The sequence below is a fragment of the Bacillus sp. lyk4-R2A-2 genome (assembly GCF_030209735.1).
Lineage (GTDB): Bacteria > Bacillota > Bacilli > Bacillales > Bacillaceae > Bacillus > Bacillus pumilus.
In genome coordinates this window covers 805,726-863,396 of record NZ_JARVRK010000006.1, presented here as the reverse complement: position 1 = coordinate 863,396, position 57,671 = coordinate 805,726, and the positions used below count along the sequence as shown (strand labels likewise).

Below are 57,671 nucleotides of genomic sequence, written 5' to 3'. Positions count from 1 at the left end.
TGTAAAAAGTCAAAGGTAGATACAATGCGGGATAGGCCTACTTCATTATCTTTTTCTTGAATGGCAGTTTTAAATTGATGAGGATTCTCAAAAATTTTGAGTTCGAAAGATTCCTGTTTTTTAGGCAGAGTTAATAATCGTTTTGAGACAAACTGGTCAATCCATTTCAACGTATCAGTATCAGCATGCATACGCATCTGTTCTGTAAGTTTCACAGTCTTGGCATGGTATCTGTTTGTTATTTCCTCGAGTAATTTTTCATTCCAGTAGCTTTTAATTTTGAGTACCTGCTTTGGATCAAAAATGACAATGGTGATTTTACTTCGTTTGATAATCTCCTCTAGTTGGTTTTGGTAATGGAAGTTATTGTATTTATCATCTTTTGTTAATAAAAGGTGGGCTTCATCAATTAACACGATATCAGCCATATCACCTGACTTTGTCATCTGATTGATAAACGAGGTTGGTCTCATGATTTGTTTCTTCTTCAGATTTGGCAGACTCTTGGCGATGTTTTGATATGTTTTAAGCATCTCTGCATGATTTACAAGTAAATAATTGTTCTTTTTGTTTAAGACAGATTCCATATCATTTGATAAATCTTGAATTGTATTAAAGAGGGAACTCAGTAAAACACTTTTCCCAGTTCCTGCATCACCCTCTATCGAAATAACATGATGCCCTGACTGTTTGATATGCTCTTTACAAAAAGACAAAATTTCATTCTTAATTTCTACTTGTTGGGATGACAATTCCTTATAAGGAGAAAGCTTATAAATGTCTCTATTTCTTAATGTTTCAATTGAGTTAGTGACGATTTTTTCTTGTTGAAGCTGCTTCCACACCTCTTCAAAGACATCTTCATTGTAAAAGTCTTTCTGATAATAATGGTGCATCTCCCTCGATCGTGTTTGGCTAACATTTTTTAATTGAAAACGATTTTCTGCAATAAAGTAGTTTATGAGATTTGTCTCAATATTATAAGAGGCAGATTGATGAAAGCGTTCATGTCCGATCAGAATGGTTTTGGTTAGTTTATTCTTGTTCTGGTCTTTCAAATGATCTTTCAAACGTCTGCTAGCTTGAACTGACTGACCAATATAAGCAGATGGTTTCTTCTTTTCATCATAAAGAATATAGACAATAGGTTGATTATGAAATACGGTTGTTCGTAAAGAAAGAATTTGATCTGTCATAAAATCGCGTTTTTCAATAATAAGTTCACTCATTTAGCAAGCCCCTGTAGTCTTTTTGCCTATTATCGTATCATAAATTTAGCAAAATATCTCAGTGGTTATAGGTGAATATTGAATCTTGAGATAAATTAGACATGTTGAGTTATTTTTCGATTTAAAATATGAAGATACGAGGTGACCAAACTGATCACATTCCAATACAAAGTATTTCTAACAGTCGTCGAGTGCGGCAGTTTTACAAAAGCCGGGGAGAAGCTTGGACTAACGCAGTCTGGAGTCAGTCATAATATTGCAAAGCTTGAGTCAGAGTTAGGGGTTGTGCTGCTTCGGCGAAATCGAAACGGGTTGTCGTTAACGGATGCAGGTGAGCGGGTGATGCCGCATATTCGGCAAATCATTCATCATGCGTCATTGCTTGAGCAGGAGGCGGCGTTGATTCAAGGGATAGAAGTGGGGAGTATCAAGATCGGAACGTTCTCTAGTTTTTCTTCAAAAATGCTTCCGCAGCTGATTCACCGTTTTACCAAAGGGTATCCCAATATCCAGGTAGAGTTATATGAAGGTGGTTATGAGGAGATTGAGGAATGGATTGCGTCTGGCACGGTTGATGTCGGTTTTTTAACGCAGCCATCAAGAGAATTTGAAACTGTTCCACTTTTCCAAGATGAATTGGTGGTGCTCATGCAAGAGGATCATCGCTTCCATACGAAGAAAGTGATAGAAGTTGACTCGTTACATGATGAATCATTCATTATGCCAAAAGCGGGCTGTGATCTGCTCATTAAGAAATTATTAAAAGAAAGAGGCGTGAAGCCTCAAGTTTTGTTTGAAATTGGAGACAACAATACGCTCATTTCTATGGTTCAAGAAGGGCTCGGAGTGACCATCATTCCGACATTAATTTTGCCGCCGCAGATGTCTCATACGAAAGTCATTCCACTTGAGACAAGCGTCTATCGTGAGATCAACTTGGCGTTCAAATCATTCAAAGCAGCATCCCCATCGGCTAAAAGATGGATCGAAGCGGTCAAAGATCATTTTAAGTAAAATCAGCTTGAACGAGATGCCTCCCATTCAAGCTGATGGTTTATAAAGTCAACGCGCCGCGAATAGTGATAACCGCCGCGCCTGCCACTTTGATCACAGGCTTTGATTCATTCGGAATGACCGTGATACGAAGTATGCCAGGTCTGCCGATGGCATCCCCTTGGGCAATGTTCAGATGAGTGATTTCTTGCTGAGAAATGATACCCTCTAAATAAAAATAGCCAGCCAATGCTCCGTTTGCTGCCCCCGTCACCGGATCTTCGGGTATACCGATCCCAGGTGCAAAATCCCTCGTGTAAAGATCAACCTCTTTTGTGGTGTGAAATGAATAAAGGTGAGTCGTCGTGATATTTTGTTCTTTATTCATTTTCCCTAAAGCGGCTAAGTTCGGTGCCGCTTGGTCAATGTCCTGTTGGTGCTTCATCGGAACGAGAAGATGCCAGTTTCCGGTGTTTGCTAATTTGATAGGATAAGATGGATCAATGCGGTCACTGCTGACACCAAGCATGTCACTCAGCTCTTCTAAATCGATGACAAAATCTCGCGTCTTCGGTGTCACCTGCGTCATTTCTACATCAACGACCTTGTCATTTTCTTCGTGCCATACAACAGGAACATTGCCAATCTTCGTTTCTAACACGACCCCTGTTTTATCTTTTGCCAGCCCAAGCTCCGTCGCCAAAAGCCAAGTCAATCCAACAGTCGCATGCCCGCAGAAATTAACCTCTTCCGTCGGTGTGAAGTATTTGACCCGATAATCAGCTTCTTTATCATGTGCAGGCAGCAAGAAGACAGATTCCGGTAAATTCAACTCCTTGGCGATATTCTGCATCTCATCCTCCGTTAAAAGATCACCATCCAACACGACCCCAGCAGCATTTCCTCCAAATTTCTCAGTTGTAAATGCATCGACATGGTACACCCTAATGTCTCTCATATAATGAAGCCTCCTGTACATTCTTGTTACGTTTATCATAAGTTTGTTCAATGCATTCGTAAAATGAATCTTTTTGATACTTTAAATCGGAAGTTTTCATGTAAGAGTTTGAAATTCACAGTATCTATTAAAATAGTAATTAGATAAGTCTTTAGTCACGATATTAACTCTTGTTCCTACTTTGGATAAAATGTATAATATTTGTATATTAAAACATTAATAGGAAAAGAGGATAACTTTATGAAAATAGTCCTGAAAATAGTAGCTTCTATTCTCTGTATGATGATGTTAACTTTCAATATACAGGAAAATGTAAGTGCCGCAGAGGGTGGAACGAAAACAACGATTGATCGTTATCAATATGGTGATAATTATCTAACAGGTAAAACAGCGCCAAACGCAATCGTTGCATTCGTAGATTGGGGTGTTCCGAGTAACTGGAAATCTAAATATATGCACTACGCAAAAGCAGATAGTAACGGAAACTTTAAGTTGTTTTCTTGGAACATTAGTTCAGGCCAAACGGTGGAGTTAGATACGTATGACCAAAATGGGACAAAGCTTTCTTCAAACAAAGTGTATGTTTTCAAGGAATCTTTTACCTCATTAGATCCGATATATGATACTTCTCAGGAGCTAACTGGGAAAACGGTGAAGAACACAAAAGTAGAGGTCATGAAAGATGGCAAAGTGATTGCTTCAGGCATATTCAATGATGCCATTCATTTAAAGCTACCTGTCCTAAATGCAGGCACATTCCTAACAGTGAAAATGACGACTGGAAGCAATATCGACGTTTACAAAAAAATTGTTAATCCTAAGAAAATCTCACTTATTCCTACGACAAAATGGTCTAAATCAGTGAAAGGCCAAACGGGAATTCCTTATGCAAAGATCGTCTTTAAAAATCAAAAATCAAGTGACATCATTCAATCTATGACTGCAGATGGTGATGGCAACTTTGAATTGAGTGTGGACAAAAACACAATAAAAGCATTAGATCAAAGTGAATTTCAAGTGATGGAACCCTCTTATGATAATGCTTTGCATGAGGCCACTTTCCGACTTAGATCAACGGCCCCAACTATTGATCCATTTACTCAGCTTTCAACTTCAGTGGGTGGAACCGCAACTCCTAAAAGTATGATCAATATTTTAGATGGAGAAGGCAGAGTCATTGGGGAAGGTCAGGCAGACTCTAATGGCGTCTATGATGTTCCTGTTTCAAAATTAATCGGTGGTGACTTAATTACAGTCAAGTCGTTCATTGCAGATAACCCAAATGAAACGGATCAATCTCAGGAAGATGTACAGAAAGTTTTTGTGGAAGAAATCGATGATTCAAGTGATACCATTAATGGCATTAGTACGTTTGGTGATCAAGCTGTTGTAGAGGTGCAAACTGATTCAACGAATAACACAATAAGAGCGATGTCGAAACTCAGCTCAAGCATAACGAAAAAGAAATATGGACCGTTTGCCATTACGCCAGGAAAAAACTTCAAATTAAAAACAGGGAAATTAACGGAAGGATCTAAAGTGACCATCACGTTGCAAAGTGGAAAGAGAAAGGTTGCCCTGCCAGCTGTTACTGTTAAAAAAGTCGTCACATCTCCACTTCTATCATCTCAAGTGAAAGTGACAAACAACAAAGGAAAAAACGATACGGTGACGATAAAAGGAATCAAAAAACAATCCGTCATTAAAATCTTTAAACAAGCTTCTGGTGTAAAAGCAATTGCTCAACAAACTGCATCTAGCTCGAACATGACGATTTCCTTGAAACAATTAGGACAAACAAATGGAACACTTTATATCAGTATGAAAGAGCCTGGTTTAAAAGAGAGCAAACGAGTATCCATTCGTTATCAGGGTGAAAAATCGGATGCTTTAAAAGCCAATCAAGTCAAAATCAATAATCTTAAAAATAAAAAAGACGTCATTACAGTGAGTAAGATCAAGAAAAAAGATGTCATTAAAGTTTACTCAACAAATGGAAAACTACTTGCCACATCAAAACCAGCGAACAGTTCATCTATCAAATTGTACGTTAAACAAGTAGGGACCAAGAGCGGCAAAGTGTTTGTGACGCGTAGTGAAGATAAGATGCTGGAAAGCGGAAAGCAAGCCATTTCTTTTAAAGGCGAACCATCTACTTCGCTAAAAAGCAATCAAATCACAATCGTGAACAACAAGAAGAAAAAAGACGTTGTCACGATCAGTCAATTAGCGAAACAAGATGTTGTCAAAATCTATCATTCATCAGGGAAGCTGATTGGAAAATCAACGGCTTCTAAAGGCAAGGTTGTGAAAGTCACTTTTAAACAACTAGGTGCCAAGGGTGGAAAGCTTTACTTCACCGTCACTGGGAAAGGCATGTCGGAAAGTAATAAGACAATAAAGAAGTTTCAGGCTGAAAAGTAGAGTGTTCAATCGCCATTCATTTAGGGTGGCGATTTTTTAAATAGCTAAATGATACAAATTTCATTGATAGGAGCGTGATTTTTTGAAAAAAATAAAGATTATCATTTCAATGGCTGTCATCTTTTTGTGCAGTATGTGGTCTACTACTGTTCAGGCTCAATCAGGATACTTCAACACGTATACAACGTATTCTGCAATGTCTGGTTCTGGATTTTACACTTCTATGCAAGGGATGGCTGTAGATCGTAATAATAATACGATTTATTCTGCAAAAATAAATACGTCAAACCATCTGACGCAATTGTACGCGATAAAAATGAACACCTCGTCTAGCAAAAGAACTGTTAAGCTCCTTAAAAACTCTGACACCAATAGTACTAGCAATGATTTAGGACATGCGAATGACCTAGCTGTGAAAGCTCAAAAAGGTGATGAACAAGTTAGCTTGTATGTAGCGCCGATGACCGATGGTGTAAAGTATGTAAAAAAGATAGTGAAGTTAAGTGTGAACACGAAGAAAAATACGTACAAAGTGGCTAAATCCTATGTTCTGCAGTACCAAGGGACGAATTTATCAATTAGCGGCATCACATATTCTGTTGGAACCGATAAGTTTATTGTAAGGTCTGGCAATCGCTTTTTTATTGGGAATTTCAATGACAAGAAAGGGCAGTTTGAATATGAGGCAACATTTGCATTAAATTATACAAAAGCTGTTGTAAACCAATCAGTGGTCGATGTGTCCAAATACATTCTTCAAGGAATCTCATTCTACCAAGGAACATTATATGTACCTTTATCTAAACCGGCTACTAACGGAGGAGCTTCTAATGTGAGTGTTATTCTCACATATCCGCTAAATATTAATCAAATGATCAAAGAGCAAAAGGAGACACCTACAAAGGATTTTTCAAAAGAATTGTTTACGAGAAAAGACCTTTCATTCCGAATTACGAGCAGTGCATTTACTCTTTTTGAAATAGAAGCTGTTGATTTTGATGACGGAACGTTATATTTTAATACGAATCGTGAGAAAAAAGGAACGCAAGAAGATATGATAGCAACGTTTAATGACTATAACTATTACAAATAATATGTCCACTTTAAAAGACCCCTCAGCTATGAGGGGTCTTTTCCATCACCCATAATAATTATTCGCCTGAATAAAAAATTGGGATTGCATGTAGTTATATGTGATTTTCGAGAAATCGAAAGGCTGGCCGTTTGTGAGATGAAAGACGGTTTCGACGCGGAGAGCGGGATCGTCTTGTTTGAGGCCGAGGTGTTTTGCTTCGGTTTCATTCAGTTTGCCCACTTGTAAGTACATATCGGAAAAGCCGACTTTGAGCCCAAGGCCTTCACTGATGAATTTAAAAACAGAATCGGCGGCAATTTCTGTGTTGAGATAGGGAATGATGGTTTTTCTGTAATAGGATTCTTCTAGACATAAGGTTTGTCCATTGATGTAACGGATGCGTTTGAGGTAAAAAACATCCTCATCTTGTTCAATATTCAAATTAAGCGCTGCTTCTTCAGGCGGTTTGATGGTGTCTAGCATTAAAACCTCTGAAGTCAGTTGAAATTCCTCTAAATCTTTTTTAAACCCTTGATTGGATAAAAGGCTGATGTAGCCCTTGCGTCTGTGTCTTCGAACAAAGATGCCGCTGCCCCTCACTTGATAGATAATTCCTTTTCTTTCGAGTAGGTCTAATGATTTGATAATGGTGCTTTTGCTCACAGCAAATTGGCTCATGAGGGTTTCAAGTACAGGAAGCTTGTCCCCTTGCTGCAGCTCATGGGTGACAATATATTTTTCAATATCGCTCGCAATTTGTTGATACTTTAACATAGCCATTCCTCTTTGTTTTCACGATTTATTGTCTTTGATTATAGCACATACCGATTTTTCTTTGATATGTTAATTGAAATGATATATGTATTGATAAATTGTACCGGTATAATTATAATGTGCATATACTAGTAGTGATAAAGGGGGGGTTTATATGTCAAAAGTGAGGGATTATCAAAAGCTTGCAGAAGACATCTTAGAGGCAGTTGGCGGAGAAGAAAATGTGGTGAGTGCCGCAAGATGCGCCACGCGGCTGCGTTTGGTACTAAAACGTTCAAATCCTAAGGCCAAGGAAGCTGTCAACGCGATGCCCGGCGTTATTACCGTGGTGGAAAACGGCGGTCAATTTCAGGTCGTCATCGGCCAGCATGTTGGTGAGGTATACGAGCATTTTTCAAGCCTCGTTCAGCTTGAAACGTCGAGTGATGACCAGCCTAATGAAAACAAAGGAACGATACTGAACCGTGTCATCGCGACCATGTCAGCTGTGTTTGCGCCTTTTGTGTATATTTTGGCCGCAGCTGGTATTTTGCAAGGTGCCCTTATCCTCATTAATCTGTTATTTCCAAGCTTTTCGAAAACGGGAACGTATGAAGTCTTTAGCTTTATTTCCTGGGCGCCGTTTACGTTTTTGCCAATCTTTATTGCCATCACAGCAGCCAAGCATTTTAAAACGAATATGTATATCGCCGTAGCGTGTACAGCAGCGCTTGTTAGTCCGGCTTGGACAGAAATTGCTGGACGTGTAGCTTCAGGTGAAGGCGTTACCTTTTTAGGGATTGCGTTATCTGAAACTGTTTATACGTCATCCGTTTTGCCTCCGCTGTTCTTAGTGTGGATTCTTTCATATGTAGAGAGATTTTTAAACAAACGGATTCACGAGGTTGTCAAACCGTTATTTGTGCCATTTCTCTGTATGGTCGTCATGGTTCCGTTAACCATTCTAATAATTGGTCCACTGTCAACAGCAGGTGCAAATGGGATTGCTAACGGATACAATATCTTGGCAGAAAATGTACCAGCTTTAGCAGGCGCCATTATCGGTGGATTCTGGCAAGTGCTTGTCATTTTCGGCGTTCACTGGGGCATCACGCCAATGGTGCTCGCCAACTTTGAACAGTACGGAAGGGATTCCTTCCAGGCATATCAAACCATCGCTGTTATCGCTCAGGTCGGCGCAGTGTTAGGGGTTATTTTAAAAGCAAGAAACCGCGAAACTCGGAAAGTCGGAGTGTCAGCTGGAATCACGGGACTCTTCGGAATCACCGAGCCAGCGATTTACGGTGTTACCTTACGTTTTAAAAAGCCGTTTATTTTCGGATGTATTTCTGGAGCAGCCGGTGCCATCGTTGCCAGCTTCTTCACACCTTATTACTTTGCGTATGCAGGTTTGCCTGGTCCACTGACAATTGTGAACGGAATTAGTGCAGATTATCCAACATCGATCATCGGTATCTTAATTGGTGTTGCAATTGCGCTGATTTTACCAGTTGTGCTCATTCAAATGTTTGGTTATGGGGAAGATACAGTAGAACAGACGGCTGGTGCAACACCTGTCAAAGATCAAGATGAAGATGAAGAAAATAAGAATGCTTCGTTGAACAATGAAGAAACAATCACTGCACCACTTGCTGGAAAAGTACTCGCATTATCTGAAGTACCGGATGCCGTATTTAGCTCTGGGGCGATGGGCAAAGGGTTTGCGATTGAACCGACAGATAATAAGCTGTATGCACCGTTTGACGGCAGCGTCGTCATGCTTGCACCAACAAAGCATGCCATTGGACTTCGTTCAGAATTTGGTGTGGAGTTACTTGTTCACGTAGGAATTGATACTGTTTCTCTAGATGGCTCAGCGTTTACACTCAAGATCAAAGAAGGTGACAAGGTGAAGAAGGGTGACTTGTTGATGACATTTGATCAAGAAGCCATTGAAAGCAAAGGATTAAAAACAGTCACACCGGTCATCATCACCAATACACAAGCGTACGAAGATGTGATCGTAGAAGAACTATCGACATGTCAGCCAACGGACGTCATGATCACAATTGTGAAATAGGAGGAATATATAATGACATTACCAAAAGATTTTCTATGGGGCGGAGCATTAGCTGCACATCAATTCGAAGGTGGATGGAATGAAGCAGGAAAAGGCCCAAGTGTTGTGGATGTAATGACAGCTGGTGCCCACGGAGTACCGAGACAAATTACGGAGTCGATAGAAGACAGCAAATTTTATCCGAATCATGAAGCAATCGATTTCTACCATCGTTACAAGGAAGATATCGCGATGTTTGCCGAAATGGGGTTAAAATGCCTTCGTACATCCATCGGCTGGAGCCGAATTTTCCCAAAGGGAGATGAAGCAGAACCGAATGAAGCTGGTTTACAATTCTATGATGATGTATTTGATGAACTGCTCAAGCATGGCATCGAGCCTGTGATTACACTGTCTCACTTTGAGATGCCGCTTCATTTGGCAAGAGAATACGGCGGATTCCGAAGCCGAAAAGTCGCTGAATACTTCGCGAAATTCGCTGAAGTGTGCTTCAATCGTTACAAGGACAAAGTCACATACTGGATGACATTTAATGAAATCAATAACAAAATGGATGTCAACAACCCGCTGTTCCTATGGACAAACTCAGGGGTATCAGTCAAAGAAGGCGAAAATGCCAAAGAAATCATGTATCAAGCAGGACATCATGAATTACTAGCAAGTGCATGGGCAGTAGCAAAAGGCAAAGAAATCAATCCTGCTTTTCAAATTGGTGCAATGGTATCTCACGTACCAATCTATCCGTATTCCTCAAATCCAGAGGATGTCATGCTTGCTGAAGAATATATGAGACAACGCTATTTCTTCCCTGATGTACAAGTTAGGGGCTACTATCCGAGCTATGCACTTAAAGAATTCGAACGCGAAGGCTATCATATTCCGTTTGAAGAAGGCGATGAAGAAAGCTTAAGAAAAGGAAAAGTAGATTATCTTGGTTTTAGCTACTACATGTCGACAACAGTTAAAAGTGATGCAGTGTCTGATAACGACGGAGACATTGTCAACGGAGCCCTTCCGCATGGTGTAGACAATCCTTATATCAAATCAAGTGACTGGGGCTGGTCCATTGACCCGACTGGCTTAAGATATACGTTGAATCGTTTTTACGATCGTTATCAAATCCCGCTCTTCATCGTTGAAAATGGGTTTGGTGCTATAGATCAAGTGGAGGAAGACGGTTCCATTCATGACCCAGAACGAATTCAATATCTCGCTTCTCATATCGAAGCACTGAAAAAAGCCATCGAATACGACGGTGTTGACCTGATTGGCTACACACCTTGGGGGATCATTGACATCGTGTCATTCACAACAGGCGAAATGAAAAAACGCTACGGCATGATCTACGTTGACCGCGACAACGAAGGCAACGGCTCAATGAAGCGCCTTAAAAAAGATTCGTTTACTTGGTACCAAAACGTCATTGCCACGAATGGTGAAGAAGTGTAATAAAGGAAAAAATAGAAGCCCGGATGAGCGTGGTATATGCTTGTTCGGGTTTTTCATCGTTTAAGTTTTATTAGTGCCTGAATACAAAGAAAAAAGAGAGTAATGGCCACAAAATAGTTCGTTGGATTGTGAAAGACCTTGATGTTCAAGGATATTTGAAGAAGGATCCAAAGGCCGAATATCACCATAATTGCAGGAATGATTCTTTTATACACATTGTTTCGAGAGTGGTTTGTTTTTAGGTATCGCAGCAGAGGTTGAAAAGAGATAAAGATATGAATAGGTTTCATTACATGATTTGGTATAATTGATCTATAAAAACGTTAAATGGTAGATGAAGAATAGGAGTTGTTGTAATGAATCACACTCTGCAAATGGGAGCCAATACCGTACTAAACTCTCCAAAGGGACAGGTATCCATCAGCTATGAAGTGTCATCTGAAATTGATATTTCTTTAACGGCGTTTCTTTTAACAGATTCGGATCAGGTTGAAGGAGATCATGGCATTATTTTTTACAATCAACCAGAGAGTGCCTCAGGTGCAGCGGCACTTTTACCAGCAGAGGTATCAGGTCAATTGAAAAGGCATCAACTAAATTTTGATATGAGCAAAGTGCCTTCTGGAATCACAAAGATGGCTATTACATTAACAGAAGATCAAGGAATGGGCTTTTCTCAAGTGAAGCATTTGCAAGCAGAAATTCGAACAGGTGACGAGGTGTTTTATCTAACACCAGTAAACTTTACAAATGAAAAGGGCATTGTCGTAGTAGAGCTATATATAAGAAATGGTGACACGAAAGCACGCTCAATCTGGCGTGGCTTCGATTCTGGACTGGAAGGGCTATGCAAGCTTTATGGTGTGGAGGTTGAACCTGATGAACAGGATATTTCTACACCTCAAATGGCTCCTGAAAAACAACCAATTGATGGCCCTGCTCAAACGAAGACAACGGCTAAAGAGAAAGTTGTTGCACCTATCAGTTTAGAAAAAGTTCAAGGTAAAATTAGTCTAGACAAAGGTCATAAACCGATCATAATAGAGAAAACGCCTGAGATCACAGCGACAGTATCTTGGGAATCCGGCACCGATTATGATATTTATGCATTGGTCTACACAAAGTCAGGAAAGCAAGTAGATGTGGCTATGTTTGGTGCGAAAGGAATTTCTGCTCTCAAAAGTTACGGCAACGGAGCTGTTGAGCATATGGGAGATGTCGGTAGAGACCATGAATCAATGAAAACAGAAGTTATTAAACTACGGTTAAATGATGATATCCTTGCTGTCGTTCCGGTTGTTTATTCTGCTCAATCAAACGGGACAGGTTCTTTTTATAGATATAGAGTATCTATGAGTATCGATAATCATCAAGGAACGTCTGTGACGATTCATTCCAAACATGCCAATGACAATGATCGTATTTATTCTTGTGTGCCAGGTATGCTTCAAAATACAAATGATGGTGTGATCATCCGCCCACTTGAGCTTTATAGCAAACCAAACTCTGAGCGGAGACCTAAATTAAAAATGAAGTCTTCTAATGAAATTGAGGTATTGATGGATAAAGGACCTGTCAATGATTATAAATAAAACGGATGTATGGCTAGACAGAGCAAAGTGCTTTGTCTAGCTTATTTTATTTAGCCCGTTAAATAGAGAGTCTATTCCGTTTTTTATGTCAATTAACCTATTTTTCCGTTTTGATGGACACGGTAAAATAGACTTTATGATCAATAATGGAGGGAGTGACTGCTTCTGGGCAAGATACTTGATGCAAAAGCACTAACAAGTGCCATGGATGCAAGGGCAAAACACTACCAGGAACTCCGTGAACAAATGGTAGATTTAAAAAAAGCATTACAAGGTGTTTCTAACCTCGGTGATGATTTCACTGGAAAAGGTGCCGATAACATTAAAAGCTTTTATAAAGAACTGGCTGGAAATGTAGATATGTTTATCAGCTTCATTGATAAGCAAAAAGCCTTTCATGAAGGTGTTTCTGGGACACTAGATGATACAAACTTTGGCGGCGACACCTTTGTAGAAGAACACTTTTTAGACAACGCTGTACATATGGGCATCAAAAATGCCAAAAGCATTGTGAAGGATCAAAAAAAGGCGCTTAAAACGATTTTTCAAGACATCGACGACCTTATTTCTTTAGAAGTATTTGATAGTCAAACCTTTGATGAAAAAATTGCAGATGCGGAAGACGAGCGAAAAAAGACAGTGAAAGACCTAAGAGAGCTTGATCAAAATGTAAAAGATGAATATGCTTTGTCAGAAACGGAGCAGCAAGCTACAATGGCATTGTATACGGAAATGATGAATGCCACAAATGACGGAAAAGCCATTTCGCCTATGAATTTTGACAAGAAAGCGTATCAAAATAGTGAAATCTACAAGGCAAAAAGCGATATTGAGAAGCAAACTTCTGAATATCTGAAAATCAAAAAAGAACAAGAAGAGGCCCGTGAGAATGCAAAGGAACAGGAAGCACTCGCCAACCGTCCTTGGTATGAAAAAGCACTTGATTATGGCGGAAATATCGTCAATGAATTGACAGGCGTGAACGATGCAAAACGCGCCGCAACAGGTGTTGACCCGATCACAGGCGAAGAACTTACCGCAGGACAGCGCGTCGCCGCAGGCGGCATGGCAGCAGCAGGTTATATCCCAATCGTCGGATGGGCAGGTCGTATTTTCAAAGGTGGAAAAGCCGTCTATAAAACAACTCAAGCCACATCAGCCGCAGTCAGAGCAGTCGACATTTACAAGACATCGCAAAAGTCTTTTGACGCCCTAAAAACATCTCAAAAAGGCTTATATGGTCTTACCGCCACCAACGGCTTCAGCGAAGCGATTACAGGGCGTGATATGTTTGGAAATAAGGTCTCGAAAGAACAGCAGGAAGCGAGTATGAATGCGGCGCTAGGAATGCTTTTGCCGTTTGGGGCGAAAGGGTTTCATGGGAAGATGGGGATTAAAGGAGATAAAATAGAACATCCGGTAATAGATAATAAAAGGGTCGGAAGTGCGTTGAAAAACCCAGATGGTCAACATGGCTTCAATGATATAATTGACAATTACACACCACTGGCTAAAGAGTTTGATTTGGTTGGTGGTGATAAAACAAAGGTTAAGTTATATCAAATAGAAGGTGGAATGAAATTCTATAGTTACAAGGATGTTTATAATAAAGATTTACGTATAATTGAAAGAGTGTTTTCGGTAAAAGATCAAAATGGTATTTTTGAGTGGATTGTCGATCCCAATAAGGGGGTTACTCATAGAAGGTTTATTCCAGAAGGTGAAATTACAGGATTACCTAATCAAAATCCTAAAAGATAGGAATGAAGAAAAAATGAAAAGTTCTATAGAGGTCTTAAAAACTTATAATATTCATTATGATTGGAAAACTATATATGTAGGAATTAGGCTAGATTTGATTTCATATAAAGAAATAAGCAAGTATGCTGTGGAATATTTATCTAATCATATTGAATGTGAAAATTCTTTAATCCTAGAATTAGCTTGGGGAGCTGGCGACCCAGATGAAGATTATAGAAAACTTCAAATGGTATTGGTAGAATTATATAATGATTTGATAGAAGAAGAATCCAGCCAATGGGACATTGAAAAAAGGAAATGGAGATATGGTATAACTTCTCACTTAAAAGAAATAAATAAGAATTCAACTGAAAAGTTGTTGGATGAACTTTCTGAAGTATACGCAGATTTTGGTTATCCTGAGGATATGGAACCGTTTATTCATTATATGCCTCCTTCAGATGGTTATAATCCGTTGTTGTATTCAAAAGAAGAGAATATAAATAGATTAGCATCTCTTTTTGAGGAGTTTTTACAAAAAGAAAAAGCATTTGTTCAATTTGAGCAAATGTAACTACTGATTAAAAGGTGCCTAATGAAAATAAAACTTGAATTCGAACAAGAAGTTACAAACTACTATAAGTGGATAGAGCAAAAAGTAAATGAACTTAAACAGCTAAGTGTATATAGTATTAATGGATATTGCTTTTTAGATGATGTGATACTTTATGAAACAGCCAGTTGTCGAAATTTTTTCGATGACTAGTTGGTTCATTTCAATTGATGAAAGCAATGCTGTTCCCCATTAAGATACCATTTGTCCATATTTCCACTTGTGTACTATTCATAATCCCTATTTTTTAATGAATCCCTGCAACTTCAATCGAACGGTCTCTTCTTTTACACTGATCGAATAACTCACTCCTTTTTCATACAAAAACACCCCAAATTGTTTTATGATGTGCTATACACAATTTTCAACTTAATGGTTTTTAATATTTGTTCCGATTTATGCTTAAAGAAGCATATATATAAATTAATTGATTATCTAATGAAGGATGTATCTGATAAATACAAGATGGAAAGGGAATATTAAGGTCACCAAAATGAATAATAACCCAAAAACTAAAATCGAAACCTTAAAAAGAAGAGGCAGAAGAAAGCATTTAATAAACGAATTAAGCTATATGACACTTCCAGAAAACGCATTTTTAGATATCGAAGAAAATCAATTGTTTTGTCAAAAGGTTTTTACTTTCCTTCAATCAAGAGAAGAGAAAGTTCAAATATATGGAAACCACTACCGAGAGCATATTGAAAAATCTGAACAGATGTTAAAGGAAATGGTTAAAAAGGTAAAAATAACACCTACACAAGGCAGAATACTATTTTTTCGAGATCATGAAATTGAAGCCCTTTTAGTGGATGTGGGTGAAGTGTTTAGTCACTTAAACCAGCTTCTTGAGCAGACCAAATTTTCAACTGGATATGGTGATTTTCTTTTAGTCGCAGAGGATTTTCGTTTTGGTTTATGCATAGAGCGAACGGAATATTATTATGAGCTAAGTATTTGGGGGTTATAATAATTAACGATGAATAGAGTTGACACATCTTTTAGGGAGTGGAATGAACCACTCTTTTTTCCTAACGATGGAGTCATACGCTTGATCGATGATTTTCTCTCAAATTTAAGCAATTCACTATCATTACCTTTCACATTCATATAAAATAAGAGCAGTGAAAAATTGAAGACATGCTTGATACATGAAGGGCATGTAAGCGGTGAGCTGCATGACATGATGAGATGTATGAACGTGAAGGCTGCAAAGCTGTTCTTCCTCACATATGAGATCTTATAAGCGTAACCATTATTTATCACTTCATTGCGATGGTGTTGAGGGGTGTGTCAGGATGAGGAATCCGTATGTGAGAACGGCTTCTAGTCTTTATATCAATTATTTTTTATTAGGGATGGTCAATATTATATTGGCTTCCAATATGCCATTTTTAATCAAACAGTTAAATACCAATAGTGCAGGAATTAGTTATATGATTTCGGCGCTTGGCATTGGCAGGGTGCTTACGTATGGTTTATCGGGCGTGCTGTCAGATCGTTTTGGGCGAAAGCCAGTCATTTTGGTTTCGGGTGTGCTGATGGCGGTGTTCCTCATCGGAATTCCGTTGTCTCCAAATTACCAAATCGCGTTTGCGTTTGCGATTTTGGCAGGGGTCGCGAATTCAGCGATGGATGCAGGGACGTATCCTGCATTAATGGAGGCTTTTCCGCAAAACTCGGGATCTGCGAATGTGATGGTGAAGGCCTTTATATCAATTGGGGCAACCATCTTGCCATTGGCGATTTTCTTTTTAGCAGAGCATGATTTGTTTTATGGAATAGCATTTTTTGTTCCTGCTCTGATCTATCTTGTGAATGTCTTGATGCTGTGGACCTTGCCATTTCCGAATCATCGCAAGGTGGAGCAAGTCCAGGTAACGGAGCATGACGGACTTCCGCGCTTCTCGACAGAGCCTACATTTTGGAGAGAAGGGATCGCACTCATTGTGATCAGCTTTACGTCAAATGGGCTATATGCGTTGCCGCAAATTTGGCTTCCTACTTACGGTGAGGCCATATTGGGGATGACATCGGGCAGTGCTGTGAAACTGCTTAGTTACTATAGCATGGGCGGGCTGCTGTCTGTCGTGATGCTCGCATTTTTGTTGCGCCGTTTTGTCCGTCCGGTCACTGTGCTGCTGATCTATCCAATCATTACACTTGTTTCTATTTGTGTGCTCTTGGTCGTGAAATCCCCAGTCATCGGAACCGTCAATGCTTTTGTATTGGGATTTTCAACAGCAGGAGTTTTTCAGCTGACGTTAACTGTGATGGCTGAATTCTTCTGGAAAAACAAAGGAACGATGACAGGAATTATCTCCACAGCGGGCGGTGTGTCGGCTATCGTCATTCCGGTCGTAACAGGTTTAATTCAGAGTCACTTGTCCATTTTACAAATCTTTATGTTCGATGCAGTGGTGGCTGTTGCGGCCATTATCGGCGCACTGTATATCCTGTATCGATACCGCCAAATCATGGTACATGATTAAAAAAAAAGACGACCTCCGCCGGAAGTCGTCTCAGCGTGTAGACAAACCCTCGCATTCTTTGTCAGGGCTGTGCTCCGGTGCTCACGAATGTCAAATTCGCTCCGCTCCTGTGCTCGCCCTTCCTAGACTGCAAAGGTTTTCTATCACGCTGAAAAGAAGACAAAGGGCTAAAATGAAGATCATTTTAGCCCTTTGTCAATAATTTAAGACGACCTCCGCTTAGGAAGTCGTCTTTCTTTTGTATTAGAAACGGTCGTTTTCAAAAAGAATCTGTTTCACTTGATCAACTGGCATATCTTCACCAGTAAAGAGTTTGTAAGCAAGTGCACCTTGCCATAGCATCATGCCAAGACCGTTAATGGTTTTTGCGCCAGCTTCTTGTGCTTGAGCAAGGAGCTTTGTTTTTTGCGGATTGTATACGACATCTGTCACGATTAAATCTTCACGCAGAACATCAAGCGTATCATCAATGATGCTGAGCTGATCTAGTGGTTTCATGCCAAGGCTTGTCCCGTTTGCTAGGATCGCACTTTCTGCTACTTCACGGCGGAACGCGTCTTTGTCTTCAAGTGGGAAAATGTTCGCTTTGACACCAAATGATTTCATTTCTTTGTTGATGTACGTCACATTTTCTTCAGCTTGAACAAAATATTGATCATTACGAGCAAAAATACTAATTTCACGAATACCAGATTGTGCAAGCTGAATCGCAATCGGAGTAGCGGCACCGCCTGAGCCAACGAGTGTGACCTTTTGTCCAGCTAATTCAACGCCATGCTCAATCAAGTTTCTCACGTAGCCAAGACCATCTGTGTTGTAGCCAATCAGCTTGCCATCCTTGTTCACAACGGTGTTGCTTGCACGTGTGTATCTTGCAGAATCGTCTAGTTCATCTAAGTAATCCAATACTTTCATTTTGTTCGGCATAGAGACGTTAAATCCAGCAGCACCCATTGCTTTCATACCGTATACGGCTGCTTCTAGTTCATCATTCCCTACTTCAAATGCGAGGTAAGCATAGTTGATCCCTGTTAGTGTATAGCCAAGGTTATGCATCCGTGGTGAAAGGCTGTGCCCGATTGGTGTAGCAAGAAGACCGACTAATTTTGTTTTCCCATCAATATTTCGTTCATGTATGTTTGTCATGATTGACATCTCCTTTAATTATCTAAATAATTTTTTCATGCGTCCAAGAACAAAGACCGCTAGCAATACGCTCATAACCGCAATGATCATATCGAAAAATAACGTCATTTTAATATCGTACGTGCTGACCAACCCACTTGTAATGAGCGGCACGAGAATAAACGCGGAGCTTGCCGCAATGTTGACGTAGGATGAAGCCGTTGCTTTGTTTGTCGGGAATAGTTTCATCATGATACTCATCGCCAGCTGGAAGATTCCCGCTGTAAATAGCCCTAAGAAAAAGGTGCTGACAATCACAATGCTGTATGTTTCGATTTGAAATAATGAAAGCATCGCAAGGAATGCTCCAATTGGATAAATAATTGCAACCATAATAGGTGAAATGAATTTATCTAAGACGATCGACAGCAAGAGAACAGACACCAGTGCACCGATACTAAAATAAGATAGAAGCTGTGTGGCTTGTTCTGTGCCAAGTCCGATTAATTTTAACCCGAGCTGCGGAAGCCATGTCTGCCATACGACAAACAATGCAGTCGACGTGAACCCCATGAGCACAACAGCTAAGCCTTCACCAAGCATTTTAGGTTCTTCCTTCATTTGTTCCTGTACTGGAAGGTCATCCTGTGAAGAGACTTGCTTATGGTTCGGGAACGGCATAAAGATTAAGTAAATCCCAACAAGTAAATAAAGAAGCCCTAGTCCAAAGAACGCCCAGCCCCAGAAGATGTCATGTGCAATAAGGAATGCCAGGATAAATGGAAGAACAGTCGCTCCAATTGAAACGGACGCCTTCACTAAAACAGAAGCTGAACTTGCCTTTTTAGGAAACGATTCTGTCAAAGCAGGATATGTTCCCGAATCAAGTAACGAGTTTGCAATCCCAGCAGAAATCGCAAAGATAAATGCTAGTGTATAACTTGTTGTCGTTGGAATACCGATTAAGAATAATAAGTAAAGAAAGTTTCCTGTAATAATGACAGGCTTACGTCCCCAGCGGTCGGCTAACCGGCCTGAGAAAAAGAGAGCAACCAGTTTACCAATTCCGATCGCCGATACAAGCAAGCTGATTTTCGGAATATCCACATGGTAGCGTTCAGATAAGCTGTCCATGTTGGAAGCTACAATAATATTGATCATGCCGAGCATGAAGTAGTTTAAATACATGCCAACAGACGATTTAATATAAGGATTTTTCATGTTCCCACTCCTATATTTGAAACCCTTTAGGGTCAAATTCTTTGTACACCCTTTGTTATTTCCTTAAAAGTAAATAATATGATGCCCATCACAACACCCCTTGTGTAATTGATGAAAAAAATAATGAATATTCATCTGTTTTCCAATTAAGTACATCGTTCTACTAAAACCTAAAAATAAAAATAGAATTGATAAGAAAGTAAATCTTCATAATTTGATCAGAATCAGAAAATTCCACTTTTAACTGATGTTGATTAAAAAAACGATACTCTGAAATAGGTATAACGATATACTAAAAGAAGCAACGAGATAAATATACTCCTGTGTTTTAAATGTGTCAAGTTTATGACTTTGTGATTTAAAAAAAGAAAAATGAAATAAAGAAATGGTTGACTTGATCAATAAAAAAAGAGAATTGCTGCATGCAATTCTCTTTTTCATCATGAGGGAGCGGTTTCTCTAATATGAAGTTGAGGCTTTAAGATCAATCTCTGCAGCTCTTCATCCTGCTCGTTCATTTTATGATATAAAAGGTTCGCTGCTTTTACCCCGATGGATCGGGGGAAAGAGGAAACAGTGGTGAGCGGCGGGTGGTACATCTCCGCTTCAGGAACATTATCGAATCCAACCACATCGATATCTTCACCAGGCTTGATGTCCCGTGCTGACAGTTCTTGAATGACTCCAAATGCGACTAGATCACTAAAACAAAAAATAGCAGTAGGAGGCTCAGGCTGATCAATCACTTGGGCAAGCGCTTCTTTCCCGCCTTCACGAGTAGGTTCTATGTCAATAATAAGAGAATCATCAATCGTCAGATTTTTTTCGTCATGGGCTTTTTTGAAACCTTTCATCCGCTCAATCCAAGTCGATGAGGTCTTGATGCCGCCTAAGAAGGCGATACGCCGATGTCCCTTTTGAAGAAGATGACGAATCGCCATCCAAGCACCTTGTTCATAATCAACGCCGACATAGTCACATTGCACATCTGATAATTCACGATTTGCCAGTACTTTTGGGGTGCGAATTTGATTTAATTGTTTGACCGTTCGTGCAGAGCTTTTTGAAGCTGGGTTTAAAATAATCCCGCCCACTCGGTGCTCTACCATTGTGGAAATGAGCCGCTCCTGTTTATCGACACTGTCAAAGGTCGTACCAAGTAAAACAGTATAGCCCAGTGATTCAAGCGTGGTTTGCACGCCAATTAAAAACTCAGAAATAAAGGTGTTAGAAATATCCGTGACAATCACACCAACGATATTTGAGCTTTTTGACCGCATGTTGGCAGCAACGCGGTCGTATACGTATCCTAAGTCCTCCATGGATTGCAGTACTTTTTTTCGAGTGGCTTCAGAGATTCTAGGATTATTTCGAACAACAAGTGATGCCGTTGAAGTCGAAACACCGGCATGCTTGGCGACTTCCTGTAATGTGACACGCTGTTTGTTCATTTTTTTCATTTGTTTTCACCAACTTCCATGGATTTCCTAACTTTGTTCTTGATCAAGAGGGATTTCTCCAGCAAACGAGCCGAACATCTTTTGATTTATTATACATGAATCAAGAGGGATTGATGAAGTGAAGTTATATGGCTACCACCGTCAATCATAAAAGATTTCCATTGACAGCTTTCTTTTAGAGGCGTAAAATATGAAATTATTCAGAAATAGCAACATTTTAATTAAATAACGAAGGCTATGAATGCTGTGGGTCACACTATGGCAGGAGCAGCTTCTGGAGAGACCGCATGAATGTGCGGCGCCGAAGGGTTCACAATCTCAGGCAAAAGGACAGAAGAGTACGAAATATTGTATTTGTAATGCATGGATGACGCCGTGTATTGCTTTTCGCTATTTTGCTATTCTTTTATGACCGAGAGATTGGAGCGCATCCAATCTCTTTTTTTATGGACTTTTTGAGAGTTCATTATTTCAGTATAAGATCGTGTCGTAGGAGGGCGTTAGCATTGGAACAACAAGAATTGAAACGAGATTTATCAAACCGCCATGTTCAGTTGATTGCAATTGGCGGAACCATTGGGACTGGGCTGTTTTTAGGCTCTGGAAAGGCCATTCAATTGGCAGGTCCATCGATCATTTTTGCTTATTTAATTGTCGGGATGGCGATCTTTTTTGTCATGAGGGCACTTGGTGAACTGCTCTTATCGAAGACAGGCTATCAGTCATTAACCGATATTGCAGAGGATTACCTTGGTCCGTGGGCATCCTTTGTGACAGGATGGACGTATTGGTTTTGCTGGATTATGACCGCGATGGCGGATGTTATTGCTGTCGGAGTGTATGTGCAGTATTGGTTTGATATCCCGCAATGGATTCCTGCCATCATTTGTTTGTTGATTTTACTAGGATTTAATTTATTAACGGTGAAGCTTTTCGGAGAAATGGAATTTTGGTTCGCACTCATTAAAGTGATTACGATTCTATTATTGATCGGCGTTGGAATTGTCCTTTTAATCATTGGTTTTCAAACAGATACAGGGCCTGTGACGGTAACGAATCTTTGGTCACACGGCGGATTATTCCCTCATGGTGTCACAGGCTTCTTACTGTCATTCCAAATGGTCATCTTTGCGTATGTGGGAGTGGAACTGGTCGGTGTGTCCGCGGCAGAAACAGCCAATCCGCAAAAAAACATCCCGTCTGCGATTAATAAAATTCCATTAAGAATTCTATTTTTCTATGTGGGCGCCATTTTTGTCTTACTATGTATCAACCCATGGACTGAGCTCAGTGCATCAGAAAGTCCTTTTGTAAAAACCTTTGGGCTGATTGGAATTCCAGTAGCAGCGGGACTCATTAATTTTGTTGTCTTGACGTCTGCGGCTTCGGCTTGTAATAGCGGTATGTTCTCGACGAGCCGAATTTTGTATAATCTCAGTCATCAAAAACAGGGCCCATCTTCCTTTGGACGTCTGAATAAGCACGCTGTTCCAAGTAATGCACTATTCGTTTCAACAATTGTGGTATCGGTCGGTGCTCTCTTAAGCAAGCTAATTCCGGAACAAGCCTTTGGTATTGTCACAACCATCAGTGCCATTTGTTTCATTTGGGTATGGAGTATTATTTTAATTTGCCATTTGAAATATAAAAAAACAAAGCCTGAACTGCATGCAGCATCTACCTTTAAAGCACCGTTCACACCTTTTGTAAACATTTGTGTTCTTGTCCTTTTTGCTGCCATTCTTGTGATCATGCTGTTTGCGGATGCAACACGCCCGGCGCTCTTGTTAACACCGGTTTGGTTTGGTTTCTTATTATTGATTTATGCACGAAAGAAACGCCGTGCATCATAACTGACAGAAAAGCACAGCCTTTGCAGTAGGCTGTGCTTTTGTTCATTTAACGATTTCTAATCCTGAACATATAATTTGCATTCAAAATGATTAAAACAAGTCCAATCACGATGATTGAGAAGAGTTGAGAGTGATTGGCTCCAAGGGAATACACAATCAGAATAAACATGGCACTGGTCAATAAGATGTTCATCATTTGATACGTGTGAAACAGTCCGCCAAGCATCACATGCTTTTCACCTTCGTCAGAAATAGCGAGCAGCTTTTTACTATAATCTTTGTCAGACGGGCTTGGGAGATTGCGATTAGGGTAGACAAGTTGTAGAACGGATATCGCTACATAAGAACTGATAATGGTGACGATAAATAAAGCAACATTGACGAGAATCAGCCAAATAGGCTGTTCGGTAACGATAGCCATACCGGTGGCAATTATGGACAAAATGGTACTCACCGTATTGGATAAAGTCGAATCAGTAAAGGTGCGATACTGTTTTGCTTCGAGTTCATCCTCTTCATCTCCAGATACCGAAAGAGATACTCTTTTCTTCATACGTGAAATCCCTGAAAAACAATAAACAATCAATACAATCGTCAATCCACTGATGACAAGTGTCGCTTCGAATGCAATATCAAGAAGTGTCATTTCAAATTCGGCAGCCAGCAGACAGTAAGCGCCGAGAAAGCCAAGGAGAGCACCTGAGAGCAGTTTGTATACAGTTTTCATGATAGTTCATCCTCCTCGAATAGAAAAATACGTTCAATGGGTTCCTGAAAAATTCGTGAAAGCTTAACAGCGAGCAAGAGAGACGGCATTAATTCATCGCGTTCCATTAAGCTGATGGTCTGACGAGAAACCTTTGCACGCTTGGCAAGCTCAGTTTGGTTCAAACCATCACGTGCACGAAGCTCTTTTAGCCGATTTTTCATTCTGTCACCTCAATTTTGATCTGAATCTTTCTTTGATTGTAAAACATGTTATTCAAATTGACAAGTAAAGTTGTCAATTTGATAAAAATAATTGTCAGATAAGATCATCTTTCTTCAAAAGGTGAACCATGATACGCTAAAAGAAAGAGAAACAGAAAATAGGTGATGCCCGTGTTCATTGACCAATTAAAAAATGACTTACATCAATCTCAACCGTTATTTATTGGAGAAGAAACAGCGTTCAAAGCTGCAGTCCTTGTCCCTTTGGTGCAAGTAAACGGAGAATGGCATATTTTATTTGAGGTGCGATCGCTCATCATGAGAAAACAGCCGGGAGATATTAGCTTCCCAGGTGGCAAACTCGACGGCAGCGAAACAGCACAGGAAGCTGCATTGCGAGAAACACATGAAGAGCTGGGCATTCCGCCAGAATCGGTGGAGATTCTTGGACAGCTTAGTCCTTACATTGCGTCTCCATCCTTCGTGGTCTACCCATATGTCGGGATCATTGATGAACAAAAAGTGAAACACTCCTTCAATCAAGAAGAAGTAGAAGAGACCTTTACCGTGCCTCTATCATGGCTAATTCAATATGAGCCGTACCTACATCATGTATCCGTTCAGCCAATACCTGCTGAGGATTTCCCTTATGAAAAAATCATGAATGGTGAGAAGTACCGCTGGGGAAGCCGTTCGATAGAGGAATGGTTTTATGATTATGAAAACTACACCATTTGGGGATTAACAGCCCGCATATTAAAGCATTTTGTGACCGTTGCAAAAAGAAATTCCTAGAGATTCGCTCTCTAGGAATTTGTTGTTTTCAGCCGTTCTTTCGCTGTTTGTTTTCCTTTACCAATTGGAATAGGCGCTCTCGCTTGGCTCAGTCCATAAGAAGGCATATTCACATAGACAGATTCATACGAGCCGGCTTGAATTTGATAGGTTTCATGATAAATACCCACTGCGTCATTGTTCTGAGCCCTCTGATGGAAGTTCTTCCAAGCCGCCAAATGTTTTTCCATCTTCGCATAAGCCAGAAGGTCATCTGTTGATTTCCAATATTGGATCATCGCTGTCGTACGTAAGCCAAAGTAATTCTCTGTTCCGAGGAAACCAAGCTCATCTTGATGGGTATACAGCTCTTTGATCATGCCAGGCATCGCCATGAACACAGGCATCCATTGATGGACCGCCCAGCGTTTGTTGATCCGCATGCCGATAATAAACACAACAATCGAGTCAGAATTCTCTGTTGTAAATCTGCCAGCACGTATGTCTTTTTTCATTCATTTACCCTTCCTTCTTCATCAAGTGGGATGTTTCCACGCACCAATCAATTCCTGCTTGAGCCACTCTTTTTCCGTAATCTAAAGTAAACAGCCAATACTTCGCATCTGCTTCATCTGGATAAAGCTCTTGAATGTTTTCTTCAATCGAAACATAGGTCTCATAACGGATACGAAGCTGCCTTTCATAATCCTGTAGCAGTACCAGCTTTTTCTCAATCGAAAGATATTGACCGAAGAATAACTTTAATAACACTTCATTTCGTTCCGTTGGTAACTGATCGAGAGGCTTTGCCAGCCACTCTCTTAACGTCTCCAGCCCTTTTTCAGTCAGATGATATTCCCGCTTGTCGGAGCGGCCAGACGTAGAAGCGGGTGAAACCTCAGCAAGACCTTCCTCGACTATTAACTTTAAAGCTGGATAAATTTGTCCATAACTAATTTTCCAAAAATGATGCAAGCTCGTATCAATTAATTGCTTCACTTCATACCCAGACTTACAATCTGTCGTTAAAATACCTAAAATCGCATACGTCGTATCATTGTATTTTTTCATATCAGCACACCTATCTAAAAGATATATCATTTAGATATATAATAATTGATATTCAGTGGAAAATACAAGCAGGTTTTAAAATTTTATAAAGGGGGTGATGAGATAACAGATTTTGTTCATTGTGTTTTGACATGATAATGGAGAAAAAATACACATGTTAACAGAGGAGGTACGTATGAGCAAATTGAAAATGTGGATCGTGTCTATCCTAACAGTGCTAGTCATTGGTGGAGGCAGCTGGACAGCATATCAAGCAATTGCACAAAAAAATTCATTGAACCATTCCTATGCATTTGCGTATAAAACGAAAGATAGAATGAGCTGGTTTAAGGTATCTGAGAGTAAAGGGAAAGTAACGGGGCATTTGAATGAAAAGTATGTAGAAGAAGTGAGATGGGATCCGCATATCTATAAAAAACAATTTGTCTTATCCGGCAGTTCAAAAGAAAACGGGTATGAATTCAAAGTCACACAAGGTAAAGAAACGATCGTATACGAAGTTCATTTTTCAGGTAAAGACCTTTCAGTGAAAAAACAAGGCGAAAAGAAAAGCACGATTTATAAGGCAATCAATCAAAGAAAGCTAGATAAATATCATAAAGATATTCAAAAACGATATGATTATCTATTCGATACCGCGGAAAATAGGTTTTATGATAGTATGAGAAACTTCAAGGAGAAAGTGGCGAAGATCTATGGTTTTCTCTATACGGCAAAGGACAAACAACTATTTTTACAGGTGAAAACGATGCATATTGAGCTTGGATGGACCGGCTCCCTTCTAATAACAACTGTTCCTGAAAAAGAGTGTAAGCCTTATAAAGAAATGAGATTAGAAGTTTCGGGTGAGACGGATGGAAGAAATTTTTTTATGGGCTATGAGCCCTCAATTGAAGATGGAATCATTCAAGGTTCCACTGATCGAGATGTAAAATCAATCAAACTTCCATTTAAAATGACAGGCGGTACCGTAGAGTTAAAAGCGGTCACGAAAAAGGAATATCAAAAACAAGCGAATGCTTTCAAAAAGCAGGCGGAAGAAAGAAAAAAATAGATGGTGGAAACCAGATGAGTAAACTTATCTGGTTTTTTATCATGGAGATAGTTCTTATTGATGATAAAAGGATATCGATGTATAAACAAGCGAGAAAGGTTGTTTCAATTAAATTAAAGAAAATCAATTTAGGTATATAGACCTTAATAAATTTCAAAAAAATAAATGTTGACGCTTTCATATAATCGATATATACTAAAAACAAATCCAATATAAATAAATTAGACATGTGACTGGTCATGCAGGCAGGATCTAAAAACGATGAGTTTCTTTAATTTGTCGTTTTAGGTCCTTTTTTTATTGCCAAAATATAGGTCTCATGTATGAGAAAAGGGGGAGAAACAATGGATTACACACAGGTTGCCAAAGACGTTTTAAAGCATGTTGGTGGTAAAGAAAACATTGCGCATCTTGAGCACTGTTCCACAAGACTTCGCTTCACACTAATTGATCAGAAAAAAGCAGATGTACAAGCACTAGAAAAAACACCAGGTGTCATAGCTGTCAGAATGTCAGGACAATGCCAAGTGGTGATTGGGAATGACGTGATTGAAGTGTATCAAGAGGTAACAAGACTAGTGGGCAGCAGCTCATCGGGGCAAGTCGTGCCATCTAATCAGCCAAAAGAAAAAAGAAAAATAGGCACAGTTCTGTTAGATTTCATTGTCGGTGTCTTCCAGCCGCTTGTTCCAGCTATCGCAGGCGGAGGGATTTTAAAATCATTTCTTCTCCTTTTCTCTCTATTAGGCTGGATGGATGCAAAGGGTCAAACCTATCAAATATTGAACATGGTAGGGGACGCACCTCTTTACTTCCTGCCTTTACTAGTCGCTGTAACGACGGCGAATAAACTAAAGGTAAACCCATTGGTCGCATTATCAGCAGTCGGTGCGCTTCTTCTTCCGAACATGACGGCTATGCTTACTGAAGGTGCGCAATTGCTGTCATTCGACGTGAAAAATATAGCTTATGCGTATCAAGTGTTCCCAGCAATCCTTTCTGTATTGCTGTACGCTCAAATGGAAAAATTCTTTACACGATTTTCACCAAAACCAATTCGGATTTTCTTTGTTCCAATGATGTCATTAGTCATTACTGTACCAGTTACATTACTTCTATTAGGACCGATTGGTTTTACAGCAGGACAAGGTTTTTCATCCATCATTCTTGCAATGTTTAATACAGTAGGATGGGTAGCTGTCGCGATTTTAGCAGCAGTCCTTCCATTCATGGTCGCATCAGGTATGCACAAAGCGATGGTCCCTTATGCAGTCACAACGATGGGTACCCTTGGGAAAGAAGCACTTTATTTGCCAGCATCACTTGCGCATAATATTGCGGAAAGTGGAGCGTGTTTCGCTGTAGCACTACGCACAAAAGACAAGGTACTCAGATCAACAGCCATTTCGGCAGGGATTTCAGCATTTTTTGGTATCACAGAGCCTGCTTTGTATGGTGTGACACTTCAAAATAAGCGAGTCCTTGGAAGTGTCATGATTGGTTCGTTTGTTGGCGGGATCTTCATTGGATTAGTTGGTATACAAGCCTTTGTACTTGTTGGCCCTGGATTAGCAAGTATGTCGATGTTTATATCAGATGAGCTCCCACGAAATCTAATGTTTGCTGTCATTGGAGCAGTCATTTCCTTTATTGTCGCCTTTATCGCTGCTTTTGTATTAGGTAAGGATAAAACAGTAGAAGAAAAGACAAATGATCAAGCGGCATTTGCTGAACAAATTGGAGCAGGTGAAACATTCAAAAGTCCTGTGATTGGTCAAATGATCTCTCTATCTGAAGTAAAAGATGATATTTTCTCTTCAAAGGTCATGGGAGACGGAATTGCCATTGTCCCTTCAGAAGGAGCGCTTTACGCACCAGTAGATGGTGAGGTGACCATGCTGTTCGAAACAAATCATGCACTTGGTATGAAAACGGACCAAGGGGTTGAAGTACTATTCCACATTGGCATTGATACCGTTCAACTGCAAGGACAGTATTTTCATCCAAAAGTGCAGGCAGGAGAACGTGTTCAAGCAGGAGATTTACTGATTGAATTTGATGTAGAAAAAATTATAGCTGCAGGTTATGATCCAGTTACACTTGCTGTCATCACAAATACAGATCAATATGATATAAAGGTACAGCCATTACAAGAGGTCAATCGTCAAGATACATTGATGGTTGTCACACAATTAGGAGGCTAAACATATGACAACAATTAAAGGTTTTCCAAAAGGGTTTTTATGGGGCGGCGCAATTGCCGCCAACCAGGCAGAAGGCGCTTGGAATATAGATGGAAAGGGACCATCAGTTGCAGATATTGCAATGTATCGTTCCAATTTAAGTGTAGAAGATTATGAAGGACATCTTGCTGTGACTTCTGAAAATATAGAACGTGCAATAAAAGACCCAGATGATAAAAAGTACCCTAAACGCAGAGGTGTTGATTTCTATCACCATTATAAAGAGGATTTGGCTCTATTTGCTGAAATGGGCTTTAAAACACTTCGCATTTCTATTGCGTGGAGTCGGATCTTCCCTACTGGAGAAGAAGCTGAACCAAATGAAAAAGGGCTGCAATTCTATGATCGTGTATTTGCCGAAATGAAAAAACTCAATATAGAACCGATTGTGACACTCTCTCATTATGAAATGCCTTTAGCCCTTAGTGTGAAATATAACGGCTGGGTGGAAAGAAAAGTGGTCGATCTCTTTGTGAAGTTCGCCAATGTTTGTTTCGAACGTTATCAACATGATGTGAAATATTGGCTCACCTTTAATGAAATTGATAGTATTCACCGCCACTCATTTATTACAGCAGGAATTATTCCTGATCGTTGCCCAGAAGGTAAAGTAGAAGAGACGGTGTATCAAGCGCTTCATCATCAATTTGTTGCATCTGCTCTTGTAACAGCTGATTGCCATCGTATTATTCCAGGCAGCCAGGTTGGGTGTATGCTGACAAAATTGACAACGTATCCGCATACGTGTCACCCGAATGATGTGGAACAAGCCTTAAAACAAAACTTAGAAAACTATTTCTATGCAGATGTTCAGGTGTTTGGCGAATATCCGCCACTGATTACACGGATGCTTGAGAGAAAAAATATTCATATTCAAATGGAAGCAGATGATCTCAACATTCTAAAAGAAAACACAGTCGATTTCATCTCATTTAGCTACTATATGTCTTTAACTGAATCAGCTCAAGAAGGGTTAGAACAGACAGAAGGAAATACGATTCGAGGAGTCAAAAACCCTTATCTGCCTTCAACTGACTGGGGCTGGCAAATTGATCCGGTTGGTCTGAAAATTTCTTTAATCGAACTGTATGATCGCTATCAAAAACCTCTTATCATTGTCGAAAATGGAATGGGTGCAAAGGATAAAGTTGAAAGTGATGGCTCTATCCATGACGACTATCGAATTAACTATTTTAAAGAGCATTTCCGTCAGATGAGAGAAGCGATTGAAGAGGGCGTCGATCTCTTTGGATATACGAGTTGGGGCTCCATTGATATTATTAGTGCAGGTACATCACAAATGTCAAAACGCTATGGCTTTATTCACGTAGATCAAGATGATGATGGGAACGGAACATTAAAACGATCTCGAAAAGACTCATTTTATTGGTACCAAAAAGTCATTGAGACAAATGGTGAAGCGCTTGATTGAACACCACAATCATGAAAACAGGTGATGACGATGTTTAAAATCAAAAAAGTTTTAAACTCGAGTGTGGTCCTGGCTGAAGATCAGAACCAACAGGAGATGGTTTTGTTTGGCCGTGGGATTGGCTATGGACAGAAACCGGGTCAAATGATAGAAGAGAAAAAAGCGGACCAAGTCTTTATGTCAGTCGATAACATGAGAGCAAAAGAATTTCTTCAATTGTTAGATTCTATGCCTCAAGAGTTTATCGATTTAACTCAGCGCATCGTCCAATATGCAGAAAAACGGTTAAATTCAAATCTAAATTCAGGCGTTTATTTTACCTTAATGGATCATTTGAATTTTGCTGTTGAACGACATAAAAAGAATATTAATATTACGAATCGCGTGTACTGGGAAATCAAAAATTACTATACTGAAGAATTTGAAGTAGGGAAGTACGCTCTTGAGTTAGTCAATGATACGTTGGGCATACAATTACCAAAAGAAGAAGCTGCCAATATCGCCTTTCACCTAATCAATGCATTAGGTGAAGAATCCGATTCAAAAGATAGCATGAAATATGCCAAAATGATCGGAAGCATTGTCAATCTTGTGCGCTATACATTGAATATGAAAATGGACCAAGAGAATATTCATTACAGTCGGTTCATTACACATGTGAAGTTCTTTGTAGAGAGGTTGTATGCAAATAAATTACTGTCGGATCAAGAAAATGAGTTGTTTGAACAAATTGCACACTTGTATCCTCAGGCGATGGATGTTGCTTTTAAAATCAAAGATTATATTAAACAGGTGCATAGTATCGTCATTCCTAATGATGAGCTTACTTATCTTGCGGTACATATACACCGCCTCATATCTTATCAGCAATTAAAATAATGGTGGAACCACTTGCCTTGTGATCAGGCAAGTGGTTCTTTGCTGTGATCAATTTTTAATATTAAGTTCCGATAGGTCGTTCTGTTGTGCCAGGATTCGTCTCATTTAACGAATTGAAAGACACTGTTTGTCCGAAAACAACGATGGTTAAAGCAAGGATCAATAAACTCATTTTTTTCATTAGAATTCCTCCATTCAAATATAGGATGGTTCATGTGATAGGCTTCCTTCAAAAAGAGATAGGCTTGATGAAAGGCACCTAAATCTTCAAAGTGTTTTGCAGCTAGTGCACTTAATTCACAGGCACCTTCAGCATCCTTTAATTCTTTTAGAATGCTGATTTCCTCGAAACAGGCTTGAGCTTTTTGAGACATATCCTCAGTAAAATATAGATGGTAAAGCAAATTCATTTTTGCTGTATAGATGGGGCATTTCTCTGATTCGTGTTTTTGGTTGACCAATTCGAAGTAATAGAGAGCTTGTGTTCTTTCATCAATAGAGAGCAGCTCTTTGACTAACATAAACATGGTGTGATGGAAATAGCACGATGAGAGGTAGTTTTCATCACTTAGAGCCTTTTCTAGGGCATCGATACATTTTTTCGATTCTCCAGCTTCGGCATACAGAATACTGATATTATGAAAAAGCTGTGAAGTTAGAAAATGATCATTTAGATTGTCAGCGATGTGTAATGCTTTTTTGTAGTAGTTTTCTGCTCTTGTGAAGTCGCCAATATCCATATAATTAGCAGCGGCGATGACAATGGCTGTCGCTAATCTTCTTTCATATCCTTCATGACTTTTGAAAATATCTATAGCATTCTGAATATAGTGAAGAGAAATTAGGCTTTGACGAAGTAGCATATATAAGTTTGCGATTTTCGTATGGAATTCAGCTACTTCTATTTCATCCGGAATGTTTTGCAGTTTTTTCTCGGCAATTTTAAACAGTCCAATGGCTGATGCATAGTTTCTGTTATATGAAGCGTAAAGGGCTTTGTATAGGTAAAAATAGTATTCAATTAAGTCGTTTGTTTTAGAGGGGCAATCTAGCTCTGTCTGTTCATTCAGTTTTTTACCTCTTCGTTCATATATCATGAGTTTATACTTGCCTTCTAGCAATGAATAATAAGTCAATACCTCCTGATTCTCTTCCATTTCTTGAAGCAATTGCTTTAATTCTGTGTACATTGCGTTAGCACTTTGTACATCATGTTTGCGAATCGCAATTCGCCAATCATTTAAACGGTTCCCCACCTGTTCAGCAGAAATGATAGCCATGAAATTTCACCTCTTTAAGATCCTTTCACCTGTTTCACTAAAAAACGATATCACAATTTTTGGAAGAATATAATCATTTCTGTGAGGTGATTGCCAAGAGGTAATAAAAAGGACCTATGGTCATGTGATGTACGAAATTGTAATGGTGATTGAATGTTTATACAAATGATTAAAATCTTTTTTTAATCGTCTAAAAAAGAAATATATACAATGGATTTTATGATTATGATCAAAAATATCACTGGTATATTACAAATAAAGAGATTTTAGTTAATAGGTGGGTAAGTTGGAAGGTCGATCTATTAAAGAAAATCAGTTATGATGATGCTAGATCAAATTTGGAATAGAAACAGATAGAAGCAGACAAAAATTAGTCTGTTGGAAAGGATGTTGATATGAAAAAAAGATTTAAAAACTTAAATTGGCAAATCACAGTGATTATGGCGACGCTGTTACTTGTTTTAGTGACTCTGTATATGTCAAAGAGATACTTTTATAGCAAAGAAATCGAATTGCTGACAGAATCTTGTCAACAAGTAGGCGGCAAAATCATACTAGAGACTAATAGTTTGTCTATGGATTATTCATTTGAGTGCCAGGAAAAGTAAAACAGGCAGAAAGGCTGCCTGTTTTATTCCAACTTAAAACCCTAAATCTTGAAGCCATTGATTTAATCTGGTCTCCCGTTTCTCGGCAGTTGACTCATCATTATATCTCCCTAAATGTAAGCTAGCCGTTATTTCTCCGTCATTCATAAACATGATTCTTTCAGAACGAAGAGCAACCTTTGGGTCATGTGTGACAAGCAGTAGTGTCGCTCCTTCAGAATGGATTTTCGAAAATATATTCATCACTTCCTTCGTTGCATGGGAGTTAAGAGCACCTGTTGGTTCATCAGCGAAAAGAATGTCTGGTTCATTCATAAGTGCTCGACAGATAGAGGCTCTTTGAAGCTGACCTCCTGATACTTCTGACAAATATCTATCTGCTAAATGATCAATATCAAGTTTCTCCATTAAATATCTAGCTCGCTCATTCACTTCTTTTCTTGGCTTTTTCTTTGTTAAGTAAGCTGCAGCAATGATGTTATCAAATAGAGTAATATTTTTTAGTAAGTGGCTGTGTTGAAAGACAAATCCCATATCTGTTAAACGCAGAGCAGTTAACTGTTTATCTGTCATTTCTGATAATAAACTGCCTTTATATTTGATCTCTCCTGTTGAGGCTGATTCTATCCCGCTAAGCTGATAAAGCAAGGAGGTTTTCCCGCATCCGGAAGGTCCCATAATGGTCATAAATTCCCCGGGATTTATCGATAAATGGATATCTTTAAGAATGATTTGTTTCTGTCCTTTTAAAGAATCAATTTGCAAAGACAATCGCTTTGTTTCAATCAAGTGTTCCATGTGAAACATCTCCTTATGAAAGTGTATGACGTGTAGTTTGACTAGTAAAAAACGTCTTCAATAACGAAGCAGTTAAAGCTAAGCTGACAATCAATAGTGTGATTGGGTACACAACTGACACCCATTGTGGTGCTAGCCACTGTAGGCTTGATGCCCCTAAGGATGCTCCACCTACACTCATTAAAGCTGGTCCAATCGTGTGGACAGCGATCGTGCCAATAAATGTGCCCAAAGAGATAACGACGATAAAACTTGTGATATATTGTACTGTTACATCTTTTTTAGAAAATCCAATCGTTCGTAATAAATGGTTTCGGCTTGAATCTTTTGCTTTTAACATGTGCAGAAACATGAATAACATCAAACTGGCGGTTCCAAAAGCAGCTAATATAGACAAAAATGCAACGACTTTTACTAAAGATGCTGTGCTGCCGATTGTTTGATGAACGTATTCTTTCATATCTGTCACTTTTGCAGGAGATATCTCTTTTTCAAATACTGTCTTTTTCTTCGCAATTTCTACTCCTTGGTTTAGTTGGATTTGAATAGTTTTCCAAAGAGCTGTTTGAGGAAATGGCTGTGATATTGCTTTTGCTGTTTTCCCGCCGTTGGTGACATCCTGATAAATGCCAGTCACAGTTTTTTGAATTTCCTGCCCGTTTGTTACGAGAGTAATTTTTTCTCCAACCTTTTTCTGGAGTGAATCTGAGCTGAGCACTGATAAGGCAATTTCTTTTTTCTTTAAAGGCTGTCTCCCTTGTAAATAGGTGAGAGGAAATACTGAGAGATTACCTGTTTCTAAATAGAGTGTTTCTAATGAATTCTCCTTTGATTTTGCCTGAAGAGAAGTTGTTTCATATATGGCTGATGCATGAATATCTCGATCTTCACGGATCATTGATTCTATTTTATTAGTATTTTCCTTTAGATGATTTCCTTGTCGTATATCAATTCGAAGGTCACTTTGACCAGAGCCAAGATATGTGATGAAATCCGGCGATTGTAAGGTGTACCATAGCTGAATAGGCAGCAGCATCAAAAATGTACAAAGGGCCATAATACAAGTAATCGTTGTGTACAACTTCTTTCGTGATAACAGATCTTTTAAACCAAGCCAAATATTGACTGATATGAACCTGTTTTTCTTGAGATGCAAGGGTATTTGTTTTTTATCATTCGTTGAAATGACGCTACCTTGAAGTGCTTGAGCGGCTGATACTCGACCAAACTTTCTTAGGACAGTATAGCTGCAAGAAATGATGATCATTGCCATCACAATAGAAACACAAAGCGGGATGAACCAATAAGTAAAAGAAGGCTGATTCCCCATGTATCGCTGAATATTGGCTGTAAACATATCACCAAATATAAGAGTTAACCCATATCCTGCTATACACCCTATACCAGCAAGGAAGGCATACTTTCCAACGTATAATTGCTTGATTTTTGTTAAAGGAATCCCAAGCACCTTCAATATTCCAATTTCACGTTCGTCCTCTTCTATAGAAGCCGTCATAGCAAGATGAAGAGAGAGAAGAGCTATACCGATGAGCAGCATGCAAACAAGTAGGAGAATGGCAATCACCATTCCATCTGTCAATGCGTTCAGCATACGCAGCAAAGGTAATGTGACAGCTGGACCTTGTTGTGGAAGCTGTGATGACTGGTAGATTGCTTGAAAGGCATCTGCCTGCGCGGCATCATGCAGTAAAAATTCAATTAAATATTCCTTTTTATGAAACACTTGATTCATTGCGTCCCAATCCTTGTGATGAAGAAGGAATCTTTTCGAACTAACAAGACTGGGGTTCATTTGTGCATCTCGCAAGAATGCTTTAATACGGAAAGAGAATTGATTAGACCCTTTCCCAATCAGTAACGTTTCTCCTATTTTGAGATGATATCTTTGCTGAAAATAGATAGGGACAGCCACTTCACCTTTACTGACAGTGAGCTTTTCATTTTGTTCATTTAAAAGAAAATCAAAATAACGATTTTGTTTCACAAATAAATGATCCATCACACCTGCTTTGGCGGGTTCGTTTCCGAATTTGATATTTGCATGTTCAATTGGAATCATTGGGACGATTTGATGTGCTTTTACCATGGACTGCTTGCTTGAAAATGCCTCAATATCTTTTTCCTTTAGGCTGCCGTCATGCATTTGGACAAAGTCTGGTGTCTTGGCTGAATGGAGCAGATTAGAAATGGAACCATTCAGTTGTACTGTCATTTGAGCGGCACTTGTTGCTAGAAATGATGTCATCATAATGCATATGGTTAAACCGATGGAAATGAGACGGTGGCGGGTTAAGTCCTTCTTTATAAACGTCAGTCTCATGAGGCTGATTCTCCTTCATGTTGCAGCATATTTTTTGTTAAATAGGCAAGGGCAAACATGAAAGTACTGACTATTAGTACTGTCACATACATGTTTGCTGAAAACGTATTGAACAAGAATCCATACATCAATTGACCAAGCGGAGCAGCACATTGAGAAACCATTGTCAGATTGGCCATCACTTTTCCTAATTGACTATTTGGCGTTTTCTTTTGAACATGTGAAATCACAACGATTGAAATCATTGTAATAAGCATAGCAATCGGAAGACATCCTGCTAGAAAGAGAAAATAAGCTGGATAAGTGCCAAATTGAAGAGCTGTGTTGGATGTAGAGAATGCGACAGGTAGCAAGATGATCGCGATGACGATCAGCCAGCGATATAAAATAGGGATGCGCCAATGCTTTGCTACAAGTCCAACTAGCAGAGCTCCTGCGATGACAGCGAACTCAATCAAGCCCATGCCTACACCATACATGATGTCACTGCTTTTCATTGTGACCCTTAAAATGATTGGACCACCTACGATAAAAAAGGGCGTGAGGATGAAATTTAACATTGCAGCAAGCAACATGGCTCTTTTTAAAAATGGCTGACTGCCAATATAGGAAAATCCCTGTTTCATATCTTTTACAAGCACTTTGCCCATAGTTTCCGTTAGGGGGCTAGGTGAGAAGGATATGTTTAACCGTAAAAGCATGCATGCTGATAGAAAAAACACGATGGCACTGGCACCTATAATGGATTGACTTCCAATCAGTCCGTACAGAACCCCGCCGATAATAGGAGCGAGAACACCTGAAAGTGCCTGCACGCCATTGACGATCCCGTTTGCTTGTTCTAATTGTTCCTGTTTTACTAACTGTGGAATGCTCGACATCACAGCGGGAGCATAGAACGTACTCATCACACCAAGAAGCACCATGACCGCTCCGATCATAAAGAGTGAATCATTGCCTGAGAATAACCAAAAATAAAAAGCCAGAATCATGATGCCGGTGAGAACATCAAATAAAATCATCAAGTTCCTTCTGTTAAACCGGTCAGCGATTGCGCCTGCTAAGGGGGAAAGAAGGAGCGGGACATTGGATAAAGCGAACAGTAAGGCATATAAGTCAACACGCTGAGTCATATCCAGCACGTGTAAAGATAGAACAAACCGAATTAAGGAAGACCCAAAAACGGAAATAATCTGTCCAAGCACGAGGTAAATAAAGTGGGATGAACCTCTTTTAGATAATAAAGCCATTGGTATCACTCTCCTTCTAGACCGACCGTCAGTCTATAGTGTATGCAGGATTGGTATTGAAGTGACCAATCACTGATTAAGTTCATCAAGTTCTCCAGATAAACGTTTCAGAAGAAAGGAGAAGCTCCCCTTTTCTGCATGTAATGAGGATTCGAGGATATCGATAAAAGCTAGCGCGCGCTGCATACTCTCTTCGGCTGTCCATTGAAAAAGGCCCTCATCAAATATGACCTGTGCAGAAGCAAGAAGGAATTCCACCGTTTCTTGCGGGTACTTTGTTTTGAATGTCCCTTCTTCCACCCCTTGCTGAATGACATCAGCTAAAACGGGTGATAGTTCTTTAATCGCTTTGATTAAGCTTTTTTGGTGCATCTCTGCATTAGAAGGCTGATGGAATTGTTCAATCATGCCCTGTTTATTGCTTCCTTGCTGAGGCGATTGCGCCATGATAATGCGAAATAGTTTGTCGACGACTGGAAGGTCTGGCTCAGCCGCAATACGCTTCGCCACGATGATATCTGCTTTGATAATCCTGTCAATAATGGCATCCATCACTTCTTCTTTGGATGAAAAGTAATAATAAAAAGTGCCTTTTGCAATGCCAACAGCTTTCAGAATGTCGATAATCGTTGTTTGCTGATAGCCTTTGGTAGAAAAAAGCTCTTCGGCTGCGTTTAAGATGTCATTTTTACGTTCTTCAGGATGTTTAACTGTTCTCATAAAGCCATCCTTTCTTTTGACTAGACTGTCGGTCGGTCTCTTGATTTGATTAAACCCTTTTCAATGTATCTTTGTCAATGCCTCATTTTTAAACACTTTGCATTTATTGTGCAATGACACTATGATACATTGAATGAAAATACCTTCAGGAGAGATGCCTCATGCAATTTTTAACCACTGAATTGGCACAAGAAATGGTTGAACGTACGATGCGTATTTTAGATAAAAATATCAATGTGATGAATGCGGATGGTGTCATCATTGGTTCTGGTGAACGAAACAGGATTGGTCAGAAACATGATGGTGCACGACTTGTTCTGACAAGCGGGGACAGTGTGGAAATTGACCACGATGCGTCCTTACACTTAGAAGGAGTGAGACCAGGAATCAATTTGCCTATTTGCTTTCGTGAACAAGTAGTTGGTGTGATTGGCATTACTGGTGAGCCAGAGGACATTCGGCATCATGCCGAGCTGGTGAAAATGGCGGCTGAGCTGGTGTTAGAGCAGTCTTTTCTGCTTGAACGAGTTCAGTGGCGGCAGCGAATAGAGAGTGAAATTGTCAATCAGTTAATTTCTGATTCGGACGTTGGTGATCATCAGCTAAAGAACCGAGCTGCATGGCTGGGAATGGATTTAGATAAACGCCGAATGGCCATCATTTTTCAGCCAGTTCCATCCTCAGAAGACGCTGTGCATAAAATGATTCATGCGATTCAATACGATAAGAATGTGGATGATTTGCTTGGCATGACCTTTCGTCATGAATTGGTTCTTTTAAGGCAGCCGATTTCTGATCATTTTTTAAAGCATGTGGTTGGGCAGCTGCAAAGAACAATGGAAAAAGCAGTAGGAGGCCAGGTGCTGGTGGGGATAGGGACTGTCGCCGCCGACATAAGCCAGCTGTCATTGTCCTTTGGGCACGCAAGAGATTCCTTGAGGTTGGGGAAGGATCTTGATCCGAAGGAAAGTATTTATTTTTTTGAATCTTATCAGCTGGAAAGGCTATTGATTACTGCAGGAGCTGTTGAAGAAAACAGTAGTTGGATTGACTTTTACAAGCCAATAATACAAGAAGTGGAGCTTGCCCACACATTAAGAATTTACATTAAAGAAGGCGGTGATTTACAAAAAATTGTTGATCGTTTATTTATTCACAGGAATACATTGCGATATCGTTTAGATAAAATACAAGCTTTGACTGGAAAAGATCCCCGTCATGTGAAACAGTTGATGGAGCTTTATATGGCGCAGTTGATGAGTCAACTATCTTAATTGTGCATATGCACAATTGAATAAAGGAATAAATGAAAAAAGTTCATCTAGATTCACAACCCGATCCCAGTTAGTAAACGCTTACAATTAAAGAAAGACATTTTGGGGGGATCGAAAATGAGTGGAGATGTGACAGTAAGTACACTAGGAGCCATGACGGCACTTGTGGTTGCGATTGTTCTTATTCTAAAAAAAGTATCACCTGCATATGGCATGCTGGCAGGTGCTTTCATAGGCGGCTTGGTAGGCGGTGTAGATATTGTTCAGACCGTCAACGTCATGATGGAAGGCGCTAAGGATATGATTCCAGCTGTCCTCAGAATTATGGCGGCAGGTGTACTGGCTGGCGTTTTAATTGAGTCGGGTGCAGCTTTATCTATCGCTGAGGCGATCGTGAAGAAGCTTGGAGAGGCGAGGGCGTTATTAGCACTTGCACTGGCAACCATGATTTTAACAACAGTGGGTGTTTTTGTAGATGTAGCTGTTATCACGGTAGCGCCTATCGCACTTGCCATTGCGAAACGGGCAAAGCTGTCAAAAACGGGGATTTTACTCGCCATGATTGGAGGCGGGAAGGCAGGGAATATCATGTCACCGAATCCAAATGCCATTGCCGCTTCTGATGTTTTTGGTGTACCGCTTACTTCAATGATGGCTGCGGGTGTCATTCCGGCTGTGTTTGGATTGGCTGTTACATATGTGTTAGCTAAAAAGCTTGCAAAAAAAGGGACACCTGTTCTTGAAGAGGAAACCGCGTTAAGCAAAGGTGAAGTGCCAGCTTTTTTTCAAGCACTTGCGGGTCCGCTTGTCACCATTTTATTGTTGGCTTTAAGACCGCTTTTTCAAATCAATATAGACCCAATGATCGCCTTACCGATCGGAGGCATTATAGGCGCTCTTTTCATGAAAAAAGGGAAGTTTCTCAATGATTATGCGATGTCGGGGCTTCATAAAATGTCGGGTGTAGCGATTATGTTATTAGGGACAGGCACACTAGCAGGAATTGTATCGAATTCTTCCTTAAAAGATGTGTTTATTCAAGCACTCGATGCTTCGGGATTACCACCGTATTTACTTGCACCAGCTTCAGGGATATTTATGTCAGCCGCCACTGCTTCGACAACAGCAGGAACGGCGGTAGCGAGTGGCGTATTTAGCGGTACACTCATTGGGCTTGGTGTATCGGCTCTTTCAGGAGCAGCCATGATTCATGCTGGTGCAACTGTGCTTGATCATATGCCGCATGGGAGCTTTTTTCATGCAACAGCAGGAAGTGTTCAAATGGACATCAAAGAGCGGTTGAAACTCATGCCTTTTGAATCGTTAATTGGTTTGACATTAACTGTCGTATCGACCATTATTTTCGGCGTTTTTCAGTTGTTTGGCTGATGACATTTGATAAGAAACGAGGGGCTTTAGGATGAAAATTGTGATTGCACCAGATTCATTTAAAGAAAGTTTATCTGCATATGAGGTAGCATGTGCCATCGAACGAGGATTTCATGCGATTTTGCCAGACGCTGAATATATTAAACTTCCCATGGCAGATGGAGGAGAGGGAACTGTTCAATCACTAGTTGATGCGACCGGCGGGTACATGATCAATCAAGTAGTCACAGGCCCGCTTGGTGACCCTGTCGATGCCTTTTTTGGCATGTTAGGAGACGGTGAGACGGCCGTTATAGAGATGGCCGCAGCCTCTGGGTTACACCTTGTTCCGCAAGAAAAACGCAATCCGTTATTTACGACATCGAAAGGAACTGGGGAATTAATGATTGCGGCACTAGATCAAGGAGCAAAGCATGTCATCATTGGGCTTGGCGGGAGTGCAACAAATGATGGCGGCGTTGGAATGATGCAAGGATTAGGTGCGGCTTTTCTTGATCAAGCAGGACAGGAGCTATCGCCAGGCGGTGGAGCCCTTCATCAACTAGCTTCTATTGATCTATCTGGACTTGACCCAAGACTGCATTCCGTTCGGCTGGAGGCAGCCTGTGATGTGGATAATCCTTTAACAGGTAAGAGAGGAGCGTCTGTCGTATTTGGTCCTCAAAAAGGTGCAGATGAAGAAATGGTTCAAGTGTTAGACAAGAATTTAGCTCATTTTGCTCACATAGCAGAAAAGCAGTTTACTGTATCTTTTGAAGATGCAGCAGGGGCAGGAGCGGCAGGAGGACTTGGTGCGAGTTTATTAGGCTTTTTACACGCCGATTTGCAAAGAGGAATTGACATTGTGCTGAAGGCTGTTCGGTTTGATGATGTCATCAAGGAGGCAGACCTAGTCATTACTGGGGAAGGCCGAATTGACCAGCAGACCATTTATGGAAAAACCCCAATCGGTGTAGCCAAAGCAGCAAAGCAGCATCACCTGCCTGTGATTGGTATCGCGGGCTCCCTCTCAAAAGACAGTGCTGTCGTACATGAGCATGGCATTGATGCACTTTTTAGTATCGTTCCAGGTGTAACTTCTCTTTCTGAGGCAATGAGAGATGGGGCTATTCATGTAGAAAGAACCGCTCGAAATATTGCGGCTGCTATATCAATTGGAAGAAATAAGTAAACGATGAAAAATGTTTCCTTTTCTATCACATTATTTCTATAGAAATGTGGTAAAATTGTATGAAATGCTATAGAAAGTTGGAGGAAACACAAATGTCTAATCTACCAAATTGTCCTTCATGCAGTTCAACGTATACTTATGAGGATGGCAGTCTGCTGGTTTGTCCTGAATGTGCGCATGAATGGTCACTTGAACAAGAACAAGCGGCAGAGGAGCAGCTTGTGGTCAAAGATGCGAATGGAAATCTATTAAGTGATGGGGATACGGTCACTGTCATTAAAGATTTAAAAGTAAAAGGCTCTTCTTCCGTTTTAAAAATAGGAACGAAGGTCAAAGGCATTCGTTTAGTGGAAGGCGATCATAACATTGATTGTAAAATTCCTAGCTTTGGGGCAATGAAGTTAAAATCAGAGTTTGTGAAAAAGGTATAATAACGAAAGGAGGCTGTCAGTAGAGGCCTCTTTTTCATTTCTTTATTTATAGGTGAAAGGAATAATCTTAAAAAAAATCCATACATATATACCTGTTGAAAAAGGTTCATTTTTAAAAAATCAAGCCTCTTTTCACATAAAAAATTGTTGTTTTCTTAACCCTACCTTAAAAAAGGCAGAGGATTCTCTAAATTTTGCCTAATCCCCTTCACAACTTTTGGGCATTGCTGTACCATATGGAAGTGTTCTTCTATTTTTAACGGATCATGGTGTTTATCAGGGAATAAGATGATAGATGATACTTAGACAAAGAAGGAGAGGTAACGTGACGAACGTTTTAGAACTGCATAATGTATCTAGGCATATTCACGGGAAAAAGATCGTTCAAGACTTGAGCTTTTCTGTCCAATCGGGCGAAGTCTTTGGCTTCTTAGGACCAAACGGCGCAGGGAAAACAACAACCATTCGTATGATGGTCGGTCTTTCTCCAATTACATCTGGTGACATTCTGATTAATGGCCATAGTATTCAATCCTCATATCAGCATGCCATCCAAGATGTTGGTGCCATTATTGAAAACCCAGAAATGTATAATCATTTAACGGCAAGACAAAATCTTGTTCACTTTGCCAGAATGAATGGGAAAGTGGATGAAGGGCGAATTGATGAGCTGCTAGAGCTGGTCAGCTTACAGCACGTGAAACATAAGCGTGTCCGAACGTTTTCATTAGGCATGAAGCAGCGTTTAGGCATTGCGCAAGCACTTATACATAGACCAAAACTACTGATATTAGATGAGCCGACCAATGGACTTGATCCAGAGGGAATTCGCATGATACGAGATTACTTGAGAAGGCTTGCAAAGGAAGAAGGGCTAGCTGTCATTGTTTCAAGTCACCTCATGTCAGAAATGGAACTGATGTGTGATCGTTTTGCGATTATCCAAAAAGGAAAGCTGATTGCGATTGAGGATCAGCGTGCAGAGACGAATCAAGACGATTTGGTCAATTACCGAATGAAGGTCGCATCTGGTGAGCTGGCAGAAGCCCAGAAACTCATTGGTATATTTGAGGAAGGCACGACTGTAAGAGAAGAGGAGCAGTATTTATTCTTCTCCTTGTCAGAAGAGAAAATGCCGGAATTGATTCGTCATTTGAGCGGCGCGTCCATTCATTTGTACGAAATCAAAATAGAAAAGCAAACCTTAGAAGATAAGTTCTTAAGCTTAACAGGTAAAAAGGAGGCAGACGTATGATACGCCTCATTCAAAACGAGTGGATGAAGATCAGTTATCGTGTTGGAACTTGGATTATGGTTGGACTTCTTGTTTTAGGTATGATTGCTACACTGATCTTTGTAGTGAAAACAAATGACAAAGATCAAGCTTCAGGTGAATGGAAAACTCAGCTAGAAATGATGAATACGGAGAACAAGAAAGAGCTCAAAGAGACAGAGAATGGTTTCTTTAAAAGAAGCCTTGAAAAAGAGATCGCTATTAATGATTATCGAATCAAGCATAACTTGCCGCCAGCTGATCAGTTTAGCCACAGTGTATGGGATTATGTGAAAACAAACGCCAATTTACTTCAGCTAGTAGGTGTGTTTGTGATCATTATTGCTTCCACTATTGTGTCGGCTGAATACAAGCATGGTACAATCAAATTATTATTGATTCGTCCACCATCAAGGCTAAAGATCCTAATATCTAAATATATTACAGTACAGCTGTATGCTCTTTTACTTGTTGTGGTGCTATTTATCTTGTCCTTCATATTGGGTGCTATTTTCTTTGGACTTAGTACTGATTATGTGAATTTGGTGTATCACAATGGTGAAGTGATTGAACGTTCGCAGTTTGCAAATATGATCTATTATTATCTTGCTCATTGTGCAATGTTTGTCGTTTTGGGAACCCTTTCGTTCGCCATTTCTACAGTATTTAGAAGTGAAGCCATCTCCATTGCCATTAGTGTGTTAGCTTATATTGTGGGTGGATCAGTTACAGGTATTTTAATGCTCTTCTTTGATTGGTCAAAATATTTGTTATTTGCAAACGATCCATCCCAATACTTTATGGAACAGGTTACTCTTATCGAAGGTATGTCTCTAGGATTCTCATTAATCGTCCTAGTCATCTATTGGGCTATTTTCTTGGCCATTGCCTTAATTGTCTTCCAAAAACGAGAAGTGAAAACAGGCAGTTAAATTTTAAAAATTTTTAGGAGGTTTACACATGATTAGTCGTAAAGGTGAAAAAATTATGGGGATTATTAGTATTGTCCTCAATGCCATTGGTGTTGGATTTGGAGCATTAATCCTCTCGGTAGGTCCATCATTTTATAATGAAATTAATGAAGTGCTACAAGAGGAAGGCGAAACATTACCGATTGAAACGCTTCAAGCTTCAGTTAATGCATTTGGTACGCAGTTTATGGTCGTTTCTGGAATTGCAGCAGTGCTATCGATTGTCGGTGTTATTCTCTTGAAAACAGACCGCCGTGCCGTGATTTCAGGTGTTCTTTTCTTGGTGTCTGCTGTGACTCTTTTAATTGGAACAATCGGTCTTGCATTCGCTCCAATGGTTCTATTGTTTATCATTGGATTAATGTCTCTTATTAGAAAGCCGAATACAGACATTCACACAAGTGAATATCCTTCATAATACAAAGAAAAAGACATGCGTCGTTGTACGCATGTCTTTCTTTTTTTAAATGATACCGATTAGCATCGCCACGAACAGAAGGATAATACTGAATCCCCACATCCAAAAGAAGGAGTAGCGGATATGTTTCCCCATATCCACCCCTGCTAGGCCTACAGCGAGCCAAACAGCAGGCGCAAGCGGACTGACAAAGGTTCCGATAATATTCCCAATCATCATGGCATATGCCGCTGAAGTACCAGATACGCCAACCTCAGATGTAATGGATTCAACAATTGGCAGAAGGGCGTAATAATAGGCGTCTGTACTAGTCAGCATATCGAGCGGCACTCCAAGCATCCCGACAATAATATGTAAAAATGGCAGTAAGAAAGCTGGTAAAATATGAATACTGTCGACCGCAATGGCTTTCAGCATCCCTGTACCTTCAAGAATTCCTAAAAATGAACCTGCGGAGAAAATAACAGCCGCCATCATCAGTGCACTAGGTGCGTGCGCCTTGATTCTTTCCATCTGTAAATTCACATTCGGAAAGTTAATCAACAGTGCTAGTGACAGGCCAATCATAAACATATAACTAGCAGGAATTACGTTTAACACGAGAAGTACCACAACACAGACAAATAGAATAAGGTTCACCCAGATGAGATGATAACGCTTTAAAGAAGCGTCACCTGTTTCGCTAATAGACTGAATGGCACGATCCCAATCGGCGCCTTCTAGTTGAACAGCAGCTACTTCGTTTGCAGCAATTTTCACCCGAATTCGTTTTTCTTCCCTCTTTCCTAAAAAGAACGCCATTCCTAACACGAGCACCACCCCAATGAGCTGGATCGGAATAAGCGGCACCCAGAGTTCAGATGGATCCATATTCAAGACGCTTGCTGCCCGTCCAGTCGGACCAGCCCAAGGAATCATATTGGTTAATCCAGCACTCGTCCCAATTAATAACAGCAGCAAGTAAGGACTCATATGTAATTTTTTATAAAGTGGCAGCAGTGCAGGTACAGTTAATAAAAAGGTTGTAGCCCCTGCTCCATCTAAGTGAGCAATGATCCCAATTAAAGCAGTTCCCATTGCAACTGTGACAACATTTCCTTTTGTCAGCTTAATTAATGCTTTAATTACAGGTTCAAAGAACCCTGTATCTTGTAAAATGCCGAAAAATAAAATGGCGAAGATAAACATGGTCGCCACCGGCAATACTTTGATAATTCCTTCTTCAAAAAAGGTTTGAATGTCATTTATCCCAAATCCCGCAATCAGTGCTCCTATTAAAGGCACCATGACCATGGCGACAATTGGACTTGCTTTCCCCCAAATCAGCAATACAACAATCGTTAAAATAATCAACAATCCAACAAGCGTTAACATAAGACCCTCCCCCTACAATAAACCGTTTACATTTGTTTGCTCTTTTTATCACAATGCAGTCCCACAGCTGCATTGAAAAAAAGGGTATCAAAAATATGAGCATTAGGCAACCGCTTTCATACCTATACAATGGTAAAAAAGGATGGTGAATCCATTCGTGGTGCGGTATCAAACATGTCAAAAAATTTAGATAAAATATAAAGGTTCATATACATTTCTACTAATAAATATATTTATATAGGTATTTAGAATTATCTAAATAAAAAGAAGCGTCCAATGAATGAACACTTCTTTTAAATTATTTTTTCAAGATGATGTACTCGTAAGGATCAAGCTGAAGCTTCTCTGGCACCTGCTCATCAGTCAGCATATTTTCATAGCTTTCCGCTGAATCTAGTGATATGTTCTGCTGCTCTTCTGTAAAATTCATCATAAACACATATTCCTGAGTGCCATCTGTTCGTTTTTGTACACTGACTCCCTCTGGAATCACCGCTGATAGGACGGGCTGTATCTCCATTTCTGCGATGAGTTCCTCGTAAAACTCATCATAAAAAATCTCCTCATTTTCGGAAGCCATATAGTATGCTTTTCCATCTCCAAAAGGATGGACAGTCAGGGCTGGCTGTCCTTCGTAGCAGCCGTTCTCAAAATGTCCTAACACAGAGGCCGTTTCAGGATGTATGGATTCGCAATATTGCCCGACATGGTAGGTGCGTCCATTTCCTGTGGTCATTAATACATGTTCATCTGGCATCAATGTGTTGATTTCCTCAGCCCAAATGCCAAGTACATGGCGGAGAGGACCGGGGAAACCGCCGAGGAAACAGAGGTCGTTTTCATCGACCATGCCGCTCCAGTACGTTGCCACAAAAATGCCGCCCTCTTTGACAAATGCTTCGATCTTTTCTGCCACGCCTGGTTTGATCATGTAGAGCATTGGACCAACGAGCACACGATAGGATGAGAAATCCTTTTCCATGCCGACAATGTCAACAGGAATGCCTTTTTTCCAAAAGCTTCGATAGTGAGTTTGACAAGCCTCTACATAGCGTTTGTTTGTATTATTTAAGCCTTGTGCATCATCAATGGCCCAGTGGTTTTCCCAATCATATATGATGGCGACTTCTGGTTGAACGGATGTCCCCGCGATGGGTTGCAGCTGCTCCAGCTGTTTCCCTAGATCAGCGACCTCTTGAAACACGCGCGTATGTTCATGTCCGGAATGATCGACTACCGCGCCATGGAATTTCTCGGAGGCACCTCGCCCTTGGCGCCACTGGAAGTAAAGCACGGAGTCTGATCCGTGGGCAATCGCCTGTATGGCAGAAAGGTGTGCCATGCCTTTGTGTTTGACCTTATTCACTTCATGCCAGTTCACAAGGCTCGGTGTACTCTCCATCACGAGAAATGGCTGCCCGTCCTTTAATGAACGATATAAGTCGTGAACGAAGGCAACGTTTGACGCTAATTCAGCGGTTGTTTCCCTGCCGCTATGCCATGCTGGATAGCTATCCCATGAAATTACGTCGACCTCTTTTGCAAATTGATGATAATCCAGTCCAAGAAATGGGCGCATATGCGGGTAGTCGCCCATAAAGTTGGTGGTCACTGGAATATGGGGCGTCAATTCCCGAAGCGGTTCAATTTCATTTTGATAAAAATTGATCGTTTGCGCTGTGACAAAGCGTTTCCAGTCTAGGTTCATCCCGTGAATCATGTGCTCCCCGTGCGGTGCAGGTGACTCGATTTGTGACCAATCACTATACGTGTGGCTCCAAAATCCTGTCCACCATGCTTGATTCAAAGCTTCAAGGTCATGATTGTACTTGTCTTTCAAAAAGTCTCGAAATGCTTCCTGGCAGAGATCACAATGACATTCGCCACCGTACTCATTCGAAATGTGCCACATGATCAGTGCTGGGTGATCCTTGTAGCGTTCAGCGAGCAAACGATTGAGTGTATTCGTTTTTTCTCTATAAACCGTTGAGGTGAAGCAATGATTATGGCGAAGTCCATGTAAGTTACGCTGACGGTTCGCTTCGACGCGCAATACCTCTGGATATGCTTGTGACAGCCAAGCAGGTCGTGCCCCGCTTGGCGTTGCAAGAATGGCGTGTGCCCCCTGTGCTGCCAAGCGGTCCATGATGTCATCCAGCCATGTAAAATCATATTGACCTTCTTTTGGCTCTAGCTTACTCCATGCGAAAATGTTGATGGAGAATGTTTGACAGTGTGCAAGCTTCATTAATCGAAAATCTTCGTCAATGATCTCCGGCATATGAAGCCATTGATCTGGATTATAATCGCCACCATGCAAAAAGCCTTTCACATTGGGGTGAACGAGTGGGTAACGCTTTCCCATTTTGTCACGTCCTATCCTTTTAATTACGGTGTCATTTGTTTAAATACGTCTAGAGAAGGCAGTGCTTTTCCGTTGAAATCAAACATCGCTTGATTTTCCCAAGCATTTCCGACCGTACCGGTTGTTTGGATATAAGCCAGCCCATATTGACTTGACCACGGAGCGCCTTTCACTGGAATCCAAAGCGGCTCCCAATAAAAGAACCCTTTCCCGCGATTGTTTTTCACTTGTGAAATTTTTTCTGATAGATCTCGTATAAAAGATGCCTGGCCTTGAGGTGAAGCTGGGTAGCCGGCAGTATTGACTGAATCTTGGTTAAATGAGTTTTCTAGGTTGTCGCCATTTGCTGTTGTAAAACCGTAGGCGGTTTCTACCACGATGACGTCTTTGTTATAGCGGACGCTAATATCATTCATATTGTTAGTAAGACCGCTAAATCCGCCGTCCCAATACGGGTAATAAGATAGACCGATCGTATCGAATGAGACGCCTCGTTTGTTGATTTCATCAAACCACCAGCGGGAGGCGCCATTGTCCCCACCATGGGCAAGGTGAAGCATAATTTTGATATTTGAATCGACAGAGCGGACTGCATTTGTGCCAGCCTTTAGCAAAGCGGCGAGCCGGTCAAATTCACCGCCGCCTTCACCCCAGCTTTTGCCGTTCGGCCACAGCATGCCTGAGTTCAATTCGTTTCCGACCTGTACCATGTTCGGCAGCGCATTTTGGGCTCTCATCGCTTTGAGTACATCCCCTGTGTAAGTGCCAACCGCTTTTACTAAATCGTTTTGTGAAAGAGATGTCCATGCTTTCGGTTTAAACTGTTTACCAGGATCAGTCCAGAAATCACTGTAGTGAAAATCAAGCAGCACTTTCATATTTTGTGCTTTTGCGCGTTTCGATAAAGCGATCGCTGTATTGAGATCGTTTGTCCCGCCGTTATAGGCACGGCCTTGATTGTCGTATGGGTGGTTCCACAGTCTAATACGCACATAGTTGACGCCTTTTTCCTTTAATAGCTTGAGCGGGTCCACCTGTTTTCCATTTTGGTCGAAGTATCTGCCGCCGCTTCTCTCCACTTCCGCAAGCATGGAGATATCGGCTCCTTTAATGAAATCACCTTGCAGTCCATTGATCGGCTGAACGGAAATGGCATCCGCTTTTGCTTCAGGTAAAATCCCTAATCCCATCAAAAAGAAAACGACAACCGTGACGAGCATCCATTTCTTCATCAAATCTCCCCTTATCCTTTTGTCCCGCCTTGTGTGAGACCGGACACAAATTGTTTTTGTAACACAAGAAACAATAAAGCGACTGGAATCGCAATGAGTAAAGCCCCGGCTGCAAAGGTCGTGTAGCTGGCCCCCATTTTGTCTGACACAAGATTGTACAGACCGATCGGGAGTGTATACATTTCGGGTGAGCGGACAATGACACTGGAGATGATGAAATCACCCAGTGGTCCTGTAAATGAGTTGATGGCGACAACCGCCAAAATAGGTTTAGCAAGCGGCATAATAATTTGGATGAAAATTCGAAAATGCCCTGCGCCGTCCATTCTGGCTGATTCATCAAGATCCTTCGGAATCGCATCAAGATAGCCTTTCATTAAATACGTATTCATCGGAATTTGTCCGCCTGCATAAATCAAAATCAGTGCAAGATGGCTGTTAATCAGCCCAAGCATTTGAGCCAAAACGAAAATCGCAATCAGCGCTGAAAATTGAGGAATCATTTGCAGCAGTAAAAAGAGCATCAGCCCATTTTTCCGTCCTTTGAAACGGAATCTAGAGAAGGCATAGCCTGTAAAGCTAACAAGAATCAGCGTTAACAGCATTGTGGCAATACTGATCTTCATGGAGTTCCAATACCATTTCGCATAAAGTGCTCCCGGGCCAAAGAAGAGCTCGGTAAAGTGACTGAACGTTGGATTCTTCGGAAACATACTTGTGCTTATAAGGCTGTTTCCAGGATTAAAGGAAGCACCGATCGTCCAAAGCAGTGGATATAGAATACAAATGGAGGCAATGAAAAGGATAAAATAAGTAATGCTCAGGCGAATGAGCTTGTTTTGTTTTGATCCCATATCACATCATGTCCTCCTCTTTGAATGAATTCGTTCTCTTAAACTGCCAGAGTGCAATGGCGATGACAAAGATTGAAAGTAAAATCGTGACAGCCGCAGCGAGTGCATATTGAGAGGACTGCATCGTGAGTTTATAAATCCAAGACACCAAGATGTCCGTTCCCCCAGCGGTTGACCCCGCAACAGGCGGTCCCCCGCCATTAAATAAGTAGATGATATTAAAGTTGTTAAAATTAAACGTATATTGTGTGATGAGGATGGGTGCAATGGAATAGAGAACAAGCGGTAACGTGATGGACCGGAATTTCTGAAAAAAATTGGCTCCATCAATGGTCGCAGCCTCATATAAATCCTCGGGAATCGCCTGCAAAACGCCTGTTGTCATAATGAAAACGAAAGGAAATCCAAGCCAAGTCTGCATCGCAATGAGGGCAATTTTGCTCCAAAATGGATCTGTTAGCCATGGTTTTGGATCAATCCCTATCGATGCAAAAAGTGTATTGTTAATGGCCCCAAATGTATCATTGAACAGTCCAGCAAACACCAAAATGGTCACAAAGCCCGGAACAGCCCAAGGGAGAATCAAAATGGTTCTAAAAAACCGTTTTCCCTTTAAATCCTTCTGATTGAGCAGAACCGCTAAAAAGATGCCGAGGGCACATTGAAGGGTCGACGCGGCCAAAGTCCATACGACGGTCCAGCCAAGTACATCAATGAAGGTGTCTCGCCAAATATCAATGGAAAAGATATTTTGAAAGTTCTTGATTCCTATCCAGTCGATCAGATTGGCAGGAGGCGAGTGATATAAATCATAGTTCGTAAAGGCAAGCGCAAAGCTGAACATAATAGGAAAGACAACAGAAAATAGAAGTAAAAAGAAAGCAGGAGTGCTCATTAAGTAAGGGAAGCCTTGATCAATGAGCTGATGATATTGAGCACGGATGGAATGAAGTGGTACCCCTTGATCCCGTTTCTTTCCATTCATAAAAGCATCACGCATCATGAGTACATAAAAGCCGATACCAAAACCAGCTGTTAACAGCGCAATAATCCCCTTTGCTAAAAGAAAAACAGAGTTGTCACGAGGCAGCATTGTCCCAAGAGTGAACAGTCCCCAGAAGCCAATATTGAATAAATCATAAAATACAATCAAAAAAGCGGCGCCGAACAGGAAAAAGAGTGCCCCTTTGCCGTACTGTTTGTTGTATATCTGCCCCATCCCGGGTATAAAGGAGAACATTAGCGCCCGTCTCCGGTGTGTCTTTGATTCCATTATGTGTGTGCGGTCTAGTTCAAGGTTACCCGTCACGTCTAACACCTACTTCATATAAAATTAGATCAACTACGGGCAGTTTGATAGACTACCCGCATTTGATGGTTATTTGGAGTGATTTGCTTTAATTTGAGAGTCGATTTGATTGACCGCATCATCAAGTGCCTTTTTCACATCTGTACGACCAGTTGCAATCAGTCCTAATGCACTATCAATCGGCTTCCACACCTCTTCCATTTCAGGATTGTTCGGTGTCAGTGTGGCGTATTTCGTTTGTTTAGAAACAGCATCCGCATTTGCGTTTTCCGTAATGATTGGATCTTTCATCAGTTTTTTCACTGGTGGAATTTCCTCTGTTAATTCAAAGCGCTTCTTTGAATTTTTTTCGTTCGTGATAAATTCAACAAATTTCTCAGCAAGTTCTTTATTTTTAGAATAAGAGGAGACGTTGTAGCTTTTTACACCTAAAAATGAGCTCATATGTTTTCCGTTAGGGAGTGTTGGCAGCTCGGTCACACCATAGTCAATACCCGCCTCTTTATATGGACCAAATGACCAAGGACCAGAAATGACAGCTGCTGCTTTTTTTTCTGTAAATAAGGAGTTGAGGACATTGATTCCTTGTTCACCAATGATGCCTTTCGGGAAAAGTCCTTCGCTAAAGAATTTTTGAATGTATTCTCCGCCTTGGATGGCGCCATCGTTGTTCAAACCAATGTCATTAACATCATAAGAGCCGTCGCTTTTCTGCTTGAAAATATAGCCCCCAGACCCGCCTAAAACACTTTGTGCATAGTAAATTTCATCCCATTTCGCAACAAAACCGTACTTTCCGTCTTTTGTCAGCTTTTTCGAAAGATTATACCAGCCATCAAGTGTCGTTGGTGCCTTTTTGACAAGATCTTTGTTATAAAAAAGGACAGTGGTTTCAACGGATTTTGGCAGGCCATACAGTTTTCCATCTACCGTTTGTGATTGAATCGATTCGTCTGTGAAGGAGTTGATCACTTTTTGATCTGGCTTTATTTCCTGTAATAGCCCCTCAGTGACAGCAGATCCAATTTGATTGTGAGGCATCGTGATGACGTCTGGACCTGTCCCAGCTGCTCCATCTAGACGGAGAGCTTCGATTTGGTCGGCATAAGCTTTTTCGACCACTTTGATTTTCACATCATGTTGTTTTTCGAATTCTTTTACAGCGTCTTCAATCCCCTCAGTTTTTTTGACATCCTCCCACACTAGTAAGGTCTTTGTACCTGTAGATGCTGGCTGTGTTCCGCTTGAATTGTCATCTCCCGGTCCGCAAGCTGAAAGCAGAAGCACAGCAGTCCCAACGACTGCTGATAATGTCGCCCATTTTCCCTTTTTCATTAGTAATCCCCTCTCGTTCTTTTTTCACAGATGATAAGAAAACGCTTTCTTAATGTGAGAATATCAACTTGAGTAAAAAAAGTAAACATATTTTATTAAATTTATTAAGTAAATTTTTTTACTGATGTAGAGAGAAAAGAAGCCCTCCACATTGGATGGGGCTTCCAGTTGTTTAGATTGTACTTTTTCGAAAGACAGGTTCTGAGGCAATCAGCACAGTTTTCGGTAATGTTCTGCCGTCTACAAGTCTTTCTAACAGTAAATCAACTGCTGTTTCACAAAGTAAAGACGTGTGGATATGATACGTGGTGAGCGGTGGTGACACATATTGAGACACATGAATATCGTTGATACTAAAGACGCTCACGCGGTTCGGCAGAGAAAATCCGCGCTCGTTTAATGCTTGTAAGCAGCCGATGGCAAGAGGATCACTAGCGACACAAAAAGCGGAAGGCAGGTCATCACCAAGCTCATCAATCGCCTTCATCATCAGCGCATAACCTTCATCTACTGAGAAATGGTGACCGACATAGACAAATCGTTTATCAAGGACATTGTGAGCCATCATATATTCACGGAAAGTCGTTTCTCGAATATCTGGAATATGCATATTCGTATTCAGATCTAGGTCTGTGCCGCCAATGAATCCAATGGATGTGTGTTCTTTTTCAATAAAAGAATCGATGATCTTTTCAACAATTCGTTTCAGGTTTGGCTTTACAGAATCAATACGGTCTTCATCTGGTGACGTATCAATAAAAACGATATGCTGGGTGATCTCATATAATTGGTCAAGCTCTGACGTTTTAAATCGGCCGATGGCAATGATCCCTTCTGTAGAAGGATCAATGGAGTGAAGCCCATCAGATGGATTGTAAGCGGTGACATTTAAACTCCGAGTATTCGTAAGTTCCTCGATGCCCAGACGGATGGATTTAAAATAAATATCTTCAAGCTCTTCCTTTTCGGTCATCCAATAGAGAAAGGCGATTTTTTTTAATGAATGTTTGAATGTTTTCTTTTGATAGGACAAAGCTTCAGCGGCGGCGTATACTTTCTCACGTGTTTGATCCGTGACAGATAGGTTGGGATCTTGGTTCAGTACGCGAGATACAGTCGCAATGGATAATCCAGCTTTTTCAGCAATGTCCTTTATTTTAGCTGCCAAATCAGCACCTCCTATAGAAAATATCTCCTTCTAGTATAGAGTCTTTAAAAAAATTAGTAAATATTTTTATTAAATTGTTTTCAGTTAAGCGCATCTTTACGCACTGGGAAGGAATTAGTAAGATATATATATGAAAGGTTTTGGATTAAGATTTCTGATAGGAGAGGGACCGATGTATTACGATGCACTGAAGACATTTGTGACAGTTGTGGAAGAGAAAAACTTTACAAAGGCAGCCCAAAAGCTGCGGATTTCTCAGCCAAGTGTCAGTCTTCATATTAAGAACTTGGAGCAGGAATTCCAGACCGTTCTGCTCAATCGTTCGCCAAAGCAATTAACTGTTACACCAACTGGGGATATGCTGTACCATCGATCAAAACAAATCATTCGTTTATATGAACAGGCGAAGCAGGATATTTATGAGCATCATCATCTGGCAAGAGGGAAGCTGACAATCGGGGCGAGTTTTACCATTGGAGAGTACGTGCTGCCACAAATATTGGCAGAGTTTCATCAGCTCTATCCGCATGTGGACATTGAGGTGGTCATTGATAACACAGAGGCGATCGCCAGTCATGTCCGCTTATTCCATGTCGACATCGGTTTGATCGAAGGACAGACGAATGACAAAGAACTGACAGTAGAAACTTTTCTAGAAGACGAGCTCTATATCGTCGCGCCATTAGATCACCCCTTTGCTAAGAAAAAGGATGTCACGATTGATCAATTGCAAAACGAAACATGGATCACGAGAGAAGAGGGATCAGGTACCGGAGAATACTTACAGCACGTCCTGAAATCAAATGGACTGAAAGCACGGACATTTGTGACGTTTAGCAGCAATCAAGCGATTAAAGAGGCTGTGATTCATGGAATGGGGCTTTCTGTTTTATCTAAATATGTCCTCCAGCGAGGCAGCATTGGCGGTGAATTGGCTGTCATTTCTGTGAGAGGAATGGATTTCAAACGTAAATTCTCCTATGTCGAGTCACCGATGACAGGGGGAAATAAAAATAAGGAATTGTTTGTTGAATTGTTAAGGAAAGAGAGAAAAGACGCTTCTCCTCAGTAGGAGAAGCATCTCAGCGTGTAGACAAACCCTCGCATTCGGTGTCAGGTCTTCGCTCCGCTCCGGTACTCGCCCTTCCTAGACTGCAAAGGTTTTCTATCACGCTGAAAAGAAGACAAAGGGCTAAAATCAAGATCATTTTAGCCCTTTGTCAATAATCTGAAAAGACGCTTCTCCTCAGTAGGAGAAGCATCTTTTTTATAACCCTTTAATGTTTATCTCATCAACTGGAAGGAAGATTTCACCCGTATCTGTGTATTTCATGGTGACCTGATCGCCTTCTTTTAAATAAATGACGAGAGGTTCTTTTTCAGATGACATGGTGTAGCTTTTCCCATCGTCTAGCAGGAAGGTAACGGTTGTATAATCACCGGTCTTTTCTTTATACACTCGTTTGACTTTCCCTGTCGTTTCTTTCTTTTCCTGCTTAGAGGAACTGTTAACGGTACCGCCGCCTTTTTGCAGAGCTGTCTTATAGGCTCTCAGTGCTTCGTTTGGTGTAGAAGCGTACGCAGCGATTTCAGGATTGGCTGCAGACACGATAAAGTAGTTTTGCAGGAATCCATTTGAATCGAGAACCGGCGTGAGCCAGCTGGCTTCTCCATAGAAATTATACAGAATTGGCATGCGGCCTTTCCATTTCTTCTCGATGAAACGTTTCTCGATAATTTGCAGAGCGCCTTGAGAATCCATGTAGGACGCTTCAAGATTTCCGGTATAATAAGTCGCTTTTCCTGTCCGGGCATTTGTCAGGGCATACCCAAGCATCGAATCAACGCCCTCTTTCGGACTTGTGAAATCTGTGAAGTAGTACATATCTCCTTTTGCATCAAACACCGGACTCACATTGGCTTCTGTTCCTTCATCTGAAGGCAGCTTCACATCTGATTTTCCAAACATACTGTTCCAGAAACCGTGAATATAGTTTCCGAAATAACTGTTTTGCAGACTGACCGCTTCTGGTGAAACAGCCCCATCAATAAAAGCAGGTACTTGATCTAGAGCATATTTCTTCGTTGCACCTGTTTTGGCATCAACAACGACCACACCGGAAGCTTTAAAGCCGTTTCGGGCAGAGATAAAATCGCCATACGTGCGAATGTAATAAGGCTTTCCATCATCATTGATTTCCAGCTGTGTGTCGCCGTAGAAAATCAAATCAGGGTATTGAAGGCGAATATGACGCTCAATTTCTTTGTTGAAATAAGAGGAAGGTGTGTAGACCATCTCTGTTTTCACAAACTTTGGATTGGCAGATGAGTCGGTCGCACTTAATGTAAAGTAACCCGGCGTACTCCCTGAACGAATCCATTTAAAGAAATCCGAGAATTCCACTGGGGCGATGTACACATACTCACCGTTGACCTTCTGGATTTGCAGGCTGCCAAGCTCATAGTAACTTGTGTTTGGAACCTGTCCGAACGATTTCTTCATTTTGTTCCGAGCAAATTGAGGCGGGACACTCGCAGGTGTTTCCGTCTCATCAAACGCTTTGATTTCGACCTTTTGATCCATTTTGGAGACATCAAATTTCTCATTCGCATTGAATAGAAAAGCTGTCGCCATATAAACACCGAGCAGTAATAAAATAAGAAACAGCA

48 protein-coding genes and 1 riboswitch (2 of these 49 only partly in view) are annotated in these 57,671 nt (G+C 40.6%); of the genes, 24 read left to right on the top strand and 24 right to left on the bottom strand.

Annotated elements, in window-relative coordinates:
• A protein-coding gene (locus tag QRN39_RS15230) for a DUF2075 domain-containing protein (protein WP_284907561.1) crosses the window boundary here: on the bottom strand, positions 1-1,229 show its 5' portion. 418 nt of this gene lie to the left of the window's left edge; only the first 1,229 of its 1,647 coding nucleotides appear in the window; it begins with the start codon at positions 1,227-1,229; its stop codon lies beyond the left edge, outside the window.
• 141 nt (positions 1,230-1,370) lie between these two features.
• Here QRN39_RS15230 and QRN39_RS15225 point away from each other — a divergent pair, with 141 nt between their 5' ends.
• A complete protein-coding gene (locus QRN39_RS15225) occupies positions 1,371-2,243 on the top strand; it encodes a LysR family transcriptional regulator (protein ID WP_284907560.1) in 873 nt (290 codons plus the stop codon).
• 40 nt (positions 2,244-2,283) lie between these two features.
• On the opposite strand, the gene QRN39_RS15220 is transcribed toward QRN39_RS15225, so the two are convergent.
• The gene (locus QRN39_RS15220; RefSeq protein ID WP_284907559.1) at positions 2,284-3,180 is read right to left on the bottom strand and encodes a PhzF family phenazine biosynthesis protein; all 897 of its coding nucleotides are present in this window, start codon (positions 3,178-3,180) and stop codon (positions 2,284-2,286) included.
• Positions 3,181-3,420: 240 nt separating this feature from the next.
• On the opposite strand from QRN39_RS15220, the gene QRN39_RS15215 reads away from it, so the two are divergent.
• Together QRN39_RS15215 and QRN39_RS15210 are read left to right on the top strand one after the other, a co-directional pair.
• On the top strand, positions 3,421-5,604 hold the full coding sequence (locus tag QRN39_RS15215) for an Ig-like domain-containing protein (protein WP_284907558.1): 2,184 nt from the start codon (positions 3,421-3,423) through the stop codon (positions 5,602-5,604).
• A gap of 82 nt (positions 5,605-5,686) precedes the next feature.
• Positions 5,687-6,697, top strand: coding sequence for a hypothetical protein (locus tag QRN39_RS15210; protein ID WP_284907557.1), 1,011 nt, complete (start codon positions 5,687-5,689; stop codon positions 6,695-6,697).
• Between the two features lie 45 nt (positions 6,698-6,742).
• On the opposite strand, the gene QRN39_RS15205 is transcribed toward QRN39_RS15210, so the two are convergent.
• The gene (locus QRN39_RS15205; protein WP_050944627.1) at positions 6,743-7,453 is read right to left on the bottom strand and encodes a GntR family transcriptional regulator; all 711 of its coding nucleotides are present in this window, start codon (positions 7,451-7,453) and stop codon (positions 6,743-6,745) included.
• 154 nt (positions 7,454-7,607) lie between these two features.
• On the opposite strand from QRN39_RS15205, the gene QRN39_RS15200 reads away from it, so the two are divergent.
• Together QRN39_RS15200 and bglA are read left to right on the top strand one after the other, a co-directional pair.
• Positions 7,608-9,512, top strand: a complete 1,905-nt coding sequence (locus QRN39_RS15200) for a beta-glucoside-specific PTS transporter subunit IIABC (RefSeq protein ID WP_284907555.1) — start codon at positions 7,608-7,610, stop codon at positions 9,510-9,512.
• A gap of 9 nt (positions 9,513-9,521) precedes the next feature.
• Complete coding sequence (gene bglA, locus QRN39_RS15195) at positions 9,522-10,961, top strand: 6-phospho-beta-glucosidase BglA (protein ID WP_253622924.1); 1,440 nt, start codon at positions 9,522-9,524, stop codon at positions 10,959-10,961.
• 53 nt (positions 10,962-11,014) lie between these two features.
• Here the strand turns inward: bglA and QRN39_RS15190 are convergent, their stop codons facing one another.
• Positions 11,015-11,176 carry a hypothetical protein gene (locus QRN39_RS15190; RefSeq protein ID WP_240792625.1) on the bottom strand — a complete coding sequence of 54 codons (162 nt, stop codon included), beginning with the start codon at positions 11,174-11,176 and terminating at the stop codon, positions 11,015-11,017.
• Between the two features lie 141 nt (positions 11,177-11,317).
• Between QRN39_RS15190 and QRN39_RS15185 the strand changes: the two genes are divergently transcribed.
• The 5 genes from QRN39_RS15185 to QRN39_RS15165 all read left to right on the top strand — a co-directional run bounded on the left by QRN39_RS15185 (position 11,318) and on the right by QRN39_RS15165 (position 17,398).
• Positions 11,318-12,553, top strand: coding sequence for a TerD family protein (locus QRN39_RS15185; protein ID WP_284907554.1), 1,236 nt, complete (start codon positions 11,318-11,320; stop codon positions 12,551-12,553).
• A 204-nt stretch (positions 12,554-12,757) separates the two neighbouring features.
• Positions 12,758-14,314 carry a ribonuclease YeeF family protein gene (locus tag QRN39_RS15180; protein WP_436917987.1) on the top strand — a complete coding sequence of 519 codons (1,557 nt, stop codon included), beginning with the start codon at positions 12,758-12,760 and terminating at the stop codon, positions 14,312-14,314.
• A 13-nt stretch (positions 14,315-14,327) separates the two neighbouring features.
• Complete coding sequence (locus tag QRN39_RS15175; RefSeq protein ID WP_253621980.1) at positions 14,328-14,867, top strand: DUF2247 family protein; 540 nt, start codon at positions 14,328-14,330, stop codon at positions 14,865-14,867.
• 532 nt (positions 14,868-15,399) lie between these two features.
• The gene (locus QRN39_RS15170; protein WP_284907553.1) at positions 15,400-15,876 is read left to right on the top strand and encodes a YxiF family protein; all 477 of its coding nucleotides are present in this window, start codon (positions 15,400-15,402) and stop codon (positions 15,874-15,876) included.
• 328 nt (positions 15,877-16,204) lie between these two features.
• A complete protein-coding gene (locus QRN39_RS15165) occupies positions 16,205-17,398 on the top strand; it encodes an MFS transporter (protein WP_212045761.1) in 1,194 nt (397 codons plus the stop codon).
• Positions 17,399-17,641: 243 nt separating this feature from the next.
• On the opposite strand, the gene QRN39_RS15160 is transcribed toward QRN39_RS15165, so the two are convergent.
• From QRN39_RS15160 to QRN39_RS15150, 3 genes are all read right to left on the bottom strand, one after another.
• Positions 17,642-18,544 carry a quinate/shikimate dehydrogenase gene (locus QRN39_RS15160; RefSeq protein ID WP_284907552.1) on the bottom strand — a complete coding sequence of 301 codons (903 nt, stop codon included), beginning with the start codon at positions 18,542-18,544 and terminating at the stop codon, positions 17,642-17,644.
• Positions 18,545-18,562: 18 nt separating this feature from the next.
• Positions 18,563-19,744, bottom strand: a complete 1,182-nt coding sequence (locus tag QRN39_RS15155) for an MFS transporter (RefSeq protein WP_044139103.1) — start codon at positions 19,742-19,744, stop codon at positions 18,563-18,565.
• Positions 19,745-20,184: 440 nt separating this feature from the next.
• Positions 20,185-21,204, bottom strand: coding sequence for a LacI family DNA-binding transcriptional regulator (locus QRN39_RS15150; RefSeq protein WP_050944620.1), 1,020 nt, complete (start codon positions 21,202-21,204; stop codon positions 20,185-20,187).
• Positions 21,205-21,468: 264 nt separating this feature from the next.
• A riboswitch (glycine riboswitch) is annotated at positions 21,469-21,548 on the top strand.
• A gap of 162 nt (positions 21,549-21,710) precedes the next feature.
• Here QRN39_RS15150 and QRN39_RS15145 point away from each other — a divergent pair.
• Positions 21,711-23,057, top strand: a complete 1,347-nt coding sequence (locus QRN39_RS15145) for an amino acid permease (RefSeq protein ID WP_050944619.1) — start codon at positions 21,711-21,713, stop codon at positions 23,055-23,057.
• 46 nt (positions 23,058-23,103) lie between these two features.
• On the opposite strand, the gene QRN39_RS15140 is transcribed toward QRN39_RS15145, so the two are convergent.
• Complete coding sequence (locus tag QRN39_RS15140) at positions 23,104-23,784, bottom strand: DUF3169 family protein (RefSeq protein ID WP_003215128.1); 681 nt, start codon at positions 23,782-23,784, stop codon at positions 23,104-23,106.
• Positions 23,781-23,987: a helix-turn-helix transcriptional regulator gene (locus QRN39_RS15135; protein WP_003215336.1), complete on the bottom strand. Its 207-nt coding sequence runs from the start codon at positions 23,985-23,987 to the stop codon at positions 23,781-23,783. The genes QRN39_RS15140 and QRN39_RS15135 overlap by 4 nt, the downstream gene beginning before the upstream one ends.
• A gap of 171 nt (positions 23,988-24,158) precedes the next feature.
• Between QRN39_RS15135 and QRN39_RS15130 the strand changes: the two genes are divergently transcribed.
• Positions 24,159-24,782, top strand: coding sequence for an NUDIX hydrolase (locus QRN39_RS15130; protein ID WP_284907551.1), 624 nt, complete (start codon positions 24,159-24,161; stop codon positions 24,780-24,782).
• 11 nt (positions 24,783-24,793) lie between these two features.
• On the opposite strand, the gene QRN39_RS15125 is transcribed toward QRN39_RS15130, so the two are convergent.
• Together QRN39_RS15125 and QRN39_RS15120 are read right to left on the bottom strand one after the other, a co-directional pair.
• Positions 24,794-25,276 carry a DUF4188 domain-containing protein gene (locus QRN39_RS15125; protein WP_003215117.1) on the bottom strand — a complete coding sequence of 161 codons (483 nt, stop codon included), beginning with the start codon at positions 25,274-25,276 and terminating at the stop codon, positions 24,794-24,796.
• 4 nt (positions 25,277-25,280) lie between these two features.
• The gene (locus QRN39_RS15120) at positions 25,281-25,832 is read right to left on the bottom strand and encodes a PadR family transcriptional regulator (protein WP_251190582.1); all 552 of its coding nucleotides are present in this window, start codon (positions 25,830-25,832) and stop codon (positions 25,281-25,283) included.
• 175 nt (positions 25,833-26,007) lie between these two features.
• Here QRN39_RS15120 and QRN39_RS15115 point away from each other — a divergent pair, with 175 nt between their 5' ends.
• The 4 genes from QRN39_RS15115 to licT all read left to right on the top strand — a co-directional run bounded on the left by QRN39_RS15115 (position 26,008) and on the right by licT (position 31,440).
• On the top strand, positions 26,008-26,886 hold the full coding sequence (locus QRN39_RS15115) for a hypothetical protein (protein ID WP_113387515.1): 879 nt from the start codon (positions 26,008-26,010) through the stop codon (positions 26,884-26,886).
• A gap of 344 nt (positions 26,887-27,230) precedes the next feature.
• A complete protein-coding gene (locus QRN39_RS15110; RefSeq protein WP_284907550.1) occupies positions 27,231-29,090 on the top strand; it encodes a beta-glucoside-specific PTS transporter subunit IIABC in 1,860 nt (619 codons plus the stop codon).
• Positions 29,091-29,094: 4 nt separating this feature from the next.
• Entirely contained in the window at positions 29,095-30,561 is a 1,467-nt protein-coding gene (locus QRN39_RS15105) for a glycoside hydrolase family 1 protein (RefSeq protein ID WP_284907549.1), read from the top strand.
• A gap of 30 nt (positions 30,562-30,591) precedes the next feature.
• Positions 30,592-31,440 (top strand): BglG family transcription antiterminator LicT, encoded by an 849-nt coding sequence (licT, locus tag QRN39_RS15100; RefSeq protein ID WP_137054136.1) that lies wholly within the window; start codon positions 30,592-30,594, stop codon positions 31,438-31,440.
• 101 nt (positions 31,441-31,541) lie between these two features.
• Here licT and QRN39_RS15095 read toward each other — a convergent pair whose 3' ends face one another.
• From QRN39_RS15095 to QRN39_RS15075, 5 genes are all read right to left on the bottom strand, one after another.
• Entirely contained in the window at positions 31,542-32,720 is a 1,179-nt protein-coding gene (locus QRN39_RS15095) for a Rap family tetratricopeptide repeat protein (RefSeq protein WP_284907548.1), read from the bottom strand.
• 641 nt (positions 32,721-33,361) lie between these two features.
• Positions 33,362-34,126, bottom strand: coding sequence for an ABC transporter ATP-binding protein (locus QRN39_RS15090; protein ID WP_284907547.1), 765 nt, complete (start codon positions 34,124-34,126; stop codon positions 33,362-33,364).
• Positions 34,127-34,139: 13 nt separating this feature from the next.
• Positions 34,140-36,467 carry an ABC transporter permease gene (locus tag QRN39_RS15085; RefSeq protein WP_284907546.1) on the bottom strand — a complete coding sequence of 776 codons (2,328 nt, stop codon included), beginning with the start codon at positions 36,465-36,467 and terminating at the stop codon, positions 34,140-34,142.
• Positions 36,464-37,717, bottom strand: coding sequence for an MFS transporter (locus QRN39_RS15080; protein WP_284907545.1), 1,254 nt, complete (start codon positions 37,715-37,717; stop codon positions 36,464-36,466). The genes QRN39_RS15085 and QRN39_RS15080 overlap by 4 nt, the downstream gene beginning before the upstream one ends.
• A 69-nt stretch (positions 37,718-37,786) precedes the next feature.
• On the bottom strand, positions 37,787-38,437 hold the full coding sequence (locus QRN39_RS15075; RefSeq protein ID WP_284907544.1) for a TetR/AcrR family transcriptional regulator: 651 nt from the start codon (positions 38,435-38,437) through the stop codon (positions 37,787-37,789).
• A 161-nt stretch (positions 38,438-38,598) separates the two neighbouring features.
• On the opposite strand from QRN39_RS15075, the gene QRN39_RS15070 reads away from it, so the two are divergent.
• The 7 genes from QRN39_RS15070 (at position 38,599) to QRN39_RS15040 (ending at position 45,364) form a co-directional block, all read left to right on the top strand.
• Positions 38,599-39,711, top strand: coding sequence for a CdaR family transcriptional regulator (locus QRN39_RS15070; RefSeq protein WP_284907542.1), 1,113 nt, complete (start codon positions 38,599-38,601; stop codon positions 39,709-39,711).
• Between the two features lie 117 nt (positions 39,712-39,828).
• On the top strand, positions 39,829-41,100 hold the full coding sequence (locus tag QRN39_RS15065) for a GntP family permease (protein WP_050944605.1): 1,272 nt from the start codon (positions 39,829-39,831) through the stop codon (positions 41,098-41,100).
• A gap of 31 nt (positions 41,101-41,131) precedes the next feature.
• Positions 41,132-42,271 (top strand): glycerate kinase, encoded by a 1,140-nt coding sequence (locus tag QRN39_RS15060; protein WP_284907541.1) that lies wholly within the window; start codon positions 41,132-41,134, stop codon positions 42,269-42,271.
• A gap of 92 nt (positions 42,272-42,363) precedes the next feature.
• Positions 42,364-42,702 carry a zinc ribbon domain-containing protein YjdM gene (locus QRN39_RS15055; RefSeq protein ID WP_003215145.1) on the top strand — a complete coding sequence of 113 codons (339 nt, stop codon included), beginning with the start codon at positions 42,364-42,366 and terminating at the stop codon, positions 42,700-42,702.
• Positions 42,703-43,027: 325 nt separating this feature from the next.
• Complete coding sequence (locus tag QRN39_RS15050) at positions 43,028-43,957, top strand: ABC transporter ATP-binding protein (RefSeq protein WP_284907540.1); 930 nt, start codon at positions 43,028-43,030, stop codon at positions 43,955-43,957.
• A complete protein-coding gene (locus QRN39_RS15045) occupies positions 43,954-44,907 on the top strand; it encodes an ABC transporter permease (protein WP_003214722.1) in 954 nt (317 codons plus the stop codon). The genes QRN39_RS15050 and QRN39_RS15045 overlap by 4 nt, the downstream gene beginning before the upstream one ends.
• Before the next feature lie 28 nt (positions 44,908-44,935).
• Positions 44,936-45,364, top strand: a complete 429-nt coding sequence (locus QRN39_RS15040; RefSeq protein WP_003214965.1) for a DUF4064 domain-containing protein — start codon at positions 44,936-44,938, stop codon at positions 45,362-45,364.
• A gap of 45 nt (positions 45,365-45,409) precedes the next feature.
• Here the strand turns inward: QRN39_RS15040 and QRN39_RS15035 are convergent, their stop codons facing one another.
• From QRN39_RS15035 to QRN39_RS15005, 7 genes are all read right to left on the bottom strand, one after another.
• Positions 45,410-46,738, bottom strand: a complete 1,329-nt coding sequence (locus tag QRN39_RS15035) for a CitMHS family transporter (protein WP_003214912.1) — start codon at positions 46,736-46,738, stop codon at positions 45,410-45,412.
• 298 nt (positions 46,739-47,036) lie between these two features.
• A complete protein-coding gene (locus tag QRN39_RS15030; RefSeq protein WP_284907539.1) occupies positions 47,037-49,103 on the bottom strand; it encodes a beta-galactosidase in 2,067 nt (688 codons plus the stop codon).
• 23 nt (positions 49,104-49,126) lie between these two features.
• Complete coding sequence (locus QRN39_RS15025; protein ID WP_284907538.1) at positions 49,127-50,335, bottom strand: glycoside hydrolase family 53 protein; 1,209 nt, start codon at positions 50,333-50,335, stop codon at positions 49,127-49,129.
• Positions 50,336-50,346: 11 nt separating this feature from the next.
• Positions 50,347-51,189 carry a galactooligosaccharide ABC transporter permease GanQ gene (gene ganQ, locus QRN39_RS15020; RefSeq protein WP_212045743.1) on the bottom strand — a complete coding sequence of 281 codons (843 nt, stop codon included), beginning with the start codon at positions 51,187-51,189 and terminating at the stop codon, positions 50,347-50,349.
• 1 nt (position 51,190) lies between these two features.
• Positions 51,191-52,462, bottom strand: coding sequence for a carbohydrate ABC transporter permease (locus QRN39_RS15015; RefSeq protein WP_284907586.1), 1,272 nt, complete (start codon positions 52,460-52,462; stop codon positions 51,191-51,193).
• 105 nt (positions 52,463-52,567) lie between these two features.
• On the bottom strand, positions 52,568-53,833 hold the full coding sequence (gene ganS / locus QRN39_RS15010; RefSeq protein ID WP_284907537.1) for a galactooligosaccharide ABC transporter substrate-binding protein GanS: 1,266 nt from the start codon (positions 53,831-53,833) through the stop codon (positions 52,568-52,570).
• A gap of 172 nt (positions 53,834-54,005) precedes the next feature.
• Positions 54,006-55,001, bottom strand: coding sequence for a LacI family DNA-binding transcriptional regulator (locus QRN39_RS15005; protein WP_284907536.1), 996 nt, complete (start codon positions 54,999-55,001; stop codon positions 54,006-54,008).
• A 172-nt stretch (positions 55,002-55,173) separates the two neighbouring features.
• Between QRN39_RS15005 and QRN39_RS15000 the strand changes: the two genes are divergently transcribed.
• On the top strand, positions 55,174-56,073 hold the full coding sequence (locus QRN39_RS15000; RefSeq protein WP_284907535.1) for a LysR family transcriptional regulator: 900 nt from the start codon (positions 55,174-55,176) through the stop codon (positions 56,071-56,073).
• A 195-nt stretch (positions 56,074-56,268) separates the two neighbouring features.
• Here QRN39_RS15000 and QRN39_RS14995 read toward each other — a convergent pair whose 3' ends face one another.
• Positions 56,269-57,671, bottom strand: partial view of a hypothetical protein gene (locus tag QRN39_RS14995; protein ID WP_268459066.1) — the 3' portion only. The gene runs 274 nt beyond the window's last position; only the last 1,403 of its 1,677 coding nucleotides appear in the window; the start codon falls outside the window, past its right edge; it ends in the stop codon at positions 56,269-56,271.

What these genes read in the sequence shown, in the direction of transcription:
- QRN39_RS15220 (WP_284907559.1), bottom strand. Translation starts at nt 3,180, where the DNA reads ATGAGAGACATTAGGGTGTACCATGTCGATGCATTTACAACTGAGAAA.
- QRN39_RS15215 (WP_284907558.1), top strand. Translation starts at nt 3,421, where the DNA reads ATGAAAATAGTCCTGAAAATAGTAGCTTCTATTCTCTGTATGATGATG.
- QRN39_RS15205 (WP_050944627.1), bottom strand. Translation starts at nt 7,453, where the DNA reads ATGTTAAAGTATCAACAAATTGCGAGCGATATTGAAAAATATATTGTC.
- QRN39_RS15200 (WP_284907555.1), top strand. Translation starts at nt 7,608, where the DNA reads ATGTCAAAAGTGAGGGATTATCAAAAGCTTGCAGAAGACATCTTAGAG.
- QRN39_RS15185 (WP_284907554.1), top strand. Translation starts at nt 11,318, where the DNA reads ATGAATCACACTCTGCAAATGGGAGCCAATACCGTACTAAACTCTCCA.
- QRN39_RS15180 (WP_436917987.1), top strand. Translation starts at nt 12,758, where the DNA reads ATGGATGCAAGGGCAAAACACTACCAGGAACTCCGTGAACAAATGGTA.
- QRN39_RS15175 (WP_253621980.1), top strand. Translation starts at nt 14,328, where the DNA reads ATGAAAAGTTCTATAGAGGTCTTAAAAACTTATAATATTCATTATGAT.
- QRN39_RS15170 (WP_284907553.1), top strand. Translation starts at nt 15,400, where the DNA reads ATGAATAATAACCCAAAAACTAAAATCGAAACCTTAAAAAGAAGAGGC.
- QRN39_RS15165 (WP_212045761.1), top strand. Translation starts at nt 16,205, where the DNA reads ATGAGGAATCCGTATGTGAGAACGGCTTCTAGTCTTTATATCAATTAT.
- QRN39_RS15160 (WP_284907552.1), bottom strand. Translation starts at nt 18,544, where the DNA reads ATGACAAACATACATGAACGAAATATTGATGGGAAAACAAAATTAGTC.
- QRN39_RS15155 (WP_044139103.1), bottom strand. Translation starts at nt 19,744, where the DNA reads ATGAAAAATCCTTATATTAAATCGTCTGTTGGCATGTATTTAAACTAC.
- QRN39_RS15150 (WP_050944620.1), bottom strand. Translation starts at nt 21,204, where the DNA reads ATGAAAAAAATGAACAAACAGCGTGTCACATTACAGGAAGTCGCCAAG.
- QRN39_RS15140 (WP_003215128.1), bottom strand. Translation starts at nt 23,784, where the DNA reads ATGAAAACTGTATACAAACTGCTCTCAGGTGCTCTCCTTGGCTTTCTC.
- QRN39_RS15135 (WP_003215336.1), bottom strand. Translation starts at nt 23,987, where the DNA reads ATGAAAAATCGGCTAAAAGAGCTTCGTGCACGTGATGGTTTGAACCAA.
- QRN39_RS15125 (WP_003215117.1), bottom strand. Translation starts at nt 25,276, where the DNA reads ATGAAAAAAGACATACGTGCTGGCAGATTTACAACAGAGAATTCTGAC.
- QRN39_RS15120 (WP_251190582.1), bottom strand. Translation starts at nt 25,832, where the DNA reads ATGAAAAAATACAATGATACGACGTATGCGATTTTAGGTATTTTAACG.
- QRN39_RS15115 (WP_113387515.1), top strand. Translation starts at nt 26,008, where the DNA reads ATGAGCAAATTGAAAATGTGGATCGTGTCTATCCTAACAGTGCTAGTC.
- QRN39_RS15110 (WP_284907550.1), top strand. Translation starts at nt 27,231, where the DNA reads ATGGATTACACACAGGTTGCCAAAGACGTTTTAAAGCATGTTGGTGGT.
- QRN39_RS15105 (WP_284907549.1), top strand. Translation starts at nt 29,095, where the DNA reads ATGACAACAATTAAAGGTTTTCCAAAAGGGTTTTTATGGGGCGGCGCA.
- licT (WP_137054136.1), top strand. Translation starts at nt 30,592, where the DNA reads ATGTTTAAAATCAAAAAAGTTTTAAACTCGAGTGTGGTCCTGGCTGAA.
- QRN39_RS15095 (WP_284907548.1), bottom strand. Translation starts at nt 32,720, where the DNA reads ATGGCTATCATTTCTGCTGAACAGGTGGGGAACCGTTTAAATGATTGG.
- QRN39_RS15090 (WP_284907547.1), bottom strand. Translation starts at nt 34,126, where the DNA reads ATGGAACACTTGATTGAAACAAAGCGATTGTCTTTGCAAATTGATTCT.
- QRN39_RS15085 (WP_284907546.1), bottom strand. Translation starts at nt 36,467, where the DNA reads ATGAGACTGACGTTTATAAAGAAGGACTTAACCCGCCACCGTCTCATT.
- QRN39_RS15080 (WP_284907545.1), bottom strand. Translation starts at nt 37,717, where the DNA reads ATGGCTTTATTATCTAAAAGAGGTTCATCCCACTTTATTTACCTCGTG.
- QRN39_RS15075 (WP_284907544.1), bottom strand. Translation starts at nt 38,437, where the DNA reads ATGAGAACAGTTAAACATCCTGAAGAACGTAAAAATGACATCTTAAAC.
- QRN39_RS15070 (WP_284907542.1), top strand. Translation starts at nt 38,599, where the DNA reads ATGCAATTTTTAACCACTGAATTGGCACAAGAAATGGTTGAACGTACG.
- QRN39_RS15065 (WP_050944605.1), top strand. Translation starts at nt 39,829, where the DNA reads ATGAGTGGAGATGTGACAGTAAGTACACTAGGAGCCATGACGGCACTT.
- QRN39_RS15060 (WP_284907541.1), top strand. Translation starts at nt 41,132, where the DNA reads ATGAAAATTGTGATTGCACCAGATTCATTTAAAGAAAGTTTATCTGCA.
- QRN39_RS15055 (WP_003215145.1), top strand. Translation starts at nt 42,364, where the DNA reads ATGTCTAATCTACCAAATTGTCCTTCATGCAGTTCAACGTATACTTAT.
- QRN39_RS15045 (WP_003214722.1), top strand. Translation starts at nt 43,954, where the DNA reads ATGATACGCCTCATTCAAAACGAGTGGATGAAGATCAGTTATCGTGTT.
- QRN39_RS15040 (WP_003214965.1), top strand. Translation starts at nt 44,936, where the DNA reads ATGATTAGTCGTAAAGGTGAAAAAATTATGGGGATTATTAGTATTGTC.
- QRN39_RS15035 (WP_003214912.1), bottom strand. Translation starts at nt 46,738, where the DNA reads ATGTTAACGCTTGTTGGATTGTTGATTATTTTAACGATTGTTGTATTG.
- QRN39_RS15030 (WP_284907539.1), bottom strand. Translation starts at nt 49,103, where the DNA reads ATGGGAAAGCGTTACCCACTCGTTCACCCCAATGTGAAAGGCTTTTTG.
- QRN39_RS15025 (WP_284907538.1), bottom strand. Translation starts at nt 50,335, where the DNA reads ATGAAGAAATGGATGCTCGTCACGGTTGTCGTTTTCTTTTTGATGGGA.
- ganQ (WP_212045743.1), bottom strand. Translation starts at nt 51,189, where the DNA reads ATGGGATCAAAACAAAACAAGCTCATTCGCCTGAGCATTACTTATTTT.
- QRN39_RS15015 (WP_284907586.1), bottom strand. Translation starts at nt 52,462, where the DNA reads ATGGAATCAAAGACACACCGGAGACGGGCGCTAATGTTCTCCTTTATA.
- ganS (WP_284907537.1), bottom strand. Translation starts at nt 53,833, where the DNA reads ATGAAAAAGGGAAAATGGGCGACATTATCAGCAGTCGTTGGGACTGCT.
- QRN39_RS15000 (WP_284907535.1), top strand. Translation starts at nt 55,174, where the DNA reads ATGTATTACGATGCACTGAAGACATTTGTGACAGTTGTGGAAGAGAAA.